Source organism: Tepidicella xavieri (assembly GCF_004363315.1).
GTDB classification, from domain to species: domain Bacteria; phylum Pseudomonadota; class Gammaproteobacteria; order Burkholderiales; family Burkholderiaceae_C; genus Tepidicella; species Tepidicella xavieri.
In genome coordinates this window covers 1-54,149 of sequence record NZ_SNYL01000013.1, presented here as the reverse complement: position 1 = coordinate 54,149, position 54,149 = coordinate 1, and the positions used below count along the sequence as shown (strand labels likewise).

The 54,149-nt window shown below is 67.5% G+C and carries 44 protein-coding genes; 19 read left to right on the top strand and 25 right to left on the bottom strand.

Annotated elements, in window-relative coordinates:
* Positions 1-111 precede the first annotated feature (111 nt).
* Positions 112-1,383 carry an IS256 family transposase gene (locus DFR43_RS10735; RefSeq protein WP_133598512.1) on the top strand — a complete coding sequence of 424 codons (1,272 nt, stop codon included), beginning with the start codon at positions 112-114 and terminating at the stop codon, positions 1,381-1,383.
* Between the two features lie 108 nt (positions 1,384-1,491).
* Here DFR43_RS10735 and DFR43_RS10730 read toward each other — a convergent pair whose 3' ends face one another.
* Positions 1,492-1,881 (bottom strand): thioredoxin domain-containing protein, encoded by a 390-nt coding sequence (locus DFR43_RS10730; protein WP_133598510.1) that lies wholly within the window; start codon positions 1,879-1,881, stop codon positions 1,492-1,494.
* Between the two features lie 197 nt (positions 1,882-2,078).
* Here DFR43_RS10730 and DFR43_RS10725 point away from each other — a divergent pair, with 197 nt between their 5' ends.
* Together DFR43_RS10725 and DFR43_RS10720 are read left to right on the top strand one after the other, a co-directional pair.
* Positions 2,079-3,350 carry an IS256 family transposase gene (locus DFR43_RS10725; RefSeq protein WP_133598508.1) on the top strand — a complete coding sequence of 424 codons (1,272 nt, stop codon included), beginning with the start codon at positions 2,079-2,081 and terminating at the stop codon, positions 3,348-3,350.
* 238 nt (positions 3,351-3,588) lie between these two features.
* A complete protein-coding gene (locus DFR43_RS10720) occupies positions 3,589-3,885 on the top strand; it encodes a CopK family periplasmic copper-binding protein (RefSeq protein ID WP_133598505.1) in 297 nt (98 codons plus the stop codon).
* Positions 3,886-4,471: 586 nt separating this feature from the next.
* Here the strand turns inward: DFR43_RS10720 and DFR43_RS10715 are convergent.
* Together DFR43_RS10715 and DFR43_RS10710 are read right to left on the bottom strand one after the other, a co-directional pair.
* Positions 4,472-5,317, bottom strand: a complete 846-nt coding sequence (locus DFR43_RS10715) for a DUF6920 family protein (RefSeq protein ID WP_211338637.1) — start codon at positions 5,315-5,317, stop codon at positions 4,472-4,474.
* Positions 5,318-5,515: 198 nt separating this feature from the next.
* Positions 5,516-6,166, bottom strand: coding sequence for a hypothetical protein (locus tag DFR43_RS10710; protein ID WP_133598502.1), 651 nt, complete (start codon positions 6,164-6,166; stop codon positions 5,516-5,518).
* 323 nt (positions 6,167-6,489) lie between these two features.
* Here DFR43_RS10710 and DFR43_RS10705 point away from each other — a divergent pair, with 323 nt between their 5' ends.
* Positions 6,490-7,392, top strand: a complete 903-nt coding sequence (locus tag DFR43_RS10705) for a GGDEF domain-containing protein (RefSeq protein ID WP_133598500.1) — start codon at positions 6,490-6,492, stop codon at positions 7,390-7,392.
* Positions 7,393-7,395: 3 nt separating this feature from the next.
* Here DFR43_RS10705 and DFR43_RS10700 read toward each other — a convergent pair whose 3' ends face one another.
* Positions 7,396-10,107, bottom strand: coding sequence for a cation-transporting P-type ATPase (locus DFR43_RS10700; RefSeq protein ID WP_133598498.1), 2,712 nt, complete (start codon positions 10,105-10,107; stop codon positions 7,396-7,398).
* A 254-nt stretch (positions 10,108-10,361) separates the two neighbouring features.
* Complete coding sequence (locus tag DFR43_RS10695; protein WP_133598496.1) at positions 10,362-10,982, bottom strand: glutathione S-transferase C-terminal domain-containing protein; 621 nt, start codon at positions 10,980-10,982, stop codon at positions 10,362-10,364.
* A 113-nt stretch (positions 10,983-11,095) separates the two neighbouring features.
* Here DFR43_RS10695 and purB point away from each other — a divergent pair, with 113 nt between their 5' ends.
* Together purB and DFR43_RS10685 are read left to right on the top strand one after the other, a co-directional pair.
* Positions 11,096-12,544: an adenylosuccinate lyase gene (purB, locus tag DFR43_RS10690; RefSeq protein ID WP_425471092.1), complete on the top strand. Its 1,449-nt coding sequence runs from the start codon at positions 11,096-11,098 to the stop codon at positions 12,542-12,544.
* 54 nt (positions 12,545-12,598) lie between these two features.
* Positions 12,599-13,366 carry an oxygen-binding di-iron domain-containing protein gene (locus DFR43_RS10685; protein ID WP_211338636.1) on the top strand — a complete coding sequence of 256 codons (768 nt, stop codon included), beginning with the start codon at positions 12,599-12,601 and terminating at the stop codon, positions 13,364-13,366.
* On the opposite strand, the gene DFR43_RS10680 is transcribed toward DFR43_RS10685, so the two are convergent.
* Together DFR43_RS10680 and DFR43_RS10675 are read right to left on the bottom strand one after the other, a co-directional pair.
* Positions 13,348-13,776, bottom strand: coding sequence for a DUF3717 domain-containing protein (locus DFR43_RS10680; RefSeq protein WP_133598492.1), 429 nt, complete (start codon positions 13,774-13,776; stop codon positions 13,348-13,350). The genes DFR43_RS10685 and DFR43_RS10680 overlap by 19 nt on opposite strands.
* A gap of 55 nt (positions 13,777-13,831) precedes the next feature.
* A complete protein-coding gene (locus DFR43_RS10675; RefSeq protein WP_133598490.1) occupies positions 13,832-15,406 on the bottom strand; it encodes a M48 family metalloprotease in 1,575 nt (524 codons plus the stop codon).
* Positions 15,407-15,468: 62 nt separating this feature from the next.
* Between DFR43_RS10675 and moaC the strand changes: the two genes are divergently transcribed.
* Positions 15,469-15,990, top strand: a complete 522-nt coding sequence (moaC, locus tag DFR43_RS10670; RefSeq protein WP_211338635.1) for a cyclic pyranopterin monophosphate synthase MoaC — start codon at positions 15,469-15,471, stop codon at positions 15,988-15,990.
* Here moaC and DFR43_RS10665 read toward each other — a convergent pair.
* Positions 15,981-16,835, bottom strand: a complete 855-nt coding sequence (locus DFR43_RS10665) for a 3-hydroxybutyryl-CoA dehydrogenase (protein WP_133598486.1) — start codon at positions 16,833-16,835, stop codon at positions 15,981-15,983. The two genes, moaC and DFR43_RS10665, sit on opposite strands and share 10 nt — an antisense overlap.
* Before the next feature lie 116 nt (positions 16,836-16,951).
* The gene (locus tag DFR43_RS10660) at positions 16,952-17,506 is read right to left on the bottom strand and encodes a phasin family protein (RefSeq protein WP_133598484.1); all 555 of its coding nucleotides are present in this window, start codon (positions 17,504-17,506) and stop codon (positions 16,952-16,954) included.
* A gap of 236 nt (positions 17,507-17,742) precedes the next feature.
* On the opposite strand from DFR43_RS10660, the gene DFR43_RS10655 reads away from it, so the two are divergent.
* A complete protein-coding gene (locus DFR43_RS10655) occupies positions 17,743-18,210 on the top strand; it encodes a CopD family protein (protein WP_133598532.1) in 468 nt (155 codons plus the stop codon).
* Between the two features lie 19 nt (positions 18,211-18,229).
* On the opposite strand, the gene DFR43_RS10650 is transcribed toward DFR43_RS10655, so the two are convergent.
* Both DFR43_RS10650 and DFR43_RS10645 read right to left on the bottom strand, forming a co-directional pair.
* Complete coding sequence (locus DFR43_RS10650; protein ID WP_133598482.1) at positions 18,230-20,887, bottom strand: bifunctional acetate--CoA ligase family protein/GNAT family N-acetyltransferase; 2,658 nt, start codon at positions 20,885-20,887, stop codon at positions 18,230-18,232.
* On the bottom strand, positions 20,884-21,477 hold the full coding sequence (locus DFR43_RS10645) for a DUF502 domain-containing protein (RefSeq protein ID WP_133598480.1): 594 nt from the start codon (positions 21,475-21,477) through the stop codon (positions 20,884-20,886). Before DFR43_RS10645 ends, DFR43_RS10650 begins: the two co-directional genes overlap by 4 nt.
* Before the next feature lie 122 nt (positions 21,478-21,599).
* On the opposite strand from DFR43_RS10645, the gene DFR43_RS10640 reads away from it, so the two are divergent.
* Entirely contained in the window at positions 21,600-21,962 is a 363-nt protein-coding gene (locus DFR43_RS10640; protein ID WP_133598478.1) for a hypothetical protein, read from the top strand.
* Between the two features lie 16 nt (positions 21,963-21,978).
* Here DFR43_RS10640 and rsmI read toward each other — a convergent pair whose 3' ends face one another.
* Positions 21,979-22,905 (bottom strand): 16S rRNA (cytidine(1402)-2'-O)-methyltransferase, encoded by a 927-nt coding sequence (gene rsmI, locus DFR43_RS10635; RefSeq protein WP_133598477.1) that lies wholly within the window; start codon positions 22,903-22,905, stop codon positions 21,979-21,981.
* On the opposite strand from rsmI, the gene DFR43_RS10630 reads away from it, so the two are divergent.
* The 3 genes from DFR43_RS10630 to DFR43_RS10620 all read left to right on the top strand — a co-directional run bounded on the left by DFR43_RS10630 (position 22,904) and on the right by DFR43_RS10620 (position 24,673).
* A complete protein-coding gene (locus DFR43_RS10630; protein ID WP_245988904.1) occupies positions 22,904-23,329 on the top strand; it encodes a YraN family protein in 426 nt (141 codons plus the stop codon). The genes rsmI and DFR43_RS10630 overlap by 2 nt on opposite strands.
* Before the next feature lie 76 nt (positions 23,330-23,405).
* Positions 23,406-24,014, top strand: coding sequence for an SIS domain-containing protein (locus tag DFR43_RS10625; RefSeq protein ID WP_133598475.1), 609 nt, complete (start codon positions 23,406-23,408; stop codon positions 24,012-24,014).
* On the top strand, positions 24,011-24,673 hold the full coding sequence (locus DFR43_RS10620; RefSeq protein ID WP_425471091.1) for a BON domain-containing protein: 663 nt from the start codon (positions 24,011-24,013) through the stop codon (positions 24,671-24,673). The genes DFR43_RS10625 and DFR43_RS10620 overlap by 4 nt, the downstream gene beginning before the upstream one ends.
* Position 24,674: 1 nt before the next feature.
* On the opposite strand, the gene DFR43_RS10615 is transcribed toward DFR43_RS10620, so the two are convergent.
* The 3 genes from DFR43_RS10615 to DFR43_RS10605 are packed head-to-tail and all read right to left on the bottom strand — an operon-like array spanning position 24,675 to position 27,795.
* Positions 24,675-25,586: an NAD(P)-dependent oxidoreductase gene (locus tag DFR43_RS10615; protein WP_133598473.1), complete on the bottom strand. Its 912-nt coding sequence runs from the start codon at positions 25,584-25,586 to the stop codon at positions 24,675-24,677.
* A 5-nt stretch (positions 25,587-25,591) separates the two neighbouring features.
* Positions 25,592-26,728 (bottom strand): PilT/PilU family type 4a pilus ATPase, encoded by a 1,137-nt coding sequence (locus tag DFR43_RS10610; RefSeq protein WP_133598471.1) that lies wholly within the window; start codon positions 26,726-26,728, stop codon positions 25,592-25,594.
* A gap of 23 nt (positions 26,729-26,751) precedes the next feature.
* A complete protein-coding gene (locus tag DFR43_RS10605) occupies positions 26,752-27,795 on the bottom strand; it encodes a type IV pilus twitching motility protein PilT (RefSeq protein ID WP_133598469.1) in 1,044 nt (347 codons plus the stop codon).
* 31 nt (positions 27,796-27,826) lie between these two features.
* Between DFR43_RS10605 and DFR43_RS10600 the strand changes: the two genes are divergently transcribed.
* On the top strand, positions 27,827-28,543 hold the full coding sequence (locus tag DFR43_RS10600) for a YggS family pyridoxal phosphate-dependent enzyme (protein WP_133598467.1): 717 nt from the start codon (positions 27,827-27,829) through the stop codon (positions 28,541-28,543).
* Here the strand turns inward: DFR43_RS10600 and DFR43_RS10595 are convergent.
* The 3 genes from DFR43_RS10595 to DFR43_RS10585 all read right to left on the bottom strand — a co-directional run bounded on the left by DFR43_RS10595 (position 28,528) and on the right by DFR43_RS10585 (position 33,483).
* A complete protein-coding gene (locus DFR43_RS10595) occupies positions 28,528-30,216 on the bottom strand; it encodes a SulP family inorganic anion transporter (RefSeq protein WP_133598465.1) in 1,689 nt (562 codons plus the stop codon). The two genes, DFR43_RS10600 and DFR43_RS10595, sit on opposite strands and share 16 nt — an antisense overlap.
* A gap of 12 nt (positions 30,217-30,228) precedes the next feature.
* A complete protein-coding gene (locus tag DFR43_RS10590) occupies positions 30,229-31,899 on the bottom strand; it encodes a PAS domain-containing sensor histidine kinase (protein ID WP_133598463.1) in 1,671 nt (556 codons plus the stop codon).
* A gap of 81 nt (positions 31,900-31,980) precedes the next feature.
* Positions 31,981-33,483 carry an FAD-linked oxidase C-terminal domain-containing protein gene (locus DFR43_RS10585; RefSeq protein ID WP_133598461.1) on the bottom strand — a complete coding sequence of 501 codons (1,503 nt, stop codon included), beginning with the start codon at positions 33,481-33,483 and terminating at the stop codon, positions 31,981-31,983.
* 234 nt (positions 33,484-33,717) lie between these two features.
* Between DFR43_RS10585 and DFR43_RS10580 the strand changes: the two genes are divergently transcribed.
* Positions 33,718-34,140 (top strand): Hsp20/alpha crystallin family protein, encoded by a 423-nt coding sequence (locus tag DFR43_RS10580; RefSeq protein WP_133598459.1) that lies wholly within the window; start codon positions 33,718-33,720, stop codon positions 34,138-34,140.
* Between the two features lie 25 nt (positions 34,141-34,165).
* Here DFR43_RS10580 and DFR43_RS10575 read toward each other — a convergent pair whose 3' ends face one another.
* The 4 genes from DFR43_RS10575 to DFR43_RS10560 all read right to left on the bottom strand — a co-directional run bounded on the left by DFR43_RS10575 (position 34,166) and on the right by DFR43_RS10560 (position 37,870).
* Positions 34,166-35,050 carry a LysR substrate-binding domain-containing protein gene (locus tag DFR43_RS10575; RefSeq protein ID WP_425471090.1) on the bottom strand — a complete coding sequence of 295 codons (885 nt, stop codon included), beginning with the start codon at positions 35,048-35,050 and terminating at the stop codon, positions 34,166-34,168.
* Between the two features lie 13 nt (positions 35,051-35,063).
* Entirely contained in the window at positions 35,064-35,912 is an 849-nt protein-coding gene (gene purU / locus DFR43_RS10570; RefSeq protein ID WP_133598454.1) for a formyltetrahydrofolate deformylase, read from the bottom strand.
* 61 nt (positions 35,913-35,973) lie between these two features.
* Positions 35,974-36,906, bottom strand: a complete 933-nt coding sequence (locus DFR43_RS10565; protein ID WP_133598452.1) for an exopolyphosphatase — start codon at positions 36,904-36,906, stop codon at positions 35,974-35,976.
* Between the two features lie 46 nt (positions 36,907-36,952).
* On the bottom strand, positions 36,953-37,870 hold the full coding sequence (locus DFR43_RS10560) for a ketopantoate reductase family protein (protein WP_133598451.1): 918 nt from the start codon (positions 37,868-37,870) through the stop codon (positions 36,953-36,955).
* A gap of 109 nt (positions 37,871-37,979) precedes the next feature.
* On the opposite strand from DFR43_RS10560, the gene glmU reads away from it, so the two are divergent.
* Positions 37,980-39,380 (top strand): bifunctional UDP-N-acetylglucosamine diphosphorylase/glucosamine-1-phosphate N-acetyltransferase GlmU, encoded by a 1,401-nt coding sequence (gene glmU / locus DFR43_RS10555; protein WP_133598449.1) that lies wholly within the window; start codon positions 37,980-37,982, stop codon positions 39,378-39,380.
* 10 nt (positions 39,381-39,390) lie between these two features.
* On the opposite strand, the gene DFR43_RS10550 is transcribed toward glmU, so the two are convergent.
* Entirely contained in the window at positions 39,391-39,849 is a 459-nt protein-coding gene (locus DFR43_RS10550) for an SH3 domain-containing protein (RefSeq protein ID WP_133598447.1), read from the bottom strand.
* 120 nt (positions 39,850-39,969) lie between these two features.
* Positions 39,970-40,461: an Lrp/AsnC family transcriptional regulator gene (locus DFR43_RS10545; protein ID WP_133598445.1), complete on the bottom strand. Its 492-nt coding sequence runs from the start codon at positions 40,459-40,461 to the stop codon at positions 39,970-39,972.
* A 144-nt stretch (positions 40,462-40,605) separates the two neighbouring features.
* On the opposite strand from DFR43_RS10545, the gene glmS reads away from it, so the two are divergent.
* Complete coding sequence (gene glmS / locus DFR43_RS10540; protein ID WP_133598443.1) at positions 40,606-42,510, top strand: glutamine--fructose-6-phosphate transaminase (isomerizing); 1,905 nt, start codon at positions 40,606-40,608, stop codon at positions 42,508-42,510.
* Positions 42,511-42,581: 71 nt separating this feature from the next.
* Here the strand turns inward: glmS and DFR43_RS10535 are convergent, their stop codons facing one another.
* Positions 42,582-44,237 (bottom strand): methyl-accepting chemotaxis protein, encoded by a 1,656-nt coding sequence (locus DFR43_RS10535; RefSeq protein WP_133598441.1) that lies wholly within the window; start codon positions 44,235-44,237, stop codon positions 42,582-42,584.
* Between the two features lie 324 nt (positions 44,238-44,561).
* Between DFR43_RS10535 and DFR43_RS10530 the strand changes: the two genes are divergently transcribed.
* From DFR43_RS10530 to DFR43_RS10520, 3 genes are all read left to right on the top strand, one after another.
* On the top strand, positions 44,562-48,692 hold the full coding sequence (locus DFR43_RS10530) for a response regulator (RefSeq protein WP_133598439.1): 4,131 nt from the start codon (positions 44,562-44,564) through the stop codon (positions 48,690-48,692).
* Positions 48,623-50,776 (top strand): putative bifunctional diguanylate cyclase/phosphodiesterase, encoded by a 2,154-nt coding sequence (locus DFR43_RS10525; protein ID WP_133598437.1) that lies wholly within the window; start codon positions 48,623-48,625, stop codon positions 50,774-50,776. The genes DFR43_RS10530 and DFR43_RS10525 overlap by 70 nt, the downstream gene beginning before the upstream one ends.
* Before the next feature lie 117 nt (positions 50,777-50,893).
* Positions 50,894-54,097 carry a transglycosylase domain-containing protein gene (locus DFR43_RS10520; protein WP_133598436.1) on the top strand — a complete coding sequence of 1,068 codons (3,204 nt, stop codon included), beginning with the start codon at positions 50,894-50,896 and terminating at the stop codon, positions 54,095-54,097.
* The last annotated feature ends 52 nt before the right edge of the window (positions 54,098-54,149 follow it).

Sequence of the window (54,149 nt, the reverse complement as noted above, 5' to 3'; positions counted from 1 at the left end):
GGGCGATGTCCCGCGGATTGTTGAACGGGTGAGCTATTATAAGGTGGCGGCTCCTTTGACCCGCATGTGACCATGCGGGTTGCCTAGCAAGCAACCAAAGGAGCCACCGACATGAAGTCTCGCACGAAGCCCGCGCTGCGGGTTGTTCCGGCTGCGCAGGTGCAGCTGACGTTGCCGATCCAGGGCGTGCTGCAGGACGTGAAGCACGCGTTCTATGGGCTGTGCATCAACGCCGGCAAGCAGGTGCTGGCAGCCATGATGGAGGCCGACAGGATCGCACTGTGCGGCCCCAAGGGCGTGCCCGATGCCGATCGCCGCGCGGTACGTGGCGGCAGCACGCGCAGCGCCGTTGTTCTCGGCGGGCAGCGCATCGGCATCAAGCGGCCACGTGCACGCGGCGTCGATGCGGGCGAGCTGGAGCTGCCCAGCTTCGCCTGGGCCGCCGGCACCGACCCGCTGGACACCGCGACGATGGCCGCCATTGCTGCGGGCGTGTCCATGCGCCGCTACGCCAGCACGCTGGAGGAATTGCCGCCGCCCGAGCAAGCGCTGTCGGTGTCCAAGAGCGCGACCTCGCGGCGCTTCGTGGCGCTGAGCGAAGAGCAACTGCTGCAGTGGCTGTCGCGCTCGCTGGGCAAGCTGGACCTGCCGGTCGTGATGGTCGACGGCATCCACTTCCGAGACCGCGTCATCCTGCTGGCGCTGGGCATTGATGCCCAGGGGAACAAGCACGTGCTGGGGCTGCGCGAAGGCTCCACCGAGAGCACGCGGGTCGTGCGCTCGCTGCTGAGCGATCTGATCGAGCGCGGTCTCGATGCCGACCGCGCACGGCTGTGGGTGATCGATGGTGGCAAGGCGCTGCGCAAGGCGATCGTCGAGACCTTCGGGGCCACGGCGCTGATCCAGCGCTGCCAGGAGCACAAGCGGCGCAACGTCATCGAGCACCTGCCCGAAGAGCTGCACGCCAGCGTGGGCCGCGCGATGCGCGACGCCTGGGACAGCGCCAACGCCGAGCTGGCCAAGAAGCAGCTGCAGCGCCTGGCTACGTCGCTGCAGTCCAAGCATCCCGGCGCTGCGGCCAGTCTGCGCGAGGGACTCGAGGAGACGCTCACCGTGCAGGCTCTGGGCATCACGGGCGCGCTGTACCGCACGCTGCGCACCACCAACCCGATCGAGAACCTCAACGGCTCGATCGCGCACTACACGCGCAACGTCAAGCGATGGCGGGACGGACAGATGACGTTGCGCTGGGTCGCCAGCGCACTCAGCGACGCCAAGGATCGCTTCCGCAAGCTGCGCGGGCACCGCGACATGAAGCACTTGATCGCCGCGTTGGACAAGCGCATCGCCGCCACGCAGCCCGCCGAACTCAAAGCCGCGTAGCATCACGAATGAGGAGCCGTCACACGGTCTCGTTCAACAGCGAACGGGACATCGCCGGCGAACGGTTCCGGTCGGCATGATGAATCTCCTTGAAGTGAGTGGCTGACTTCAGGACGACGAACGGGCGTGGCCGGAATCGACACGCCGCGCCAGCCGGTCGGCGAAGGCCTGAATCTCGGGCGCAACCGCCGCGACGGGAGCGTTGGCGGAAACGCCCAGCGCCGTCGCGCGGAGCAGGCGGTTCAGGGTTGGTGCCTGCGGGGTCACAGGCCCGGCAAACCGCACCACATTTCCAGTGACGATGATGATCGTCGGGAACGTCTCCACCTCCACCTCACCGACGAAATCCGCTTCGTCTTCGATGTCGACCCAGTGCACCTGCAGGGAAACACCCTCCGCCTGGAACGAGGCGACCACTGTGTCGATGACGGCGGCATATTCTTCGCACAACCTGCACCAGGCCGCGCACAGGCAGGCCACATGAATGTCGGGAGACATGGCGTGTTCGAGGTTCAGAGTTTTTCCCACTCGGGCAGGCAGTGCCGCGCAAGCGCCGTGACCCAGCCGGGTTCGTGCGGGTCGAACGGCGATGTCCCGCGGATTGTTGAACGGGTGAGCTATTATAAGGTGGCGGCTCCTTTGACCCGCATGTGACCATGCGGGTTGCCTAGCAAGCAACCAAAGGAGCCACCGACATGAAGTCTCGCACGAAGCCCGCGCTGCGGGTTGTTCCGGCTGCGCAGGTGCAGCTGACGTTGCCGATCCAGGGCGTGCTGCAGGACGTGAAGCACGCGTTCTATGGGCTGTGCATCAACGCCGGCAAGCAGGTGCTGGCAGCCATGATGGAGGCCGACAGGATCGCACTGTGCGGCCCCAAGGGCGTGCCCGATGCCGATCGCCGCGCGGTACGTGGCGGCAGCACGCGCAGCGCCGTTGTTCTCGGCGGGCAGCGCATCGGCATCAAGCGGCCACGTGCACGCGGCGTCGATGCGGGCGAGCTGGAGCTGCCCAGCTTCGCCTGGGCCGCCGGCACCGACCCGCTGGACACCGCGACGATGGCCGCCATTGCTGCGGGCGTGTCCATGCGCCGCTACGCCAGCACGCTGGAGGAATTGCCGCCGCCCGAGCAAGCGCTGTCGGTGTCCAAGAGCGCGACCTCGCGGCGCTTCGTGGCGCTGAGCGAAGAGCAACTGCTGCAGTGGCTGTCGCGCTCGCTGGGCAAGCTGGACCTGCCGGTCGTGATGGTCGACGGCATCCACTTCCGAGACCGCGTCATCCTGCTGGCGCTGGGCATTGATGCCCAGGGGAACAAGCACGTGCTGGGGCTGCGCGAAGGCTCCACCGAGAGCACGCGGGTCGTGCGCTCGCTGCTGAGCGATCTGATCGAGCGCGGTCTCGATGCCGACCGCGCACGGCTGTGGGTGATCGATGGTGGCAAGGCGCTGCGCAAGGCGATCGTCGAGACCTTCGGGGCCACGGCGCTGATCCAGCGCTGCCAGGAGCACAAGCGGCGCAACGTCATCGAGCACCTGCCCGAAGAGCTGCACGCCAGCGTGGGCCGCGCGATGCGCGACGCCTGGGACAGCGCCAACGCCGAGCTGGTCAAGAAGCAGCTGCAGCGCCTGGCTACGTCGCTGCAGTCCAAGCATCCCGGCGCTGCGGCCAGTCTGCGCGAGGGACTCGAGGAGACGCTCACCGTGCAGGCTCTGGGCATCACGGGCGCGCTGTACCGCACGCTGCGCACCACCAACCCGATCGAGAACCTCAACGGCTCGATCGCGCACTACACGCGCAACGTCAAGCGATGGCGGGACGGACAGATGACGTTGCGCTGGGTCGCCAGCGCACTCAGCGACGCCAAGGATCGCTTCCGCAAGCTGCGCGGGCACCGCGACATGAAGCACTTGATCGCCGCGTTGGACAAGCGCATCGCCGCCACGCAGCCCGCCGAACTCAAAGCCGCGTAGCATCACGAATGAGGAGCCGTCACACGGTCTCGTTCAACAGCGAACGGGACATCGCCGTGAGCAGGAATGCATTGAGATTGGCACACGATTAATCCCGATCCCATCCCGAATGGAATCTGACATATACGTAACGGCCGTCTCATCTTCCCGTCAGCGGTGGCTTCGCAGAATACATACTGTGCAGTCGCACAAGGCATTGACAGAAATGCCTTCACGTTTGATTGAAAGGAGTGTAGAGATGAAAGCCAGGATTACCGCTGTTGTCGCCGCCACCGTGCTGAGCGCCATCGTAACCCCATCGTTCGCTGGTGACGCGGCAGCGGCCAGCGCCAAGAAAATGTTCCTCCTCAAGGACGGTGGAACCCTGTATGTATTCAAGGACGGCAAGATGGCGCTGGAAGACAAGTTCGGACGGGCTATCCACCTGAAAGAGGGGCAATCGCTCGAAACGGTCGATGGCCAGAAGATTACAGCCAACGGCAACGAGGTCGCTCGACTCGATTTTCTTCTCCGTCAGGGTCATTCCGGCGGTTGACTACTCGATTCAATTCGTGAACTGCACGCCAGCGGATGTCGGGCCAACTCGTTGACCAACACGCGCTGGCGGGCCATCGGTCATAGCTGGGGCTAACCACTCGATGGTAGGCTGCGACGCTACCGGTCAATCGGCGCCGCACAAGGTGAGAGTCCGCCCTGCACTGACTGACCGGCGTTCATTGCCGGGGCCATTGCGTCCACAACAACCCGCAGGATTGCCCGGGATTGCTCAATCGTTGAGAGAGTGGGTTGGATTCCGGTCGCGTCTGCACCACCACCATTCAACGCCCAACCTTCTCTGGTTGGGCGTTTTCGTTTCCGGGTTCCGCCACACCACGCGGGGCTGCGGGCCGATCTGCGTGTGCCACGCCGCGGTGCCATGGCGCCCGGAAGCCGCCCGGTTGGACTCTCTTTCGCTCTCCGTTCTCTCAAAACCGGCGCCAACTTCTTCGCCGGAGCACACGCAGACGGCCTTGTGCGTCAACGCTTTGCACGTGTGTCACGGGCATCGGTTGTCCATCGCGCCCGCATGGGCAGTCCTCGACATGTCGAACGTCAAGGTGATGGCGTCCGGGGGTAGCTCCCTACTGGTGGTACCTCAGATCGGTGATCGTCCCTCGCCAGTACGGCTTGCGGCCCTGCGGCGTGAGCCAAGCCACTTCGCCCTGAACCGGGATCAGCATCCCGTCGCGCCGTTGGTAGTCGAACATCCGGCCTTCCCAGGGCATGGGCACGATCCGATCGCCATCGGCAAAGCCGCGATCCTCGGCACGGATCGTCTCGATTAGCCCGTCGTCGCCGAAGTGAAACGTCATGGTCAGCCGCACGTCGCTGTCGACCAAGGTGGCGCGCGCGCTGCGCTCGTCGATCGGTTCCCATTGCATGCCCTGGCTGGGCAACAGTGCGGTCGGGTACCAGGCGGCTTCAGCCATGTAGCGCATCAGCTCACCGCGTGCGACCTCGCCGCGGTCGCGCAGATTCACCAACGTGAACACGCCCAGGATGGCGGGCTCAAGGATCCCTTCGCCATCGACGTAGGCGTCGTGCACGTGGACGGCCAGTCCAGGGGCCATCGTCACCCGCCCGTCCCACACAAAGCCAGGGCGGCGCGTGACCACACGTTGGCGTGACGTGAAGGGCTTCCACTGTCCGGCGTCCAGCTTCATGTTGAAGGTGCCAGCGTGCACGACGTCGGCTGCGCGGATGATCGGGGTTCCCGGTGGCAGGGCTTGGCGCAGGTGGCGCGCGACGGGGGCAGGAAGTTGATCCAGCTCGCGAGGATCGAAACGTTCAGGCGGCAGGGACTGGCGCGCGGTTTCCAGGCGATCCAGGAGTGCCTGCGTCTTTTGGCTCCAGCGCCACTGGCCCCAGCCCCAAAGTCCGATGGCCACGACCAGCAGGGCGGCCAACCCGAGGAGTACCCATTTCACACATTTCTCCCGAATCGATGAGGGGCCCATTTTGACGGATGGGTCGTGGTGCCAAGTCGGCAGGGGGCCTATGAGGCGGTCGCTCGGAACCTGCCGGCGTTGTGCATGCGCCAAGGGGTTTGAGGCCGTGCCCGGCAGTGGGCTGATGCGAAGCCCGCTCGCTCAGCCTGCATCCGCTAATCTGGCCAGCTCGGGCGCTCAGGAGCCGCCGCGCTTGTACACGGTGACCTGCACCAAGCCGCGCCCGGGAGCGAACACATAGCCGTAGTCGGCGCGGCGGCCGCCCTCCACCTGCCAGCGAAATGCCACCGCCCCCGGGGTGTCTTCATAGCGGCAGCTCAGCTTCTCGATCGTGATGCTGGTGCGTGCCTGCATCGGCCCGCGGGGGGTGTAGTAGGTGGCGGTGTGGTGGCGTGTCTCGCCCTGGCGCCAGTGGCCGATGGGGAACTTGGCCTCCCGCATGGGGCCAATGCGGGAATCGTGCACGCGGCCCATGGCTTCGCCGTCGAAGGTGATGGCCACCACTTCCTGCGCCTGCGGCACCGTGCGCTCGTAGGCTGGCAGCGTCACGCCAAAGGCGGTGCGGTGCTCCACCGGGCCGCTGAGCGTCGTCTCCCCCGTGCTGGGCGGGCTGCTGTCGGCATATACACCCACGAAAGGGTAGCGCCGCTGCACCGGCCCCAGTCGCAGCACGTCGGCATCGGGCCAAGGCTCGCCAGTGATCAGCTCGACCGGCAAGAAGCGCTCGGTGACGCTGGGGTCGTGCTCGCAGACAGGCACATTCGGCTGCGCCAAGGCGGCACTGGCCACGGTGGCCAGCAGCCCGCCAACCACGATTGACCTTCTCATTCCCCTCATCAGCCCCTCCAACGATCGCGCCCCGCGCATCGGCAAACATGTTATGGCAGCGCCGTTCGGCAGGTATTCGGGCAATCCCGCACCGCTGCGCGGTTGGGTGCCGCTTTTTCTGCCATGGCAGGTGCCACGCCCGACGCTGGTCGGGATAGTGGGTGTCAGCACTGCTTTGTGACTAGAATGATCAAGTTGCTTTTGGCACAGGTGCCCTATGTGCGATCAGCCCGCTTTGCAGCGGCGAAGGTTGTTGGTGATGGATCTTTCGGCGCTGGCAGCGGCACGGTGTGCTGTTCGCCACGACGGGCGGGGGCGTGGCCATGGCGTTTGCGCTTGAGCAACTGGAAGCCCTGCTCCGGTCGTTGCCGGACCCCGCTTTCGTCCTGAGTGCGTCCGGGCGGTATGTGGCGGTGTTTGGCGGGACGGATACGCGCTACTATCACGACGGCAGCCCGCTCGTCGGACACACGCTGCACGAGGTGCTGGTCCCCGCGCGTGCCGATGCCTTCCTGGCCGATGTCCATGCGGCGCTGCGCGATGGCGGGCTGCGCATCGTCGAATACGAGCTGAGCAATCGAGACGTGCGGGGCCTGTCGGACCACGGGCCGTCACAGCCCATCTGGTTTGAAGGGCGGATCACGCGGTTGCCCTTTCTGGTGGATGGCGAGGCCGTGGTGCTGTGGGTGGCCAGCAACGTCACGCATCGGCGTCTGCTGCAGGACCAACTGCGCTCGCTCAGCGAGACGGACGACCTGACCAGTCTGGCGAACCGCCGGCGGTTTGCGGCAGAGTTGCAAGCGTGCTTCGAGGCTTTCGTGCGCTATGGCCAGATGGCGGCCGTGCTGAGCATCGACCTTGACCGCTTCAAAGCCATCAACGACGAACTGGGCCATGCCTGCGGTGACGATGCTTTGAAAGCGGTGGCCGCGGTGCTCAGCGAGCATCGGCGCCGAACCGATCTGGCCGCCCGGCTCGGTGGCGACGAGTTCGTGCTGTTGTGCCCACACACGGCGCTGGACGAAGCGTGCGCGCTGGCCGACCGCTTGAAGGAACCGGTGAATCAGGCGCTGGCCCTTTTTGCGCTGCCCGACGGCGGCCGGGCGTCCGTCAGCATCGGCTGTGCGGTGTTGGAGCCTGACGACCAAACCGGCTACGACATGCTGCGCCGTGCCGACGAGGCCCTGTACCGGGCCAAACGCCGGGGCCGAGCCGCTGTGCTTTGAGGCTCAGGCGCGGCGGCGCCTCATCCAGGCTTTTTCGGCCTCGATGACCAGGAACACCGCCATGCCGACGCCCATCGGGGCGAGCCAGTGGTGCCAGTGCAGCGGCGCGGTGCCAAAGGCCGTGTGCATCGCGGGCAGGTACACAAAAGCCGATTGCAGCAGCATCAGCACGCCCACCGCCACCCAGGCGGCGCGGTTGGTGAACAGGTGCGGACGCGACAGGCTGGAGGCGGCCAGAAAGCGGCTGTTGAACAGGTAAAACGCCTGGGCGATCACCAGCGTGTTCACGGCCATGGTGCGGGCCACGTCGAGCTCCATGCCGCGCCACAGTTCGACCTCGAAAGCCAGCATGGTGGCGCCCCCGATGAGCAGCGAGACGATGGCCACCCGCCACAGCATGGCCCCACCCATGATCGGGGTGCCCGGCTTGCGGGGCGGGCGCTGCATCACCCCCGGTTCGGCGGGCTCGAACGCCAGGGCCAGCGCCAGCGTGACGGCCACCACCATGTTGACCCACAAAATCTGCACCGGGGTCAGGGGCAGGGTGAGGCCGAACACCACGGCTGCCAGCATCACCAGACCTTGAGCGCCGTTCGTGGGCAAGATGAACAGGATGGCTTTGCGCAGGTTGTCGTAAATGGTGCGGCCTTCCTCGATGGCATGCGCGATGGTGGCGAAGTTGTCGTCGGCCAGCACGATGTCGGCCGCTTCCTTGGTGGCTTCGGTGCCCTTGATCCCCATGGCCACCCCCACATCGGCGCGTTTGAGCGCCGGGGCGTCGTTGACGCCGTCGCCCGTCATGGCCACCACTTCGCCACTGGCTTGCAAGGCCTGCACGAGCCGCAACTTGTGTTCGGGGCTGGTGCGGGCAAAGATGTCGCCCCGCTGCGCCAGGGTCTGCAGCGTGGCCTCGTCGGCGGCGTCCAGTTCGGCGCCGGTGATCACCGTCAGCCCCGATGCGTCGCCCAGGCCCATTTCGCTGCCGATGGCCCGCGCCGTGCCGGCATGGTCGCCCGTGATCATCTTGACCCGGATGCCGGCACCTCGGCAGGCCGCAATCGCCTGGATGGCTTCGGGCCGAGGGGGGTCGGTGATGCCCACCAGGCCCAGAAAGACCATGTCGTCCTCCACGTCGGCCAGGCTCAGCTCGGCGTGCCCGGCGTGCGTTTCGCGGGCGGCGGCGGCCAACACACGCAGGCCTTCGCGGCTGAGCCGGTCGATCTGCGCCTCCCAGTAGGGGCGGTCCAGCGGCTCGATCTGGCCCTGTGCCCCCAACTCGTGGGGGCAGCGATCCAGCAGCCGGTCCGGGGCGCCTTTGAGCAGGATGCGCCGCTGTCCGCTGGGGGTGGTGTTGAGCGTGGCCATGAACTTGTTGGCCGATTCGAACGGAATGCTCGCATGGCGCTCGTGGCCGTCGGTGTCGAACCCGGCTTTGTGCGCCAGCGTGCGCAACGCGCCTTCGGTGGGTTCGCCGGCCACTTTCCATTGCCCGTCCTCTTCCACCACTTGCGCGTCGTTGGCCACCGCCACCACTTCGATGAGTGCCTGCAAATGCAGGTGTTCGGGCAGGCTCACCAGCGCCCCATCGAGCGTGATGGTTCCATTGGGCGCATAGCCCGCGCCGCTGACGTCGTAGCAGCCCGCGCGCGTCACGACGTGGCGCACCGTCATCTCGTTGCGGGTGAGCGTGCCGGTTTTGTCGGAGCAGATGACGGTGACCGAGCCCAGGGTTTCGACGGCCGTGAGCTTGCGGGTGATGGCCCGCCGTCGCGCCATGCGCTGCACGCCCAGCGCCAGCGTGATGCTCAGGATAGCGGGCAAGCCCTCGGGAATCGCCGCCACGGCAAAGCCGATGGCCGCCAGCAGCACATCGCCCAAGGGCTGCCCATGCAGGCCCAGCCCCACCGCCAGCATGAGCAAGGCCAGCGCGACGATGACGACCGACAGTTGCTTGCCGAAGCGGGCCATCTGGCGGGTCAGCGGCGTTTGCAAGGTCTGTACTTCGGCCATGAGCCGGTTGATGCGGCCCAGTTCGGTGCGCGGCCCGGTGGCGGTGACCACGCCGACGCCGCGCCCGCTGGTGACCATGGTGCCGGCAAAGGCCATGCTGGCGCGGTCGCCCACGCTGGCGCTGGCCGCCACGGCCGTGCACTGCTTGTCCACCGGCAGCGACTCCCCCGTCAGCGCCGACTCCTCGATCCGCAGTTGGGTCACCTCGATCAGTCGCAAGTCGGCCGGCACCCGGTCGCCCGAGCGCAGCCGCACGATGTCGCCCGGCACCAGCGCCTCGGCATCCAGGTCGCGCCATTGTCCGTCGCGCCGCACCAGGGCGTGCAGCGACAGCAGCTTGCGGATGCCGGCCAGCGCTTCCTCGGCTTTGCCCTCCTGCAAAAAACCGATGAAGGCATTGATCACCACCACCCCGAGGATGACGCCGGTGTCTATCCAGTGCCCGAGCGCCGCGGTGATGCCGGCCGCGGCCAAGAGCACATAGATGAGGATGTCATGGAAATGCTTGAAAAAGCGCTTGAGCGGGCCATCACGCGGCGGCTCGGGCAGGCGGTTGGGGCCGACCTGGGCCAGCCGGTCGTCGGCCTCGGCGGTGCTTAGCCCTTCTGGGCGCGAGGCCAAGGCGGCCAATACCGCTTCGGGCGGCTGGGCGTGGGGCTGGTCGATGTCGAACGGGTTCTCGGGGGTGCGGGAAGGGGCGTTCATGGCCCCATCCTACCCCGATCCGGCGCCACACATCTTGTTGCAAATCAAGGCGATGGACGGCGATGACGCGGGGAACTTTGCGTGCCCGCCCCATACCAAATGGCTGTGTGTGCGGGCGATGCGCCGCACGAGAGGTTGCTGAGCTGCGAAGCCGAGGGCCTGTGGCCCGAGCCCCCTCCGGGGTGTTTCTCCTCCTCCCTCCCTCCTCCTTTGTCCCGGAGTGCTTCGCGGCTTTTTTTATACCACCCGCCGGCTCACGCAGCCGGCGGCAAGCTGTCGGCAAAGCTCGGGCGCTGCGAGAGCTTGTCGTACAGCTTGGCCAGATTGGGGTAGGGGGTGCGCCAGTCGATATCGGGGAAACGGAAGTCCAGATAACCCAGGGCGCAGCCCGCTGCCACGTCGGCCAGCGTGAAATGGATGCCGTGGCAAAACGGCTTGTCCGCCAGCCCGTGGCTCATGGCGCGCAGGCCGTGCAGGATCTTGCCGCGCTGCCGGTCGATCCAGGCCTGGCAGCGTTGCTCGGGGGCCCGCTGATCCCAGGTGGCTTCGAGCCGGGCCAGCACCGCGGCGTCCAGAATGCCGTCGGCCAGCGCTTCCCAGGTCTTGACTTCCACCCGCTCGCGGCCGCTCGGTGGAATCAGCTTGCCCACGGGCGAGAGGGTGTCCAGATACTCCACGATCACGCGCGAGTCGAAGACGGCCTCGCCGCCTTCCATCACCAGGCAGGGCACTTTGCCCAGGGGGTTGGCCTCGCCGATGGTGGTGTGGGGCGCCCAGACGTTTTCCTCGACGAATTGAAACTCCAGCTTTTTTTCGGCCATGACGATGCGCACCTTGCGCACGTAGGGGCTGGTGTGGTTGCCGATGAGTTTCATGGATGTACGGGGTAGTTCCTGGGCAGCCGATTTTAGCGATTGGGCCGGCACTTGCGCAGCAAGCCCCCCGGTGCATGGCCGGTGCGTCGCGGGGCTTCTACAATTCGGCCATCATGCAAGCCCCATCGACGATCGAATTCTCCCCCCTGACCGCCCTGTCGCCACTGGATGGCCGCTATGTGGGCAAGCTGGCTGCGCTGCGGCCCTTCATGAGCGAGTACGGCTACATGCGCTGCCGGGTGCAGGTGGAACTGGCCTGGTTCGAGCACCTCAGCGACGCCGGGTTTGCCGAATTCCCGCCGCTGTCGGCCGCGGCGCGGGCGCACTTGCGGGCCGTCGTGGCCCGCTTCAGCCCCGCCGATGCCGAGGCCATCAAGGCCATCGAAAAGACCACCAACCACGACGTCAAGGCGGTGGAATACTGGATCCGCGGCAACGCGGCCATGGGCGTCAAAGGCGTGTTCGATGGCTGGCCCGAGTTGCAGCGCGCCGGCGAATTCGTGCACTTCGCCTGCACCAGCGAGGACATCAACAACACCAGCCACGCCCTGCAGCTCAAAGCCGGCCGCGATCAGGTGCTGCTGCCCGGGCTCGATGCCATCATCGAGAAACTGCGGGGCATGGCCCATGCCCATGCCGATGTGCCCATGCTCAGCCGCACGCACGGCCAGACCGCCAGCCCCACCACCGTGGGCAAAGAACTGGGCAACGTGGCCGTGCGGCTGGCGGCGGCGCGGCAGCGCATTGCCGCGGTCAAGCTGCTGGGCAAAATGAATGGCGCCGTGGGCAACTACAACGCCCACCTCAGCGCCTGGCCCGATTTCGACTGGGAGGCCTTCAGCCGCCGAGTGGTCGAAACCCCCGAGGCCGGCCCCGACACCCCCGCCGATGCGCCCATCGGCTTGGGCCTGACGTTCCAGCCCTACAGCATCCAGATCGAGCCACACGACTACATGGCCGAACTGTTCGATGCCATCGCCCGCAGCAACACCATCCTCATCGACCTGGCGCGCGACATTTGGGGCTACATCAGCCTGGGCTATTTCAAGCAAAAGCTCAAGGCCGGCGAAATCGGTTCCTCCACCATGCCGCACAAGGTCAACCCGATCGACTTCGAAAATGCCGAAGGCAACCTGGGGCTGGCCAACGCGATGCTCAAGCATTTGAGCGAGAAATTGCCCATCAGCCGATGGCAGCGCGACCTGACCGACTCCACCGTGCTGCGCAACATGGGCGTGGCGTTGGGCTATGCGGTGTTGGCGCATCAGTCGCTCATGACTGGGCTCGACAAGCTGGAGCTGAATCAAGAGGCGTTGGTCGCCGACCTGGACGACGCCTGGGAAGTGTTGGCCGAGCCCATCCAGACCGTGATGCGCCGCTATGGCGTGCCCGGCGCCTATGAAAAGCTCAAAGAAGTGACCCGCGGCAAGCGCGTGACCCGCGAGGCCCTGCATGCCTTGATCGCCTCGCTGGAAATTCCGCCCGCCGACAAGGACCGCCTGCTGGCCCTGACACCGGCCAGCTACATCGGCAAGGCCGCCGAGCTGGCGCGGCGGGTTTGACACAAGGTGGGGCCGCAGTAGCACGGCCCAAACGCATCAGGGAGGATGGCCCCCATGGCAGTGGAACTCTATAACCGCGATGGACACGTGTGCCTGATGGTGTCTCACCTGGGCGACGAAGACGGCGAAGCCGTGCAATCCAACCAGTTCTTGGTCATCCATGGTGACAACGGCGTGGTGATCGACCCGGGCGGCAATGTGGCTTACAACGAGCTGCTGCTGACGCTGGGGCGGTTTTTCCCGCCGCAGCGCCTGACCAAAATCCTGGCATCGCACGCCGATCCAGACATCATTGGCGCCCTGGACCGCTGGATGACATCGACCCCGGCGACGCTCTACATTTCGCGCCTGTGGGAGCGCTTTGCCCCGCATTTCTGCAAATCGGGCAAGACGCAGGGCCGCATCGTCGGCATCCCGGATGCGGGGATGCGCATTCCGCTGGGCGACACCGAACTGGTGGCCTTGCCGGCGCACTTCATGCACTCAGAGGGGAACTTCCAATTCTGGGACCCTGTCAGCCGCATCCTGTTTTCGGGTGATCTCGGGGTGTCCATCGTGTCGCCCGAGGAGGCCCGCCGTCCGGTGACGTCGCTGGCGCCGCTCAAGCCCAAGATGGAGGCGTTCCACCGCCGTTACATGGTGTCGGCCAAGGTGCTGAATTACTGGGCCCAGATGGTGCGCGACTTGCCGATCCGCATGATCGTGCCGCAGCACGGCGCCCCGCTGGCGGGGCCAGCGGTGCAGGAGTTCATCGACTGGATGGTGGACTTCCCCTGTGGCGTGGATTTGCTGACGCCAGCGCACTACGCCATGCCGGGCTGAGGCGGGTTTTCCACGGCCCGCTCGGCGTAGGTGTTGAAGCGCCAAGCCTTGTCTTCCAAGGTGATGCGGCGCCAGGTGGCGCGTTTTTCGCCCGGGGTCATCTCGGGCCAGCGCTGCACTTCCTCGAACGTGCGGCCGCAGCCCTTGCAGACGGGGTCGCCCTGGCTGGTGGAGCAAATGGCGATGCAGGGCGTATCGGGCGTGCTGTGGTACCAGTCGAGCCAGGCGGCGTAGGCGGCCCGAGGCATGGTGGCTTCGTCCGCGTATTCTTCGCGGTAGTACACCAGCAGCGCGTACACCTCGGCCAGGGCGCGGATTTCATCGGCCAGCACGATGCCGTCTGGCGAGGGCTTGCGCTGGCGCCAGTGGTTGATGGCTGCTTCGATGTCGGAAATGTGTATGCCTGCCATGGTGTCGAATCCAGGGCGCCAATGATAGCGGGATGCCGGGCGGCGCTGGGGGGCTTCAGCGCGTCTCGCGCGCTTGCTCGCGCACCAGGGCTTCGGTCTGGCGCACCCGCGCATCCAGGATGGACAGTTCGATGTGATCGACCTGGGGCTGCTGGCGGGCCAGCTGCTGCGCGGCACGCAGCCGGTCCAGGGCGCCTGGCGCATCGAGATGAGCCAACCGGGCTTCAGCCTCGGCGCGGGCGGCCCGCACCGGCTGCTGCTGCGCCTGATGCAGGCCGGCCAGGGTTTGCCAGGCCAGGGCGTCACGCGGGTGCAGGGCGGTCCAGGTTTGTAGCCGCTGCGTGGCCTGGCGCTGGGCATCGGGTCCCAGGCGCAGCGCCGCTTGCGCGCCCAGCAGCAGGCCCGGGCGCTGGTCCGATGCGATGGCCGCGCTGGCCAGCCGGATGAAATCGTCCCGCATCGCGGGACTGAGCGCGTCGGCCGGCAGCAAGAGCAGGGCTTCCAGGTGCAGCCAGTCCAGCGCTTGCCGCGCGACCGGGTCCGGGGGCGGGGCGGCCAGCAACTGCCGCAGCCCTTCGCTCAGCAGCGCCGCATCCCGCAGCCGGGCCGCGGCCAGGGTGGCCGCATAGCGTTGCCCAAGGGTGGTGGCATCCTGCTGCGGCCCTTGGGACTGGCGCAGCGTGGCGGCCTGGGCACGCAGCCGGTCGGCCCCGGTTTCGCTGAGCACGCGGGCGCGCGCCGCCATCATCGCGTGGTGGTAGGGCGTCACGGGCCCGGCCTGGGCCGGGCGCTGTCCCGTGCCCAGTTCGGGGACGCGGGCACTCATGTCGGCCATCCGCTCGGTGGTCAGGGGGTGGCTGCGCAGGTAGGGGAAGGCGCCATCGTCGTTCAGGCGCGATGCGGCCTGCAGCTTGTCGAACATGGTCACGAAGCCCATGCCGTCAAAGCCGGCTTCGGTCAGGATGCCAAAGCCGATGCGGTCGGCCTCGCGCTCCATGTCGCGCGAGAAATTGAGCTGCGACTGGATGGCCAAGGCCTGTCCGCCGGCCATCGCGGCGCTGGCAATGTCCACGTTCTTGGCGGCGTTGGCGGCCAACGCGCCCAGGATCATGGCGCCGATCACCCAGGGCGCTTGCTGGTTCTGACGGGTGATGAGCCGAGCGATATGCCGTTGCGACACATGGCTGAGCTCGTGCGCCAGCACCGAGGCCAGCTCGTCCGGCGTGGACACCACGGCGATCAGGCCCAGATACACCCCCAGATAGCCGCCGGGCAGGGCAAAGGCGTTGACGCTGCGGTCGCGCCCGAGCAGGATTTCCCAGGCAAAGCGCTCGGCGAGTTCGGCGGGCAGGTCGCCCCGGCGGCGGGCCGCTTGCACCAGCGGTTGCCAGATGGCCTGCAGATAGGCGTGGAGCACGGGGTCGTCGAGATAGTCCGGGTTACGGTAGAGCGTGCGCGCGATCTGGTCACCCAGGCGGCGCTCTTCGCTGAGTGACATCTCGGCGCCATCGCCAAGCGCGGGCAGGCCGCGCGCCGGGGGCGGTTCGGATTGGGACCAGGCCAGCGGCGCCAGCCACAGCGGGGCGACCACGAGCAGCGGCCAGCAACGGCGTATCACCTTCGAAGGCATGGCCGTATGATGCCAGCCTTGTGTAAAGATTCCGTTCCCTGCTCCGAAAATCCATATCGCCCATGACCGCTACGCTGACCCATTTCGATGCCCAAGGCCAAGCCCACATGGTGGATGTGGGCGCCAAGCCGGCCACCCACCGCGTGGCGCGTGCGCAAGGGTGCATTCGCATGCAGCCCGACACCTTTGCCCTCGTGGCCGCCGGCACGGCGAAGAAAGGCGACGTGCTGGGGGTGGCGCGGCTGGCCGGCATCATGGCCGCCAAAAAGACGGGGGAACTGATCCCCCTGTGTCACCCGATCGCGCTGACGCGGGTGGCCGTGGATTTTGAGTTGTTGCCCGAAGCGTCTGCCGTGCGGTGCGTGGCCACGGCCGAGACGGTCGGCCCCACTGGGGTGGAGATGGAGGCCCTGACCGCCGTGCAGGTGGCCTTGCTCACGATTTACGACATGTGCAAGGCCGCCGACCGCGGCATGGTGATTGCCGACGTGAAGTTGCTGGAGAAGCACGGCGGCAAAAGCGGCAGCTATGTGGCCGAGCCGCCGCCGGCCGGGGCCGGCGGGCGCGACAGCGCTCAGGCGTAGGTATAGACGCCGCGGCCGGTCTTGCGGCCCAGGTAGCCGGCGGCCACCATCTCTTTGAGCAGCGGGCAGGGGCGGTACTTGCTGTCGTTGAACTCGGCAAAGTACACGTTCATCACCGCCAGGCAGACGTCCAGCCCGATCATGTCGGCCAGCGCCAGCGGCCCGATCGGGTGGTTGCAGCCCAGCTTCATGCCGGCGTCGATGTCCTCGGGGCTGGCCAGCCCCTCGGCCAGCACGAAGAAGGCCTCGTTGATCATCGGCACCAGGATGCGGTTGACGACGAAGCCGGGCGAGTTCTTCACCGTGATAGGCGTCTTGCCGAGCCGGAGCGCCAGGTCGCGCACGGCGTCGTGCGTGGCGTCGCTGGTCTGCAGGCCGCGGATGATTTCCACCAGCGCCATCATCGGCACCGGGTTGAAAAAGTGCATGCCGATGAAGCGGTCGGCGCGCCCGGTGACGGCGGCCAGCTGCGTGATGCTGATCGAGCTGGTGTTGGTGGCCACCAGTGTTTCGGGCGCCAGCAGGCTGTCGAGCTGGCGCAGGATTTTGATCTTGAGCTCCAGATTTTCCGTGGCGGCTTCGATGACGAGTTCGGCGCCCTTGAGGTCGTCGTAATCGGTGCTGCCTTGAATGCGGGCCAAGGCGGCGTCTTTGTCGGCGGCGCTGATTTTGTCTTTCTTCAGCAAGCGGTCCAGGCTGCCGGCGATGGTGGCCAGCCCTTTCTGAACGGCGGCCTCCTGGATATCGACCATCACGACCTTGAGCCCGCTGACCGCGCAGGCTTGCGCGATGCCGTTGCCCATGGTGCCAGCGCCGATGATGCCGACGGTGCGAATGTCGCTCATGAATATGCTCCTGATAGCGGTGTGAGGGTGAACAAACACCCCATTATCGCGGGCCGGACGCAAAAAGCCCCGAGGGCCGTGCGGCGCTCGGGGCTTAGGGGTGCGCCAGGCCAGGATCAGGCCGAGGCTTTGGCGGACTTGGTGGCCGGCTTGGTGGCGGTCACGGCGCTGGAGGTCATCGCATTGAAGTTAGCCTCGGCCAGCTCGGCGGCTTGCTTGACGGCCTTTTGCACCGATTCCATGGCGGCCGTGGCGGTGGAGACGGCGTTCTTCACGGCGGCCACGGCGGCTTCGGAGCCCTGGGGCGCGTTCTTGACGGCGTTGTCCACGGCCGAGACGAACTGCTTTTGCGCATCGGCGGTCTGGGCTTCGGCCAGCTTGGTGAGCTCGGCGCTCATGCCGGTGGCGATGTCGTACAGGTGGCGGCTGTAGGAAGCGGCTTTTTCGGCCAGGGGCTGCAGGGCGGCGTTCTGCAGGGCCACCAGCTCGTTCAAGTCTTTGACGCTGAGCAGCGCCTGCGCATGGCTGGCGCTTTCGGACAGCGAGGCTTTGGCAGCCTGCAGGTTCAGTTCGTTGAGCTTTTCGACGCTGGCCAGCGCCTTGCTGCTCAGATCGAACAGGGTGGCGACTTGGGCTTTCTGGGCGGCGATGATTTGTTCGACGGTCAACATGGCATAACTCCTTGAAAGGTGACTGACAGCAAAAAGGACTGTAGAGCGCTGTGACGACAAAACCGTGTCAGCCCGATTTTGCTGCGCTGCAACATTAAGGCTTAGTATAGGGACATCGGCGCAGATTGCAAGCCTTTTTTGTTGCGCTGCAGCAAAAAAAGTGACGGGCGGCGTTCTCATGGGGGCAATGCGCCTCTGTTATGGTTCAGGTTCTCGAACACTGCAACGCCATCGCCATGCTCTACGCTTTTCTGAAAACCCTGCATGTGCTGTCGATCGTGGTCTGGGTCGGCGGCATGGTCTTTGCCCACTTCTTTCTGCGCCCGGCGGCGTCGGCCCTGGAGCCGCCGCAGCGCCTGACGCTGATGCATGGGGTGCTGCGGCGGTTTTTCACCGCCATCACCTACCTGTCGCTGCTGGCGCTGTTCACCGGGTTCTGGATGATGGGTTCGGTGGCCAAAGCCGTTGTGCAGGGCGGGGGCGAGTTCACCGCCCCGGTGGACTGGACCGTGATGGCCCTGCTGGGCACGCTGATGGTGCTGATCTTCGGGCACATCCGTTTCGCGCTGTATGGCCGCCTGTCCAAGGCGGTGACCGCCGCCGATTGGCCGGCGGCCGGCGCGGCGCTGGACAAGATCCGCCAGTGGGTGCTGGTGAACCTGTCCATCGGGGTCGTCATCATCGCGGTGACGCTGCTGATGTGACGCCTCGGCGCCGCGGCGGCTAGCGCAGCGGCAGCTCGACGTGGCGCAGGTCCGGGTCTTGCGGATGGGCCTCGATGGTGAAGCCCAGGCGCTTGGCCAGCCCCAGCATGCCGTGGTTTTCGCGCAGCACGGTGCCGACGATGCGGCGCGTGCCGTGCCCGCGCAGGTAGCGCACCAGGCGGTCCATGAGCAGCCAGCCCATGCCCCGGCCTTTGAGGTCGGATCGAACCATCACGCCGAACTCGGCGGCATCGTTGTCCGGATCGCAGATCGCGCGCACAGCCCCCAGCGTCTCCTCGCCGCCTTCGGGCAGGGGGCGGGTGGCGATGAAGGCCATCTCGCGGTCGTAATCGATTTGCGTCAGGCGCGCGAGTTCGCTGTGCTCGATGCTGCGCCGGCTATAGAACAGCCGCATGCGGATGTCTTCGGGGTCCATCTTTTCCAGGAAAGCCCGGTGCTGGGCCTCGTCTTCGGGGCGGATGGGGCGCAGGGTCAGCGCCGTGCCGTCGGGCAGCGTGTGGTGTTCGATCAGCGATTGGGGATACGGCCGGATGGCAAAGCGATCGGCGCCGGCCGGGCAGGCGGCGCTCAGGCGCACGCGCGCATCCAGCGCGATGGCGCCCTCGTGGTCCACGATCAGCGGGTTGATGTCGAGCTCGGCGATTTCGGGCACGTCGGCCAGCAGTTGCGAGATCGCCACCAGGGTCGAGACGATGGCTTCCTCGCGTGCCGGGGGAACGTCGCGGTAGCCTTTGAGCAGCTTGGCGATGCGGGTGCGGCCGATGAGCGAACGCGCCAGCGTGGCATTCAGCGGGGGCAGGGCCAGCGCCCGGTCGGCGATCACTTCCACGGCCGTGCCGCCCTGGCCAAACAGGATGACCGGGCCGAACAGCGGGTCGATGCTGGCGCCGACGATCAGCTCGTGCGCATGGCGCCGGCGGATCATGGGCTGCACGGTGAAGCCCTCCACCCGGGCGCCGGGGCGCAGCTCGGCGACACGCTGCAGCATCGCCTCGGCGGCTTGCTGCACTTCCGCGGCGTTGTGCAGGTTCAGGCGCACGCCGCCCACGTCCGACTTGTGGCTGATGTCGTGCGACAGGATTTTCAGCACCACCGGGTAGCCCAGGGTTTCGGCCGCGTACACCGCCGCTTGGGCTTCGGCCGGCACCACGCGCGTGGGCGTGACGGGGATGCCGGCGCGCTTGAGCAGTTCCTTGGCTTCGGGTTCGGTCAGTAGCTCGCGCCCATCGCGCAGCACGAAGTCCACGATCTCACGGACCCCCGGCAGGTCCATGGCCTGCGCGTCGGGCAGGGCGGGCGGCGTCTCCATCAGCTCGATCTGGTGGCGATGGTATTGGCGCAAGAAGGAAAAGGCGCGCACCGCCTCTTCAGGCGTGTCGTAGTCGGGAATGCCGGCGTCGCGAAAGATCTCGCGCGCGCGGTTGACGGCACTGTGCCCGAGCCAGCAGCCGAGCACGCGCGGTGGCTTTTCGCTGGCCAGTGGGGCCAGGGCTTCGGCGATCTCGGTGCTGGGCACGATGGCAGTGGGCGCCTGCACGAACAGGATGGCCGCGTCCCGCGCCTGGCGCAGCGCGGTGAGCGCGTCCACATAGCGCTGGGCGGGCGCGTCACCGATGATGTCCACCGGGTTGGCGCGCGACCAATTGGCCGGCAGCACCCGATCCAGCGTGGCCACGACGTCCGGGCTCAGCGTGGCGAGTTCCACGCCGGCATGGGCGGCGGCATCGGCCGCCATGACGCCTGCGCCGCCGCCGTTGGTCAGCACGATCAATTGCTCGCTGCGGTTGTCGCGGAAGCGCGCCAACAGTTCCGCCGCCAGAAACAGGTGCTGCAGGGTGAAGACGCGCAACATGCCGGCGCGGGAAATGGCGGCGTCGAACACTTCGTCCGAGCCGGCCAGCGCCCCGGTGTGGGAGGCGGCCGCCTTCTGGCCCTGGGCCGAGCGACCGGCCTTGACCACGATCACCGGCTTGTTGCGGGCCGCCGCGCGTGCGGCCGACATGAATTTGCGCGGCGACTCGATCGACTCGATGTAGAGCAGGATGGCGCGGGTGCGCGGGTCGCTGCCCAGGAAGTCGAGCATGTCGCCGAAGTCCACGTCGGCATGTTCCCCCAGCGAGACGAAATGGGAAAAGCCGATCTGGCGCGAATTGGCCCAGTCCAGCATGGCCGTGACCAGAGCCCCAGACTGCGAGACGAAGGCGATCGGGCCCGGGCGGGCATTGGCATGGGCAAAGCTGGCGTTGAGGCCCAGATGCGGCACCAGCATCCCGATGCAGTTGGGGCCCAAGATGCGCAGGGTGTGCGGGCGCGCCGCATCGAGCATGGCCTGTTTCTGGGCGGCGCTGAGCCCGGCGGTGACCACCACGGCCGCCTTGGTGCCGCGCGCCCCCAGGGCGGCGATCAGGTCGGGCACTGTGGCCGCCGGCGTGCAGATCACCGCCAGGTCAGGTGCTTCAGGCAGCGCGTCGATCGAGGCATAAGCCGTGTGCTCGCCCAGGCGGCTGTGCTTGGGGTTGACCGGGTACAGGCGCCCTTGAAAGCCCTGTGACAGGTTGCGCCAGACGGTGGCGCCGACACTGTGGGGCCGTTGCGAAGCCCCGAGCACGGCAACGCTGCGGGGGGCAAAGAGCGCGTCGAGATGGCGAACGGTCATGGCGTCTTGCGGGTGGACATCCAGGCAATGAGCGAGGAGCGCATGGCCTCCTCGACCGACATGTTGATCGGCGTGAGCCAATCGCGCGGCACGAACACGGTGTAGCCGCCGATCATGTAACCCATGGGCAGATAGACGGCCACGCGGTCACCCGGCAGAAAGCCCGGCGGCAGGCCCTGCATGTGGTTGCGGGTGATCAGCCCCACGATCTCGATCGGCTGATCGGGAAAGCGCAGGATGACCACCTGTTGCGCCGTTTCCTCCCGATGCTGGGGGGAGAAGTAATCCGCAAAGCTCTTGAGCGAGTTGTACACACTCTTGACCACCGGGATGTTGGTGAACGGCAACTCCACCCAGTTCAGCAACCGGGCCGTGGCGTCGCGCGAGATGAGGAAGCCCGCCAGCACGATGATGCAGGCCATCAGGATCAGCCCCAGGCCCGGGATGTAAAAATTGCCGACAATCGGGCGGATGAACTGCATCGCGAACGCCTCCGACCAGGCCACCAGCGTGAACAGCAGGTAGATGGTCAGCCCGATGGGCAGGATGGTGATGAGCCCCCGGAGAAAGTACTGGGACAAGCGCTTCATGAGTGAGGTCTGGGTGCTGGGCTGCATACCGCAAGTCCGTTGCCGGATTGAACACGGGAAATGTGAAAGTTTGATGCAGGGTCCATTGTGCGCGAAGGCGGCGCGCGATACAGAAAGGTGGCATGACAGAAATCAAGAAGTTCGTCTGGGGCGTGCTCGGCGCCGTGGTGCGTGTGTTGCTGTGGCTGCTCATGGCCGTGCTGGCGCTGTTCTTGCTGCTGGTGGCCGTGGTGTTGCTGCTGGTGGGGGTGCTGTGGGCCCTGCTGCGCGGGCAGCGTCCAGCGGCCCCGGTGTTTGTGGGGCGGTTCCGGCGCTTCACCACCGAGCGTGTGTGGCCGGGTGGCAACCGGCAGGCCGGCGCCAGCCACCATGACCGGGCCGAGGTGGTGGATGTGGAGGTGCGCGAGGTGGACGACGGCCAGGACGCGGCCCCGCCCACCACCCGGCCCGACCGGCCACCGGGGTTGGAAGACCGCCGATCCTGAAGCCCGGTGCGGCTCTTTAGTCCGGTTTGAGGCCGAGTGCGGCCTGATAGAGCGCGTTGCGTGGCGCGCCGGTGATGTCGGCGCACAGGCGCGCGGCGGATTTCACGGGCAGCTCCTGCATCAGCAGGCCCAGCACGCGCATCGTTTCTGCGCTCAGCCCGCTGGCGTCGGCCGGTGAGGGCAGCTGCGGATGCAGCACGAGCGTGAATTCGCCTCGGCGGCGGTTTGCCGAAGCGTCCAGCCAGCCGGGCAGCCCGGCGCAAGGCAGGGTGGCGATGTCCTCGAACTGCTTGGTGAGCTCGCGCCCCACCGTCACCCACCGGTCACCCAGTGGGGTCAGCGCCTGCGCCAGCGCGTCGATGCGGTGGGGGGCCTCCAGCAGCACGCAGGCGTGGGGTTGGGCGGCCAGCCGCCGGACGGCGGCCTGGCGGGCGCTGCCTTTGGCGGGCAGAAAGCCGGTGAACTCGAAAGCGGGTGCCTGGTCGGCCAGTGACAGGCCGGCAACGCTGAGCAGCGCGGTGATGCTGCTGGCCCCGGGCAGCGGCATGCAGCGCAGGCCGGCCTCGGTCACGGCGTGGCACAGGCGGCTGCCCGGATCGCTGATGCCCGGCGTGCCTGCGTCACTCACGTATGCGATGCGCTCCCCCGCGGCCAACCGGCGCACGATGCCGTCGGCGGCTTGTGCCTCGTTGTGCTCATGCACGGCCAGCAAAGGGCGCTCCAGCCCATAGCTGCGCAGCAAGGCGGCCGTGTGTCGGGTGTCTTCGCAGGCCACCGCATCGACGCTGGCCAGCACGTGCAGCGCCCGCAACGAGATGTCGCCCAGGTTGCCGATCGGGGTGGCCACGACGTAGAGTGTGGCGGCGGGATAATGCTGCTCGCCCACGAAGGCTTGTGCCGTTTGCACGAGGCTGGGGGCCAAAGACAAAGGGGGTGTGACCATGGTTTCAGGGGGGATGGGGCAGGCCGCCGGCCAGACCGCAGCGCGTGCCAGCAGCACCAGGGAGCGCGGCGACGCGGCCGAGAATCAAGCCTTGGCGTTTCTGCAGGCGCGCGGCTTGCGATTGTTGCGGCGCCATTTTCACACGCCTGGGCGGGGTGGGGGTGAAATCGATCTCATCATGCAGGACGCCGACGGCACCGTGGTGTTTGTGGAGGTGCGGCTGCGGCGCAGCCGCTCGCATGGTGGGGCGGCTGCCACGGTCGGTGCGGTCAAGCAGCGGCGGCTGGTGTTTGCGGCGCGCCACTTTCTGAGCCGGCTGCCGCGCTTGCCGGCTTGCCGCTTCGATGTGGTGGCCATTGAGGGCGAAGGCCCGCAGGCCCGCATCGATTGGGTGGTGGGCGCCTTCACGGCAGACGGATGGTGATGTCGTCACGCAGCGGATTGCAATCGGTTACCCCTTGCTCGGGGAACCCGCCCGGGGGCGCAGGTATCATTTGCGCATGCTTTTGCAACGCATCCAGCAGCACTTCATCGACAGCGCCGATCTCAAATACCAGTGCGCCCAGTCGGTCGCGCCCCAGGTGGAGGCGGCCGTGGGGGCGCTGCTGGCCGCGCTGACCGGTGGCGGCAAGGTGCTGGCGTGCGGCAATGGCGCCTCGGCCGGGCTGGCGCAGGCCTTGGTGGCGTCCCTGGTCGGGCGATTCGAACGCGACCGCCCGGAGTTGGCGGCCTTTGCGTTGGGCTCCAACGCGGCGGTGGTCACGGGTTTGTACAACACCTTCGAGGCCCGGGCCGTGTTCGGGCGCCAGGTGCGCGCGCTGGGCTTGCCGGGCGATGTGTTGCTGGTGGTGACGACGCAGCCCCAGTCCCCTGACGTGCTGGGCGCGGTCGAGGCCGCGCACGATCGCGACATGGTCGTGGTGGCTCTGTGCGGTGCCAAGCCGGGCCAGTTAGGGCCGATGCTCAAGGACACGGACGTGCTCATCAGCGTGCCGTCGGAGCGCTTGTCGCGCGTGCACGAGCTGCACCAACTGGTGCTGCACTGCCTGTGCGATGGGTTGGATGTGCAACTGCTCGGTGACGACAGTGAAACGGAGATGGACGAATGATTGCGATGAAACGGATCGGTTGGCGCCGGGTGTCGGCCAGCGTGTTGGTGGCCACGGCAGCCGTGGCGGGCTTGTCGGCCTGCGCGCCGTTGGTGGTGGGTGGTGCCGTGGGCACGGGCGTGCTGGTGGCGACCGATCGCCGCACGGCCGGCATCCAGCTGGAGGACCAAAGCATCGAGATGCGCGCGGCCAGCCGCTTGCGCGAGGCGTTTGGCAACCGCGCCCGTGTGTCGGTCACCAGTTACAACCGCCGCGTGCTGCTCACCGGCGAGGTCCCCAGCGAAACCGACCGGGCGCTGGCGGTGCGCATCGTGTCCGAGGTCGAAAACGTGGCCGAGATCATCGATGAGCTGGCGGTGATGTCTTCGCCTTCGCTGACGGCGCGCTCTTCCGATGCCTTGGTCACGGCCCGGGTGAAGGCGGCGCTGGTCGATGCGCGCGACCTCTCGGCCAACGCCTTCAAGGTCACGACCGACCGGGGCACGGTGTACCTGATGGGCCGCGTGACCCAGCGGGAGGCCGAACGCGCCACCGAAGTCACGCGCAGCCTCTCGGGCGTGCAGCGCGTGGTCCGCGTGCTGGAGATCATCAGCGAGGAAGAACTCGCCCGCATCCAGCCGCGGCAGGCGCCGGCCGACACGGCGGCCGGGCAGCGGTGATTCAGCGCAGGCGGCGAATCAGGCTGGAGGTGTCCCAGCGCCCGCCGCCCATGCGTTGCACGTCGGCGTAGAACTGGTCCACCAGGGCCGTGATAGGCAAGCGCGAGCCATTGCGCTTGGCTTCTTCCAACACCAGCCCCAGGTCTTTGCGCATCCAGTCCACCGCGAAGCCGAAATCAAAGCGGTCCTCGACCATGGTGGGGCCGCGGTGGTCGAGCTGCCAGCTTTGGGCTGCCCCTTTGCCGATGACTTCGAGCACGCGCGGCATGTCCAGCCCCGCGTTCTGGCCGAAGGCGATGGCTTCGCTCAAGCCCTGTAGCAGCCCGGCGATGCAGATCTGGTTGACCATTTTGGTGAGCTGGCCCGCGCCGCTGGGCCCCATGAGGGTGAAGGCGCGGGCGAAGGCCATGGCCACGGGCTTGACCCTCTCGAACACTTCGGCCTCGCCGCCACACATCACGGTCAGCTGGCCGTTTTGCGCGCCGGCCTGGCCGCCCGAGACGGGCGCGTCGAGGAAGTGACAGCCGCTGGCGCGGGCCACGCCCGCCAGCTCCCGGGCCACGTCGGCCGAGGCGGTGGTGTGGTCCACCAGCACGGTGCCAGCGGCCATGCCAGCCAGGGCGCCGTGCTCGCCCAGCGTCACCGAGCGCAAGTCGTCGTCGTTGCCCACGCAGCAAAACACCAGATCGGCTTGGCGGGCTGCCTCGCGCGGAGTGGGGGCGCTGCGTGCGCCCTGGGCCTGGAATTCCTGCACGAAAGCCGCCGCCTTGGCGGGTGTGCGGTTGTACACCGTGACGGCGTGCCCAGCCCGGGCCAGGTGTCCGGCCATGGGGTAGCCCATCACACCCAAGCCGATGAAGGCCACGCGCTGGGGCGGGCAGGGCAGGTAAGTCTTGTCGTTGAGGCTGGGCATGGGGGTCAGACGATTTGCAGGTGTTCGGTGCCCGCGGCCAGGTCGGTGGTGCGGGCGCGCTGGCTGTTGAGCTTGATCTGGAGCTTGAGGTCGTTTTGCGAATCCGCGTGGCGGATGGCATCTTCGTAGCTGATGATGCCGGCCTCGAACGCGTCAAACAGCGCCTGATCGAAGGTCTGCATGCCCACTTCGCGGCTTCGCTTCATGGTCTCCTTGATTTCGAGGATTTCGCCTTTCATGATCTGGTCGGCGATGAGCGCGCTGTGCAGCAGCACTTCCACGACGGCGTAGCGGCCCTTGCCGTCCTGCCGCGGCAAGAGGCGCTGCGCAATCATGCCGCGCAGGTTCAACGAGACGTCCTTGAGGATCTGGGCGTGGGCTTCTTCGGGGAAGAAGTTGATGATGCGTTCCATCGCCTGGTTGGCGCTGTTGGCATGCAGCGTGGCCAGGCACAGGTGGCCGGTTTCGGAAAAGGAAATGGCGTGCTGCATGGTTTCGCGGTCGCGGATTTCGCCCATCAGGATGACGTTGGGGGCTTGCCGCAGCGAGTTTTTCAGGGCGACTTCCCAGCCGTCGGTGTCCAGGCCCACTTCCCGCTGGGTCACGATGCAGTTCTTGTGCTGGTGCACGAACTCCACCGGGTCCTCGATGGTGACGATGTGGTCATGGGTGTGTTCGTTGCGCCAGTCCACCATGGCCGCCAGGGTGGTGGACTTGCCCGAGCCGGTGCCGCCGACCAGGATGCAAATGCCGCGCTTGGCCAGCGCCAGGTTTTTGAGCACCTGGGGCAGGCCGAGCTCGTCGATGGTGGGGATCTTGGCCGGGATGGTGCGCATGACCAGACCGACTTTGCCCATCTGCACGAAAGCGTTGACCCGAAAGCGTCCAATGCCCCCCGGGGCGATGGCGAAGTTGCATTCCTTGGTGCGCTCGAATTCGGCGGCCTGCTTGTCGTTCATGATGGCGCGGGCCAGGGCCTGGGTGTGCTGTCCGCTCAGCGGTTGTGGCGACACGCGCGTGATCTTGCCGTCGATCTTGATGGCGGGCGGGAAGTCGGCGGTGAGGAACAGGTCGCTGCCGTTGCGGCTCACCATGAGGCGCAGCAGGTCCTGCACGAAGTTGCTGGCTTGATCGCGGTCCATGATGCGGTTCCTTCCGATAGGGATCAGCCGGGGAAGTTTTCAGGGATTTTGGCCTTGGCGCGGGCCTCGGCCGGGGTGACCACGTTGCGGCGCACCAGGTCCATCAGGCTCTGGTCGAGCGTCTGCATGCCGTATTGCTGGCCGGTCTGGATGGCCGAGTACATCTGCGCGACCTTGTTTTCCCGAATGAGGTTGCGGATGGCCGGGGTGCCGATCATGATCTCGTGAGCAGCCACGCGGCCCTGACCGTCGATGGTCTTGAGCAGCGTCTGGGAAATGACGGCCACGAGCGATTCGGACAGCATGGCCCGTACCATTTCCTTTTCCTCGGGCGGGAACACGTCCACGATGCGGTCGATCGTCTTGGCCGCGCTGGAGGTGTGCAGCGTGCCGAACACCAGGTGCCCGGTTTCGGCGGCGGTCATGGCCAGGCGGATGGTTTCCAAGTCACGCATCTCGCCCACCAGGATGGCGTCCGGGTCTTCGCGCAGGGCCGAGCGCAGGGCGTTGGCAAAGCTCAGCGTCATGGGGCCGACTTCGCGCTGGTTCACCAGGCATTTTTTGGATTCGTGCACGAATTCGATCGGGTCTTCGATGGTGAGGATGTGACCGTATTCGTGCTCGTTGAGGTGGTTGATCATCGCCGCCAGCGTGGTGGACTTGCCCGAGCCGGTGGGGCCGGTGACCAGCACCAGCCCGCGCGGTTTGAGCGCCAGATCGGCAAAGATGCGTGGGCAGTTGAGCTGCTCCAGGGTCAGGATCTTGCTCGGGATGGTGCGAAACACGGCCGCAGCGCCACGCTTCTGGTTGAAGGCGTTGACGCGAAAGCGTGCCAGGCCGTCGATCTCGAAGGAGAAGTCGATCTCCAGGAATTCCTCGTAGTGCTTGCGTTGGGCGTCGGTCATGATGTCGTACACCATGGCGTGCACCTGCTTGTGGTCCAGTGGCTCGACGTTGATGCGCCGCACGTCGCCGTGGACCCGTATCATCGGCGGCAGGCCGGCCGACAGGTGCAAATCCGAAGCCTTGTTTTTGGTGCTGAAGGCCAGTAACTGGGTGATGTCCATCCCGTGTCCCGTATTGATCAGTTGTTCCATTATGGCAACGATTTCCGACAATCTCCAGCAGGTGCGGCAGCGGTTGGCGGCCGCCTGCCAGCGCCATGGGCGCCACCCGGCCGAGGTGAGTCTGCTGGCCGTCTCCAAAACCTTTGGCGTGGAGGCAGTGGCTGAGGCCCATGCCGCAGGCCAGCGCGCTTTCGGCGAAAACTATGTGCAGGAGGGGGTGGAGAAAATCGAGGCGGCGCGCCGGCTCGGGCTGCCCGGCTTGCAGTGGCATTGCATCGGGCCGTTGCAAAGCAACAAGACACGCCTGGTGGCCGAGCACTTCGACTGGGTGCAGAGCGTGGATCGGCTCAAGATTGCCCAGCGGCTCAGCGATCAGCGGCCGGATGCGCTGGAGCCGTTGCAGGTGTGCATTCAGGTCAACATCGACGGGGGGGCGAACAAATCGGGCGTGGCGCCCGATGAGGTGTTGGCCCTTGCGCTGGCCGTGGCGGCGTTGCCCAGGCTGCGGTTGCGCGGGCTGATGTGCATTCCCGAGCCCGCGGCCGATTTCGATGCCGCCCGCCGTGTGTTTCTGCAAGCCCAAGCACTGTTTCAGCGCGTGGGCGCCGCTTTGGGTGATCGAGCCGCGGCGTGGGACACGCTGTCCATGGGCATGAGCGCCGATATGGAAGCGGCGGTCGCTGCGGGCAGCACGATGGTGCGGGTCGGCAGCGCGATTTTTGGCCGGCGGGCTTATCCACGGGCCTGAGCGTCGGCCGCCTCGGTGGCTGCCATCGCTTCTGACAGCGCGGCGCGTAAGTCGTCCTCGGTGGCCAGCACCCGCAGCCAGGGGGAGGGTTCCAACTCGCCGGCGGCACGCAGCACTTGCTCCACAGGCAGCTTGATGCCGACCAACCACCATTGGCGCTGCTGCGCAGCCAGCTGCGATCGCAGGCGGGAGAACACCTCTACCCCGGTGGCGTCGATGCGGTTGATCGGCTGCGCGAGCAGCACCACCCGGCGCGTTTCGGGGTGGGTGGCCAGGTGGTCGGTGATGGCCCGCTCCAGCGCCATGGCCGAGCCGAAATCGAGCGCGGCGTCCATGCGCAAGGCGTAGGTGTGCGGGGCCATGGGTGGTAGTTGCCAGAGATGGCGGTCACGCAGCCGTCCGTCGCTGTGCAGCCCCACCTCGATGATGCGCGGGTGCAGCCGCTGGTACAGGAAGTGGCTCAGCGCCATCAGCATGCCGGCCAGCACGCCCCAGTAAATCTGCGGCGCCGTCAGCAAGGTGATGGCGAAGGTGGCCGCCGCCGTGCTGGCTTCCACCCGGGAAATGGCCCATAAGCGGCGAAACGCCATCGGCTTGAGCAGCCCCCCCACCGCCGCCACCACGATGGCGGCCAGCACCGCCTGTGGCACGTGGCTGAGCACCGGCAGCAGCCACAGCAGCACCGCGGCCACCACGCCCACCGAAAACACCGTGGCCCAGCCGGTCTGCGCGCCCGCGTAGAGGTTGAGGGCCGAGCGGCCAAACGAGGAACTGGTGGGGAACGCGCCGCTGAGGCCCGAGGCCACTTTGGCCAGCCCTTGGCCGATCAGGTCTTGGTTCTGATCCCAAGGCCGGCCTTGGCGCGCGCTGTCGATCTTGGCGCTGGCCGCCGTCTCCAGAAAGCTCACCAGTGAAATGACCAGCACCGGCACGGCGAGTTGCCCGAGCACGGGCCAGCCGGGCCAGTCCGGCAGGTAGGGCATGGGCAGCCCGCTCGGGAGGTCGCCCACCACCCGACCGCCGCTTTCGGCAAAGCCCAGCCATTGGCTCAGACCGGCTGCGCCCAGCATGATCAGCAGCACCGAGGGGAACGCCGGCCTCCAGCGCCGCACTGCCCACAGCAGGGCCAGGCTGCCCAGGCCGAAGGCCAGCGATGGGGCATGCACCGCCAGCCACCATGGGCCGGTCGCAGGCGAGCCGGTCCAGCCCAGCAGGCCCTCCAGTTGCGAGGCGATGATGAGCACGGCGGCGGCCTGGGTGAAGGCCATGAGCACCGGTGCGTTGACCAGATTGAGCAACCACCCGAAACGCGCCAACCCCAGCACCACCTGCAGCAGGCCAGACAGAATGGCCAGCCACACCGCCAACGCCACCCACTGCGCCGAGCCCGGTTCGGCCAGCCCACTGAGGGAGGCGGTGATCAGCAGACAGGTCAGCGCCGTTGGCCCGACCGAGAGGCGCTGCGACGACCCGAACAACACCGCCACCAGCGCCGGCAGCATGGCCGCATAAATGCCGGTGACCAGCGGCATGCCGGCCAACGCGGCGTAAGCCACCCCTTGGGGAATGACCATCAGTCCCACCGTCAGGCCGGCGATCGCTTCGCTGCGCAGCAGCGCAGCGCTGGGCCGGGGCCATTGCAGAAAGGGCAGCAGGCGATGCAAGCGCGTCATCGGGCGGCGTGGCTAGGCCGGCAGGCTGAAATAGAACGTGCTGCCCACTTCAGGGGTGCTGTCGGCCCAGATGCGTCCCCCATGGCGCTCGATGATGCGTCGGCACAGGGCCAGCCCGATGCCAGTGCCTTCAAAATCGCTGGCCCGGTGCAGGCGCTGGAACACGCCAAAGAGCCGCTCAGCCCGCTGCGGGTTGAAGCCGACCCCGTTGTCTTCCACCCAGAACACCCACTCGGCCGGGCTGTGTGGCGGCTGCTCGTGCCGGTAGCCGATGCGGATGCGGGCGGGCGTCCGTGGGCGGCTGTATTTCAGGGCGTTCGACAACAGGTTGTCCCAGACCTGGCTCAGCAGCAGCGGGTCGCCCGCCAGCGTGGGCAGCTCGGCCGGCAGCTCCCAACACACTTCGTGGTCCGGGCGGCGCAGGGCCGGGTCGTGCAGCACCCGGTGGAGGCTGGAATGCAGCAGGTCGGCCATGGCGACGGGTTGGCGCTTGAGCGCAGCCCGGCCCAGTTTGGAGAAGGCCAGCAACCCCTCGATCAGTTGGCCCATGTGCTCGGCGGCTTGGGCGATGGTGTCGATGTGCTTGAGCACGGGTGGGCTGGCAGCCGGGCCCAGGTCTTCGCGCAGCAATTCGACGAAGCTGCCGATGTGCCGCAAGGGGGCGCGCAAGTCGTGCGAGACCGAGTACGAAAACGCTTCCAGGTCCTGATTGATGTCTTGCAACTGGCGGGTGCGTTCCTCGACCCGCGTTTCCAGCGCCACGTTGAGCTCCTGCAGCATATCGACCAGGCGCTTGACTTCGGTCATGTCGCGCATGAGGCAGGCGTAGCCGCGGGCTTGGCCGGTGGCCGGGTCGTACAGCGCGGTCAGGATGGTGTTGGCCCAGAAGGTGGAGCCGTCGGCGCGGCGTTGCCAGCCCGGGGTTTCACTTTGCCCGAGCAGGGCCGCGCGCTCCATGCCGGCGGCGATGCTGTCGGGCGGAAGGGGCTCGCCGCTGTGGCCGGCCGGGGCCAGTCGGCTCCAGTCCTGCCCCAGCATCTGGGCTGCGGTGTAGCCGAGCAGCCGCTGGGCGCTGGGCGTCCAGTCGGACACCCGGCCCTGCGGATCGAGGAAGAAAATGGCCGCATCGCGCAGCCCTTCGACGAGCAGGCGCAGCTGGGCTTCCGTGTCGGTTTCCGTCTGGGCGGGCGAGGGCGTCAGGCCGCCAGGCGCCACCGACGGGGGCGTACAGTCGGTGAGGTCGATCAGGTGCAAAAACACGCCGCCGACGTGGGCGCCATGCCAGTCGGGCTGGGCCCGGATGGCGATGTGGCGTTGCCCGAGCCTTGGGTGCTCGAAACGGTCCGACAAGCCCATCTCGGTGCCGCTGAGCGCCGAGGACAGGCAGGGCAGCAGGGCTTCCATCAGGGCCGCGGGCAGCCATTGGTCCAGGGTCGGCAGGGCGTCTGAGGGCAGCGGTTCGGCGGAGGCGTCCTGGCGCCAGCCTTGCGCGGCGGGGTTGGCGTACAGACAGCGCAACTGCGTGTCCAGGCAGAACACGGCGCCAGGCCATTGATCGGCCAGGCGGCGCATGGTCTGCCCATCGGGCAGCGGCGCAGAGCCTTCGGTCCCCGTCGAGGTTGCGGGGAACAGGTGGGCGAAGAACGACTCGGGCAGCTTGTCGTCGATCGGCGTCAGGCTCATGGGGCAACTGTACCCGATTGGACCGGCCGCGCCTTGGCCGGCGCGATGGCCGCAGCCCTCAGGCCGCCGTTGCGGGGCCGTTCAGAAGCGTGGCAATTCCGGGTGCGGCAGTTGGCCGCCGCGCACCAGCATCTTGCCGTATTCGGCGCAGCGGTGCAGCGTCGGGATGACCTTGCCCGGGTTGAGCAGTTCCTGGGCGTCGAAGGCGCGTTTGATGGCGAACATCTGCTCGTTTTCTTCGGCGCTGAATTGCACGCACATGCTGTTGAGCTTTTCCACGCCCACGCCGTGCTCGCCGGTCACGGTGCCGCCCATGGCCACGCTGGTCTCCAGAATGTCGGCCCCGAACAACTCGGCGCGGCGCAGCTGGTCCGGGTCGTTGGCGTCGAACAGGATCAACGGATGCAGGTTGCCGTCGCCCGCATGGAACACGTTGGCGCAGCGCAGGCCGTATGTCTTTTCCATCTGCGCGATGGCGATGAGGATGTCGGCGAGCCGCTTGCGCGGGATGGTGGAATCCATGCACATGTAGTCCGGGCTGATGCGGCCGCTGGCGGGAAAGGCGTTTTTGCGCCCGCTCCAGAAGCGCAGCCGCTCGGCCTCGTCGCGGCTGACGGCAATGGCCGTCGCCCCCGCTTGGCGCAGCACGGCGCTCATGCGGTCGATCTCTTCGGCCACTTCCTCAGGGGTGCCGTCGGATTCGCACAGCAAAATGGCTTCGGCGGTCAGGTCGTAGCCGGCATGGACGAAGTCCTCCACCGCGGCGGTCATGGGCTTGTCCATCATCTCCAGCCCGGCCGGGATGATGCCTGCGGCAATCACGGCGGCCACCGCATCGCCGGCTCGGCGCACATCGTCGAAGCTGGCCATGATGCAGCGGGCCAGCTGCGGCTTGGGCACGAGTTTGACGGTGACTTCCGTGACCACGGCCAGCATGCCTTCGCTGCCAATGAGCAGGGCAAGCAGGTCCAGCCCCGGGGCGTCCAGCGCGTCGCAGCCAAAAGTCACGGGTTCGCCCTCGACGGTGTAGCCGCGCACCTTCAACACGTTGTGTACCGTCAGGCCGTACTTGAGGCAATGCACCCCGCCGGAGTTTTCGGCCACGTTGCCGCCGATGGTGCAGGCGATCTGGCTGCTCGGGTCGGGCGCGTAATACAGGCCATGGGGGGCAGCGGCTTCACTGATGGCCAGATTGCGCACCCCGGCCTGCACCACGGCGGTCTGCGACAGCGGGTCGATGGCGAGGATGCGGTTGAACTTGGCCAGGCTCAGCGTCACGCCCATGGGGTGAGGCATGGCCCCGCCAGACAGCCCGGTGCCAGCACCGCGGGCCACCACGGGCACGCCCAAGGCATGGCAGGCGCGCAAGACGGCGGCCACCTGATCCTCGGTGTCGGGCAGGGCCACGGCCAGCGGACGCTGGCGGTAGGCGGTCAGGCCGTCGCACTCGTAGGGCGTGGTTTGTTCGTCGGTGAACAGCAGGGCGTGCGGCGGCAGCACGGCACCCAGGGCCCGAACCACTTCGGCCTGGCGGGCGGCGCGCTGCATCACCTGCGCTTCGGGGGCATGGATGGGAGCGTTCATGGCGCTCAGTGTAGAGCGGCTGGGCGCTGGCGGGGTTGAAAAATCCTGCAGCCGCTTGTGAATCCCCGATCGGCCGGTTTGACGTGGATCAAGCCGCGTGGCCGAAGGGCTTTTCGGTGCGGTGCCCGCCTCTTGAAAATGGTGGGGCGCGTCATCATGTGCATGTCAGCGCGAACGGCCCACGGCCGTGGGCGTCGCGATGGTTGTGGTGTCATTTCACATGAGGAGTGTTCCATGAGCAATCTGATTCCCCGTGGCAGCCTGTTCGACGAGTTCTTCAAAGACATGGCGCCTGGCTTCTTCATCAAGCCTTTGCATGGCGACCCCCTGCCGCAGTCCATCAAAGTCGATGTGAAAGAGAATCCCGATGCCTACATCGTCGAGGCGGAAATTCCCGGCGTCTCGCGCGATGACATCCAGGTGACCATCGATGGCAGCATCGTGACCTTGCGCGCCGAGGTGCGCCAGATGGACGCCCAGACCTCCAACGAGAAGGTGCTGCGCAGCGAGCGCTACTACGGCTCGGTGGCGCGCAGCTTCCAGTTGCCGGTGGAAATCGACGAAGAAAGCGCCAAGGCCAAGTACGACAACGGCGTGCTCAAGCTCACTTTGCCCAAGAAGCGTGGGCGTGCCGGGCAGCGGCTGGCCATCGAGTGAAGGGGGATGCGCGGCGCGCCGGCGCTCAGTCCAGCGCTTTGCGCAGCCATTCCGCAAACGCGGCGCACTCCCAGCGCTCCATCGTCCCGGTGCGCCAGCACAGGTAATGGGCGTGAGGGCTGGGCACCGGGGTGCGGAAGGCCTCGGAGTCGCCCAGCCGCACCAGCGAGCCGTTTTCCAGCCAAGGGGCGCCCAGCCGGTGCCGCACCAGCGCCACCCCCATGCCCGCGGCGGCGCCATCGCACATCAGGCCGATGTCGTTGAACTGCGAGCCGTCATTCGGCTCGGGCCAGTCCAGGTGGTTGGCGGCAAACCAGGTGCGCCACGGCTCCAGCGGGCTGCGCAGCAGTGGCACGCCTTCGAGGTCTTCTGGGGCCTCGAACGGCCCGTGCTCACGCACGAACGAGGGGGATGCCAGTGGCGTGACCACGTCCTTCATCAGGCACAGATGCTCCACGTCGGCGTAGCGGCCGGTGCCGTAGCGGATGGTGAGATCCGCGTCTTCGGCCACCACGTCCAGCAGTGGGATGCTGACTTGCAGTGTCAGGTCGATTTCGGGGTATGCCTCGGCAAATTGCTTGAGGCGGGGCATGACGATGGAACGCGCGAAGGTCGGGGTGATGGCCAGCCGCAGCTTGCGCCGGCCCGGGTTGGCCTGGCGGCTGGGGAAGCGTTGCAGCGAGGCCAGGCCTTCGCGCACATGGGCCAGGTATTCAATGCCTTCGGTGGTCAGGGAAAAATCCGCCCGCCCGAACAGCTTGACCCCGAGTGTCTGCTCCAACTGCTTGACCCGATGGCTCACTGCGCTGGGCGTGACGCACAGTTCCTCGGCCGCCTGCGTGACGCTGCGCAGCCGCGCCAACGCCTCGAAGGTCAGCAGGCACTGGATGGGCGGGATGCGGGCGGCCACGGTTGCCACTCCTTCAGCGGAACACCACGGTCTTGTGGCCGTTGAGCAGCACGCGGTGCTCGCTGTGCCACTTCACGGCGCGGGCCAGCACCTGGCTTTCGGTGTCGCGTCCGATGGCAGTGAGGTCTTCCACCGTCATGCTGTGGTCCACGCGGGCCACGTCCTGCTCGATGATGGGGCCTTCGTCCAGGTCCTCGGTCACGTAGTGGGCGGTGGCGCCGATCAGCTTGACGCCCCGGTCGTGGGCCTGGTAATAGGGCTTGGCGCCCTTGAAGCTGGGCAGGAAGCTGTGGTGGATGTTGATGGCACGCCCCTGCAGCCGCTCACACATGCCGTCGGAAAGAATCTGCATGTAGCGTGCCAGCACCACCAGCTCGGCCTGCTCCTGCTCGATGATTTCGAGCTGGCGGGCTTCGACCTGGGCCTTGTTGGACGGGGTCACGGGCAGATGGTGAAAGGGAATGTCGTAGCTGGCCGCGAGTTGGTAGAAATCCCGGTGGTTGCTGATGATGGCGCGGATGTCCAGCCGCAGCAGGCCGGTTTTCCAGCGGAACAGCAGGTCGTTGAGGCAGTGGCCTTGCTGACTGACCATGAGCACGGTGCGCATGGGCTCGTGCCAGGGGTGCAGGCCCCATTGCATGGCGTGGCTCTCGGCAAACGTTTGTACCTGCTGGCGCAATTCGGCAGCGGGCAGCCGGTCGCAGACGAACTGCACCCGCATGAAGAACAGGCCGGTGTCGTGGTCGTTGTACTGGGCGGCTTCCTCGATGTTGCCGCCGTGTTCCAGCAAAAAGCCCGACACCGCATGCACGATGCCGGGTTTGTCCTTGCAGGACAGGGTCAAGACATAGGTCGCATTCATGGATGCGGATTGTCGCAGGGTCTGGGGTGGGTCGCCGCCCCCAGGCCGGTCGGTGAGGCGATCAGCCGTCCCGATTGATGCGGGTGATGAGCTCTTGCAGCACGGCGTCGGCGCGGTCGTTGTCCACTTGGCAGGTGCCGGCGGCTTCGTGGCCACCCCCGCCATAGGCCAGCATCAGTTCGCCCACATGGGTGCGCGAGCTGCGGTCAATGATGGATTTGCCGGTGGCCAGTACGGTGTTCTGCTTTTGAAGCCCCCACATCACGTGAATGGAGATATTGGTTTGGGGGAACAAGGCATAGATCATGAAGCGGTTGGTGGCCCAGATGGTTTCTTCCTGTCGCAAGTCCAGCACCACCAAATTGCCGTGCACCGTGGCGCAACGGCGGATCTGTGCCTTGGCTTTGTCCTCGTGTTCGCGGTAGAGCATCACGCGTTCCTGCACATCGGGCAAGGCGAGGATTTCCTCGATCGTGTGGTCGCGGCAGTATTTGATCAAATCCATCATCAGCTGGTAGTTGCTGATGCGGAAGTTGCGAAAGCGCCCCAGGCCGGTGCGCGAGTCCATCAGGTAGTTGAGCAGTACCCAGCCCTGGGGGTGGAGGATGTCGTCGATGCTGAACTGGGCCGAGTCGGCTTTGTCCACCGCCTCCATCATGTCGTCACTGATGCGGGGAAATGCGGCTTTGCCGCCGTAGTGGCGGTACACCACACGCGCTGCCGAGGGGGCGGTGGCGTCGATGATGTGGTTGGGGCGTTCGCCTGTGTTGCGCAGCGTCTCGGACGCGTGGTGGTCGAACGCCAGGTGCGCCGCCGGGACGTAAGGCAGGTTGGTGGTGATGTCGCGCCCGGTGATGGCGACTTTGCCGTCTTGCATATCCTTGGGGTGGACAAAGAGGATGTCGTCGATGAGATTCAGTTCGTTGAGCAGCACGGCGCAGACCAGGCCGTCGAAATCGCTGCGGGTGACGAGGCGGAAGCGTTGTTCAGACATGGGACTCCTCGGGGCATGGGGCTAGGGCAGGCTGCCGACGGAGCCATTATGGCGCGGAAGCGGTGGGCATCGGCGGGTGTCCGGCCTCGCGGGCACGCACCAGGGCGTGCAGGAGCCGGTTGGCCGGCACGGGCAGGCCATGTGCCTCGGCGCGCCGGATCACGTAGCCATTGATGTGGTCGATCTCGCTTGGGTGGCCGCGCATCAGGTCGCGCGCGGTGGAGGACAACTGCGTGGCCATGCTCTGGGCGATGCCTTCGATGGCGGCCCAGGTGTCGCCGGGCACCGCCACGCCTTCGGCCGCGGCCACGGCCAAGCATTCGCGCTCGATGTCGCGCATCACCGCCCACATGCCTTCGAGCTGAACCAGGCGGGCATAGGGCAACTGCGTGAGCGCCGACAGAGCGTTGTAAGCACAATTGATGATCAGCTTGGCCCAGAGCGCGCCTTGCACCTCTTCGCTCACCGTCACGCCGATGCCGGCTTGGGCGCAGGCCGCGATGAAGGCGTCTGCATCGGGGTAAGGGCTGATGACGAGCTCGCCCCGCCCGTGGTGCTGCACGTGTCCCGGGCCGGCCATACCGCTGGCCACGTACACTACCGCTGGGATCACCGGCCGACCCAGCACGGCGGCCAGGCGGGGGGCGTTGTCCACGCCGTTTTGCAGGCTCAAGACCGTGGCCTGGGGGCTCAGATGCGGGCGCATTTGGGCGCCAGCGGTTTCGGTGTCGGTGGACTTGACGCAGAACAGCACCACGTCGGCACTGGCCACGCCATTGGCATCGGTCGTGGCCTGCAGGGCGATGCGCTCGGTCCAGTCGCGTGTCTGCAGGCGCAATCCCTGCTGCTGGATGGCCTGTACATGCGCCGGCCGCCCGATCAGCGTGACGTCGTGACCGGCGCGGGCGAGCATGCCGCCGTAGTAACAGCCGACCGCGCCGGCTCCCATGATGGCAAATCGCATAGGCGTTCAGATGGGCTTCAAACATCCGCAGCTTAACAAAGTGACGCCGCCTGCGTATCCGATAATCCCAGCCCATGGCGCCTGGGGTGCCGCAGCAGCAGGAGGATCGATGACATTGGCGGTGGATGTGGTGGTGATGGCGGCGGGCAAAGGCACGCGCATGAAAAGCGCGCGCCCCAAGGTGTTGCACCGTTTGGCAGGCAAGGCGTTGCTCGGGCATGTCATTGAACGGGCTGCGGGCCTTGGGGCGCGGCAGGCGGTGATCGTCACCGGGCACCAGGCCGAGCAGGTGGAGGCGGCGCTGGCTGCGATGAATGAGCAGCGCTTGCCCTGGCGCTGCGTGCGCCAATCACCTCAGTTGGGCACCGGGCATGCGGTGCAGCAGGCCATGCCGGCGCTGCCCGATGACGGCGTGACGCTGGTGCTCTCGGGCGATGTGCCCCTCACGGAAGTGGCCACCTTGCAGGCGCTGCTCGATGCTTGCGCGGGCCGTCATCTGGCGCTGCTGACGCTGGATTTGCCCGATCCGACGGGCTACGGGCGCATTTTGCGCGGGCAGGGCGATGAGGTGCGCGCCATCGTCGAGCACAAAGACGCCAGCGAAGCGCAGCGCCGCATCACCGAAATTTACAGCGGCATCATGGCCGTGCCGACGCGGCTGCTGCGGGGCTGGTTGGCGCGGCTGGACAATCACAATGCCCAGGGCGAGTATTACCTTACCGATGTGGTGAAGTTCGCCGTGGCCGATGGCGTGCCGGTGGTGGCGTACCGCATCGATGACCCGGTGCAGGTGGCCGGCGTGAACAGCCCGGCCCAGTTGGCCGAGTTGGAGCGTGCCTTTCAGCGGCGGGTGGCCGAGCGGCTCATGGCCGATGGGGTGCGCCTGGCCGACCCCGCGCGGCTGGATGTGCGCGGCAGCCTGCGCTGCGGGCAGGACGTGGAGATCGATGTGAACTGCGTCTTCGAAGGCGAGGTCTTCCTGGGAGACGGGGTGCGCATCGGTGCCCACTGCGTGATTGCGAACGCCCGCATCGAACCCGGCGCGGTGATCCATCCGTTCACCCACATCGATGGGGAGCGGCTGGGCGTCACGGTGGGGGAGTCGGCTCTGGTGGGGCCGTTTGCCCGGTTGCGGCCAGGGTCGGTGCTGGGGCCGCAGGTCCATATCGGCAATTTCGTGGAGGTGAAAAACGCCACGCTGGCCACTGGCGCCAAAGCCAACCACCTGGCCTATCTGGGCGATGCCACCGTGGGCGAGCGCGTCAACTATGGCGCGGGCAGCATCACCGCCAATTACGACGGCGCCCACAAGCATCGCACCGTCATCGAGGCCGACGTGCATGTGGGCAGCAATTGCGTGCTCGTCGCCCCGGTCACGCTGGGGGCAGGCGGCACGATAGGCGGCGGTTCCACCATCACGAAAGACACGCCGCCCGGCGCCCTGACCGTGGCCCGGGCCAAGCAGTCGAGCATTCCCAACTGGAAGCGGCCCGAGAAGAAGCGGCCTTGAGCCAGGGGCGTTACCAGCCCCAGACCAGGTTGCTGGCGATCCAGGCGGTGCCGCGGCCGCTGGGGTGCTGCACTTGCACCCAGTCGCCTTGGCGCCGGGTGGTGCGCAGCACGTCGCCGTAGTTCACCGTGCCCACGATGGCGTGCTGCGTGCCCGGGCCGGCGCGAAGGTTGACGCGGGTGCCTTTGACGATATGGTGCGGCACATTGGTGGTGACGCTGGCGGCGATCCAGCCCTGGTCGCCCTCGAAGTCCTGCACGCGCAGCCAGTTGCCGCGGCGCTCCAGCACTTGCAGCGGGTAGCCCTGGGCGAGTTTCCACAGCACCTCGGTGTTCGTGCCCGGGCCGGCCCGCATGTTGACGTTGGGGTTGCGCACGCTCACCAGCTCCTGGGCCCAGGTGGGGGTGAGCGTGGCAAGCGCCAGGGCGGCGGCGGTCATGAAACGGCGGACGTGGGCCATCGAGGGCATGCGGGAATCCTCCTTCTTCGGGCGCGGTTGGACACAAAGGTTGAAAGGAACGACCTTTCCCGCCGGCCGAGGTTCCCAGAATTATGCGCGCAGTGGCCGCCAAGTGGGCCATTGGAACGCTCAGGCAGGCTCGGGCAAGGGCAGTGAGGGGTCGAACTTGGCCCGTTTCAGGCTGAAGAACGCCTTGACGTTGCGCACGTTGGCGTCGTCGGTGAAAAGCCGCTGCGCCAGCGCCAGATAGGCCGGCATGTCGCGCACCGCCACCACGAGGACGAAGTCTGGCCCGGGGCTGACGCGGTAGCACTGGCGCACGGCCGGCTCGGCGATGGCGCGGGCCTCGAAGGCGTCCAGGGCTTCGGCGCCTTGACGGTCCAGGCTCACTTCCACCAAGGCCGTCAGGCCATGCCCCACGGCCTCGGCCAGCCGCTGGGGGTGCAGCAAGGCAACCCGGCGCTCGATGATGCCCAGGCGTTCGAGGCGCCGGATGCGCCGCAGGCTGGTGGCGGGCGAGACGCCGCCGTCGGCAGCCAGCCGGTGATTGCTTTGCCCAGCGTCGGCTTGCAGAGCGCTCAGCAGCCGAAGGTCGATGGCGTCCAGTAAATATTCATTCATTTGAAGAAATTTTTTGACGAAAAATTTCTCTGTGTACTTTCTATGAATGATTATTTCACGGATAGGCATTAAATGAATACCGATTTCTTTGTGTCCGTTCTAGCATGAGCGGGTCGTCTATTCAACCAAAGAGGCATCGCAGACATGTGTGGCATTGTGGGCGCCGTGGGGGCGCAGGACGTGGTGGCCGTGCTGGTGCAGGGTTTGCAGCGGCTGGAGTACCGGGGGTATGACTCGTGTGGCGTGGCGGTGTACCGCAGCGAGGGGCCTCAGCCCGGGCTGTACCGCGCGCGCAGCACGGCGCGGGTGGCCGATTTGCAGGCCCAGGTGGCCGCCGAAGGCTTGCGGGCCGGCACGGGCATTGCCCATACCCGGTGGGCTACGCACGGCGCGCCTGCCGTGCATAACGCGCATCCGCACTTCAGCCACGGCCCCGGGGCCGATGCGGCCAACCGCCCGGCGCGCGTGGCCTTGGTGCACAACGGCATCATCGAAAACCACGACGAACTGCGCGCCGAGCTGCAGGCCCGCGGGTACGTGTTTGCCAGCCAAACCGATACCGAGGTGATCGCCCACCTGGTCGATGCGCTGTACGACGGCGACCTGTTCGAGGCGGTGCGCGGCGCGGTGGCGCGTTTGCACGGCGCGTATGCGATCGCGGTGTTTCACAAAGACGAGCCGCAGCGCGTGGTGGGCGCGCGCGCGGGTTCGCCCCTGGTGCTGGGGGTGGGCGCGGCAGAAGCGGGCGTGCCGGCGCCGCATTTCTTGGCCAGCGATGCCATGGCCCTGGCCGGGGTGACCGATCAGATCGTGTACCTGGCCGAAGGCGACGTGGTGGATGTGCAGTTGGGGCGCTACTGGATCGTGGACCGCGAGGGCCGCCCCATGGATGCCGGCCAGCGGCCGGTCAAGACGGTGCAGGCCCACAGCGGCGCGGTGGAGCTGGGGCCATACCGCCACTACATGCAAAAGGAAATTTTCGAGCAGCCGCGGGCCTTGGCGGATACCCTGGAGGGGGTGGAGAGCGTGGTGCCAGAGCTGTTCGACGGGCAGGGCGAGCAGCCCATGGCCGCGTGGCGGGTGTTTCAAGCCATCGACCGGGTGCTGATTCTGGCGTGCGGCACCAGTTATTACAGCGGCTGTGTGGCCAAGTACTGGCTGGAGGAGATCGCCCGCATCCCGACCCAGGTCGAAATCGCCAGCGAGTACCGCTACCGCGCGAGCGTGCCCGATCCGCGCACGCTGGTGGTCACCATCAGCCAGAGCGGCGAGACGGCCGACACGCTGGCGGCGCTGCGCCACGCGCAGAGCCTGGGCATGCGTCACACGCTGACGGTTTGCAATGTGGCCACCAGCGCGATGGTGCGCGAATGCGCGCTGGCCTACATCACCCGCGCGGGGGCCGAGATCGGGGTGGCCAGCACCAAAGCATTCACCACCCAGCTGGCGGGCTTGTTCTTGCTGACGCTGGCATTGGCCCAGGCCAAGGGCCGCTTGAGCGCCGAGGATGAGGCCCGCCACCTCAAGGCCATGCGCCATCTGCCCGTGGCCGTGCAGTCGGTGCTCGCGCTGGAGCCGCAAATCATCCACTGGGCCGAGCAGTTCGCGCAAAAAGAGCATGCGCTGTTCCTGGGCCGTGGGCTGCACTACCCGATCGCGCTGGAAGGCGCGCTCAAGCTCAAGGAAATCAGCTACATCCACGCCGAGGCCTATCCGGCCGGCGAGCTCAAGCACGGCCCCTTGGCGCTGGTGACCCAGGCCATGCCGGTGGTGACGGTGGCGCCCAACGATGCTTTGCTGGAAAAACTCAAGAGCAATATGCAGGAGGTGCGGGCCCGCGGGGGGGTGCTGTATGTGCTGGCCGATGCCGGCACCCACATCGGCAGCGCCGACGGGGTGCATGTGATCCGCATGCCCGAGCACTACGGCGTGCTCAGCCCCATCCTCCATGTGGTGCCGCTGCAACTGCTGGCCTACCACACCGCGTTGGCCCGCGGCACCGATGTGGACAAGCCGCGCAACCTGGCCAAGAGTGTGACGGTGGAATAAGACCGTCCGGCAGGCGGGGCCGCCCAGGGTGTGGACTGCGGCCCCGCCGATCGGGGGTGGCTGTGGGGGGATCAGGCGGCTGTCAAGCGCTTCGCGCCGGCTTGGCCGGACGGCAGGGCGCGGGCGGCCGGCGATGTGGAGGCGGCGAGAGCCGGGGCGGCTTCCACGAGCGTGGTGGCGTGGCCATCCAGCCGGAATACCGACACCACCTGGGCCAGGCGCTGCGCCTGGTCGCGCAGGCTTTGGGCAGCGGCGGCGCTTTCTTCCACCAAGGCGGCGTTTTGCTGCGTCATCTGGTCGAGTTGGTTGACGGCGACATTGACTTGCCCAATGCCTTCGCTTTGCTCAGTGGCCGCTGCAGTGATTTCGCCGATGATGTCGGTGACGCGCTGCACGCTGCTGACGATGTCGGCCATGGTGGCGCCAGCGTTTTGCACCAGGGCGCTGCCTTGACCCACTTTCTCCACGCTGGCGCTGATGAGGTCTTTGATCTCCTTGGCGGCTTGGGCGCTGCGCTGCGCCAAGCTGCGCACCTCGCCGGCCACCACGGCAAAGCCGCGGCCGGCCTCGCCGGCGCGGGCCGCTTCCACGGCGGCGTTGAGCGCCAGGATGTTGGTCTGGAACGCGATGCCGTCGATGACCTGGATGATGTCGGCGATTTTTTGGCTGCTGGCTTCGATGTCCTGCATGGTGGCCACCACCTGATGGACCACCGCCCCGCCGCGCTGGGCGACTTCGGCGGCATTGCTGGCGAGTTGGTTGGCCTGACGGGCCGCGTCGGCGCTTTGGCGCACGGTGGCGGTGATTTCCTCCATGCTGCTGGCGGTTTCTTCCAGGCTGCTGGCGGCTTGCTCGGTGCGGGCGCTCAAGTCTTGGTTGCCCATCGCGATTTCGGCGCTCGCCGTGCTGATGCCGTCGCTGCTGCGGCGCACCTCCCCGACGATGCGTTGCAAGGCCTCCTGCATGGCTTGCAGCGCCCGCAGCAGGTCGCCGAGCTCGTCGGCCCGCTGGGCGCTGATGCGCGAGGTCAGGTCGCCTTGGGCGATGGTTTGCGCCACGCCCACGGCCTGCCGCACGGGGGCGGTGACGCTGCGCGTGATGACATAGGCCGCGGCCACGCCGATGAGCAGGGCCACCGCCGCCATGACAGCGAGGTAGATGGTGGCTGCGGCAATGTCGCGGGAGACCAATGCCGCGGCTTGCGTGTTTCGCTGCGCCTGAAAACTCTGAAATTGTTCGATGGTCTGTAAATAAGCTTGTCGCGCCGGCAGCAGCCGGGTGTTGAGCAGGTTGTCGGCGGCCGCGGCGTCGCCGTTGCGCAGCAGGTCGAAGTAGTCGCGGCGCAGACCGGCGTACTGGCTGCGCTGCTGGCCGATGGTGGCCAGCAGCGCGCGCCCTTCGGTGGAGGTCACGGCGGCTTCCAGGTCTTTTTGCAGGGTGTCGATGCGCTGGCTCGTTTCCTGCATCAGCGGCGTGAGGTGGGCCGCCAGGGAAGGGTCGTTGTTGGCCCGTGCCAGGGCCAGCAGGCGATCCGCGTTCAACCGTTCCAGCGCGGCCCATTCGTCGGCCAGGTCGGAGCGGCGTTGCCGTTCGGTGGCGTCGGCAAAGTCCTGATCGACGCGCTGCAGACTGAAAATCCCCAGCCCCACCGAGAGCAGCAGCAGCGCCAGCACGCTGGCAAAGCCCAAGGTCAGGCGGGTGCCGATTTTCAGGTTGTTGATGGACATGCGGCAATCCTCCGTTTGCGCCAGATAACGGCTCGGGGGGATGAATAGGGTCGTGCCCGAGCCTGGAAATGAGAGGGATTATCGGTTGGGTGAGGCGGGGCTGCAGCGCAGCCAAAGTGCACTGTGTGCCAAAGACGACAGTTGTCATCAGGTCTGCCCCGAGATGTGCCCTGACACTGCGGGGGGTGTCGAGAAAAAAGCCGTGACGGGTTGGAAAAACCCGGAAAAAGGCCTACGATCGACAGGGTTTTTCCCGCGAGGAGTCGTGTCAGTGTTCATGTCATTCAGCCGATGGTTCGCTGGACATCAGGGGAGGGGTGTGCGGTGAACGCCCCGCCGCGCCCGGCTGCCGAAGGGCCGCACACCTTGCCGCCACGGCCTGCCATGGCCCGGGCGCCCGCCCCTTGCGAGCAGGCGCCGACGGAGCCCTTGGCCTGGTGGCAGCGGGCCTTGCCGCTGTCGGTGCTGGCGCTGGGCGGGGGACTGACGGCGCATGTTTCGGGCGAGCTGCGGGGCTGGGCCGACGGGCTGACGTGGTCTGGGCACGTGCTGGCCTGGCTGGTGGGGCTGGGCCTCAGCGGCTTGGCCAGCGCCGCGCTGTGGGTGCTGCTCAGCGCCCGGCGCCGGCAGGAAAACCACGCCTGGCGCCGACACACCGATTGGGCCGTGCTGTCCCGGGTGGCGCTGGCCGCGCCGCACCCCTTGCTCGTCACCGACCGTGGCTTGCGCATCACCTGGATCAATCTTCCTTTCATGGCCGAATGGGGCGCCAATGAGGCGCAGGTGTATGAATGCCCGCTGACCGACTGGTTGCAGGCGCAGGGGCTGGAGCCTTGGGAGCTGGAGCGGGCGGGGCGGTTGCTGGAGCAGCGCCAGCCGGCCGATGTGGTGCTGCCGCCGGCAGGTGGACGCCGCCGTTTCGTGGCCAGCCTGATGCCGAGCTTCGATCCCCCGGGGCGTTTCCGGGGCTATGTGGCGCGGTTCGAGGATGCGGCGGCGCCAGCGCCGGTGGCCGCGGTGCTGGAGCGTCTGCAGCATGAGCATGCCGCCTGGCGCCGGGCCATCGACCGCCTGGCCATCGTCTCCGAGACCGACCGCAGCGGCCGGATCGTGCGGGTCAACGCCACCTTTCTGGACATCAGCGGCTACGAGCCGGGGGAGTTGATCGGCCAGACGCACCGCGTCATCAACTCCGGGCACCATCCCCCCGAGTTCTGGCAGCACATGTGGGAGACGATCACCCGCGGGCAGCCCTGGCGCGGGGAGGTGTGCAACCGTGCCAAAGACGGCCGCCTCTATTGGGTGGACAGCCTCGTGGTGCCGGTTTTCGACATGGCGGGGCGGATCGAACGGTTTCTCTCGATCCGCACCGACATCACCCACCACCGGCGCGCCGAGGACGCGCTGGAAGCCAGTCAGCGCATGCTGGCGCGCACCGGCGCGCTGGCCCGCGTGGGTGGATGGTATCTGGACGCAGGCTCGCGCCAGCTCTACATGTCGGCCGAGTGCATGCACCTGTTGCAGGCCGAGCCGGACCGCGCCTCGGGCGTGGAGCGGGTCATGGGCTATGCCCTGCCGCACAGCAACCCGGCGGTGGACGCGGTGCGCGAGGCCGTGCTGGCGCAGCCCCAGTCGTTTGACTGTGTGATCGAAGTCACCACCGGCCCCGGACACCGGCGGCACATCCGCCTGGTGGGCGATGTGCCGCAGCCCGGCCGCGGCCCGTGCGTCATCGGCGCGGCGCAAGACGTGACCGAGCAGGTCGAAGCGCAGCGCCGTGTCGAGCAGAGCGAGGCCATTTTGCGCTCGGCCATCGACGCCATGGGCGAGGCGTTTGCCCTCTACGACACCCAGGAGCGGCTGGTGTTCTGCAACGACCGCTATCGTGCGATGGCCTTCCGCCAGCCCGACGACCTGCTGCTGGGGATGCGCTATGAGGACGTGCTGCAGTTGAGCGTGGAGCGCGGCACCCTGCGCCCGCAGGGGCAGGACCCCCAGGCGTGGGTGCGGCAGCGGCTGCTCAAGACGCGCCAGACCGACTGCAGCGAACTCTGCCCGATGGAGGGCGGCCGCTGGATTCGTTTCGTCGATCGACGCACGCCCGATGGTTTTCACGTGGCCTTGCGCATCGATGTGACCGAAATGCAGCGCGCCCTCGAAGCGGCCCAGGCCGCCTCGCGCGGCAAGAGCCAGTTTCTGGCCAACATGAGCCACGAGATCCGCACCCCCATGAACGCCGTCATGGGCCTGCTGCAGCTGCTGCATCACACGCCCTTGAACCAGCGCCAGCGGGATCTGGCCGACAGGGCCTTGGGCGCGGCCCGCTCCCTGCTGGGCGTGGTCAACGACATCCTGGACTACTCCAAGGCCGAAGCCGGCAAGATGGCGCTGGACCCGCAGCCGTTCGAAAGCGATGCCCTGTTCTCGGAGCTGTCGGCCCTGCTGTCGAGCACGCTGGGCGACAAGCCCCTGGACCTGGTGTTCGACATCGACCCGCAACTGCCCCGCGCCTTGCAGGGCGACTCGCTGCGGCTGCGCCAGGTGCTCATCAATCTGGGCGTCAATGCCATCCGCTTCACCGAGCGGGGCGAAGTGGTGCTGCGGGTGCAGGTGCTGGAGCGGCACGGCGAGACGGTGCGCCTGGCGCTGGAGGTGCGCGACACCGGCGTGGGGCTCACCGCTGAGCAGCGGCAGCGCCTGTTTCAGCCCTACGAGCAGGCGGACGCCTCGACGGCGCGACAGCATGGCGGCACTGGGCTGGGGTTGATGATCAGCCAGCGGCTGGTGGCCCTCATGGGCGGGGAATTGCAGGTGCGCAGCACGCCGGGGGCGGGCAGCGTGTTCGGGTTCGAACTGCTGTTGCCAGTGGTGGATGCCGACGCCTGGACCGATGCCGCCGCAGCGGCCCTGCCGGCGGGCTTGCGCGTCTGGCTGGTCGATGGCCATGCTGGCAGCCGCGCGGCCTTGCGCCGCCTGCTGCAAGCCATGGGCTGGCAGGTGCAGGCTTATGCCAGCGCAGCCGAGGCGGCACAGGCGCTGGCGCAGGCCAGCGCGGCAAAGCCGCTGTGCGATCTGCTGCTCGTCGATGTGGCCAGCCTGCCCGGCCCCGAAGACGCGGCGCTGCCCTGGGTGGAGCAGGTGCGCGAGCGCGGCGCCTTGCGCCTGCAGCGCGTGGTGGTGTTGACCGCCTGCGCCGGCGGCATCGACGCGATTCGCGCCATGGGCCGGCCTGCCAGCTGGCGCTGGGAGAGCGTGCTCATCAAGCCGCTGACGCCCGGCATGCTGGTGCGTGCGGTGCGGCAGGGGATGGAGCGCGCCGCGCCCGAGCCCGCCCCGGCGCCCGCCAGGCTGTATGGGCTGCGTGTGCTGCTGGTGGAAGACGATGCGCTCAACCGCGACGTGGCGCTGGAGGTGCTGAGCCTGCTGGGTGCCCAGGCGGTGGCCGTGGGTGACGGACAAGCCGCCATCGAGACGCTGTGTGCCGAGCCCGACGGTTTCGACGCCGTGCTCATGGACATGGAACTGCCCGTGCTCGATGGTTTGGCGGCCACCCGCCGCATCCGGCAGGAGCCGCGCCTGCGCCATCTGCCGGTGATCGCCATGACGGCCAATCAGGCCGTGACCGACGCGCAGGCCTGCCTGGCCGCCGGCATGGACGCCCATCTGGCCAAGCCGTTCACGATGGAGGCGCTGGCCGAGACCGTCACCGAGCGGGTGGCCCATGCCCGGGCCGCCGGCCGCCGGCCGGCCATGCCACAGCCACCGCCACCGCGTCCAGCGCCGCGGGACGAGCCAGCCCCCGATGTCCGCGCCGCGTTCCGGCGTGCTGTGCCGCAGTATGTGCAGCGGCTGGATGACGGCCTGATGCAGCGCCAGCGGGCCGCCTTGCAGACGGTGGGGCACCAGCTGCGGGGCGCGGCGGCCTATCTCGGCCTGGACGATCTGGCCCAGGCCGCCGCGGCGCTCGAAACCCAGGCCAAGGCCGAAGCGGCCGAGGTGGCCGAGGAGGAGGCCTCCGATGCGGTGCTGGCCCGGGCGCGGGCTTTGCGCGAGGCGCTCCACGCCGCGGCGCGCCGCGTCGATGCCGAGGGGGCCGGCGATGGACCGGGTGATGGGCCGATGGTCACGCTGCCCGAGTGGGTCGAGGGCGCAGGCGCTGCCCGTCACCCCGACGACCTGGCCCGTGAACTCGATGCGCTGCAACAGGCGCTGCGCGCCGCCGACCTGACGGTGTTCGAGCGCATGGACCGTCTGGAAGCCGCCTATGGCGCAGCGCCGTTGCCGGGTTGGGCGGCTGTGCGCGAGGCCGTGGACCAGGCCGATTTCGAAACCGCCTGGCGGGCGGTCGAGCAAAGCCGCTTGGGTGAACAGGGAGCCAAAGACCGATGTCAGACGATAGACCCGATGGCGATGAACGCGCCGCCACCGGCCGACGAAGCCGCGCCGTTGCCGTGAAGGCGTGCCTGCAGCGCAGCTTGGGCCCGGCCAGCGTGGTGTGGCGGCTGGTGCTGGCGGCCGTGCTCTGGAGCGCGCTGGTGGCCGCGGCGCTGGCCTGGTGGGGCGTGCAGCCGCCGCTGCTGACCCATGTGCTGCACACGGTGCTGGTGGCCGCGGGGGTGGTGGCGCTGTTTTATGCCGGGGTGGGGCGGCACCTGTGGCGCATCGCGCGCCATCTGCGCACCCCTTCCGCCCCAGGGCAGGCGCCGGCGGCGCTGCGCTTGCGCCGGCGCGAGCCCTGGCGGCCCGATGAGCTCAGCCATCTGGTCACGGCCATTGGCCAGATGCAGCAGGCCCAGTGGCAAGCGGCCGAGACGGCCCGCGAGCGCGCCCATGAACTGGAGCGCGAGCTGGCGCAGCGCCAGCGCATCGAATCGCGCCTGCACGTGATGGCCACCGTCTTCGAAAGCAGCCGCGAAGCCATCGTCATCGCCGATCATGCCAACCGCATCATCGCCGTCAACGAAGCGTTCACCCGCCTGACCGGCTACACCCCGGCCGAGGTGCTGGGGCGCAATCCCCGGATGCTGTCGGCCGGCATGACCCCTTCCGAGGTCTATCAGGCCATGTGGCGCGATCTGGGCGCGCATGGCTGCTGGCAAGGCGAAATCTGGGACCGGCGCAAAGACGGTTCCATCTACCCCAAATGGCTCTCCATCAACACCGTGCGCGGCCCCACCGGCCGGATCAGCCATTACGTGGCGATTTTCAGCGACATCTCCGAGCGCAAGGAGGCCGAGGAAAAGATTTACCACCTCGCCCACCACGACAGCCTCACCGGGCTGGCCAACCGCATGTCGCTGTCGCTGGAGCTCAATGTGGCCGTGCGGCAGGCGGCGCACAACCGGCAGCGGCTGGCCCTCATGTTCATCGATCTGGACCGTTTCAAGGAGATCAACGACGTCCACGGCCACGACGTGGGGGATCGCTTGCTCGTCGCCATCGCGGCCCGGCTCCGGGAGGCGGTGCGGCACGGTGACACGGTGGCCCGGCTCGGTGGCGACGAGTTCGTGATCCTGCTGCGCCAGGTGCACGGCCGCGACTCGGCCCAGCAGGTGGCCGAGAAAGTGCGGCAGGCGCTGGAGCAACCCTGCGACATCGACGGCCTGACCCTGCGCACCACCGCCAGCATCGGCCTGGCCCTCTATCCCCAGGACGGCGAGAGCGCCGAGCAGCTCATGAAAAGCGCCGACACCGCCATGTACCACGCCAAAGCCGTGGGGCGCAACAACCTGCAGTTCTATACGCTGGGCCTGGAGCAGGCGTTGCTGGAGCGGGTCCAACTGGTGGCCGATCTGCGGCACGCGCTCGTGGCCGAGCAGTTCGTGCTCCATTACCAGCCGCAGTTCGATGCCGCCACCGGTCGCCTCGACGCGGTGGAGGCCCTGTTGCGCTGGCGGCACCCGGCGCAGGGCTGGGTCGCGCCGGGGCGCTTCATTCCCGTGGCCGAACAATCTGGGCTGATCGGGGACATCGGGGCCTGGGTGCTCGGGCAGGCCTGTCGCCAGTGGCGCCAATGGTACGAACAGACCGGCCGGCCTGACTTGCGGGTGGCGGTCAACCTGTCGGCCGCGCAACTGGCCAGCGACGGCTTCATCGAGCAGGTGGATCACCTGCTGCGCTGGCACGGCATGCCGCCCGAATGCCTGGAGCTCGAAATCACCGAGTCCATGCTGATGGAGGACGTCGAGCAGAACGTGGAGCGCCTGGGCGCCTTGCGCGAGCGTGGCGTCAAGCTGGCCATCGACGATTTCGGCACCGGGTACTCCTCGCTGAGCTATCTGCGCGTGTTGCCCATCGACGCGCTCAAGCTCGATCGCAGCTTCGTCCACGGCGTGGAAACCGATGCGGGCAATGCCGCCATCTGCAAATCCATCATCGCGCTGGCGCACAACCTGGGGCTGCACGTGGTGGCCGAAGGCGTGGAAACCGAGGCGCAGCGTGCCTTCCTGCTGAGCCAAGGCTGTGACCGCTTGCAGGGCTACCTGCTGGCCCGCCCCATGCCACCGGCCGAACTGCGCCAGCACGCCGCCTTTCCCTGAAGTTTCCTCGAAGGCCTTCGGGGTTTGTATTGCTGCAATGCAGCAATCGTGCCGTGGAACCGTTCATAATCGGGACGATCGACAAAGACATCCTTTGAACGGCAAGACGGTAACCACATGACCAGGCAGGGAGCCCAGACGGCAGACGGCAAGCGATGGTGGCGGCGCATGGGCTGGCCCGTGTGGGTGGCCATCGTCGTGGGCGGCTTGTGCGTGGCGCTCGGGGTGGCCCTGTGGCTGGAAATGCGCCACGCCTACGCCCAGGCCCGCTGGCTCACCCGCCATGCCCAGGCCCTCACCTGGGAAGTGCCCCGAGGCCCGGTGCCGCCCGAGGAGCGCCGCTACCCCAGCCACGGCCCCTACAACGAGCGGCTGGGCTATGTGGACTTGCCGGCCTATCTGGAGCAGCTGCAGCAGCGTGGTTACGCCGTGGCGCGCCAAGCCCGTTGGAGCGAAGCCGCCCGCGCCCATGTGGACCGTGGCTGGTACATGCCCTACGACGAGAAAAACCAGGCCGGCCTGACGGTGCTGGACTGTCGGCGCGAACCCATGTACGCCTTCCGCTACCCCTACCGCCAGTACGAGGGTTTCGAGGCCATACCCCCGCGCGTGGTGCAGGCGCTGCTGTTCATCGAAAACCGCGGCCTGCTCGATGCCGACCGCCCCCACATGAACCCGGCCGTGGACTGGGTGCGGTTCACCCGCGCCGTGCTGGGCCAACTGGGCCGTCTGGTCCATGACGACATCGACGCGCCCGGCGGCAGCACGCTGGCCACGCAGATCGAGAAATACCGCCATTCCCCCGAAGGCCGGACCCAGGACGCCGCCGAGAAGCTGCGCCAGATGATTTCCGCGTCCGTGCGGGCCTACCGCGACGGTGCCGACACCCTGCCCGTGCGCCGCCGCCTGGTGCTCGACTACCTCAACACCGTGCCCCTGGCCGCCGCGCCGCGCCACGGCGAAGTCCACGGCCTGGGCGATGGCCTGTGGGTGTGGTTCGGCCTGGACTGGGACGACAGCAACGCCCGGCTGCGCCAGCCCGTGGCCGCCGATCCCCAGGAGCGACAGGCCCAGGCCCAGGCGCTGCGCCATGTGGTGGCGCTGATGATCGCGCACCGTCGCCCTTCGTGGTTCTTGGGTCGTGGGCCGGGGCGTGAGGCGCTGGCCCGCCTGACCGACGCCCACCTGCGCCTCATGGCCGACGCCGGGCTGATCGAGCCCGCCTTGCGCGACGCCGCGCTCGGCCAGCCGCTGCGCTTTCGCGACTTCACCCAGCAGCCCGCCTGGAGCCCGCAACTGCCCAGCAAAGGCACGGCCGCCGTGCGCACCCGGCTCGCCACCCAACTCGGCATCAGCCTCTACACGCTCGACCGCCTGGACCTGGACGTGCACACCACCCTCCACCGCGAGCTGCAAGACGCCGCTTCCGACTATCTGCTGCGCCTGACGGACGCCGACTTTGCTCGCCGGCAGCAACTGCTGGGCGAGCGGCTGCTGCGGGCCGACACCCTCGGCCAAGTGCACTACAGCCTCACCCTGCTGGAAGCCACCCCCCAAGGCAACCTGGTCCGCCTGCAGACCGACACCACCGGCCAGCCGCTGGACATCAACGAAGGCTCCAAGCTCGAACTGGGCTCCACCGCCAAGCTGCGCGTGCTGGCCACCTACCTGGAGATGGTGGCCGAAACCCACGAGCGCCTCAGGAGCCTGGGCCCGGCCGAGCGCCAGGCATTCACCCCAGACCCCGACGACACCCTTACCCGCTGGGTGCATGGCTGGCTGCGCGAACACCCCGATGCCGACCTGACCGCTACGCTGGAAGCGGCCCTGCAGCGGCGCTTTTCGGCCAGCACCGACGAGCGCTTCTTCACCGGCGGCGGCGTGCACACCTTCAGCAATTTCCGGCGCGAAGACGACAGCCGCAACCCCACCCTGCGCGAAGCCATGCAGGAGTCGCTGAACCTGCCCTTCGTGCGCCTGCTGCGCGAGGTGGTGCGCCACAGCATGTACCACACCCAGGGCGGCACGGCCCGCCTGCTGGCCGACATGAACGACCCCCGGCGCGAAGCGTTGCTGGCCCGTTTCGCCGATCGGGAAGGCCAAGTATTTCTGCGCCGTTTCTGGCGCAAGCTCGACGGCCTGACGCCCGATGCCATCCGCGACAGCTTGCTGGCGGGCCTGCGCCCCACGGCCGACCGGCTGGCGGCCGTTTTCCGCTACCTGGAGCCCGAAGCGCCCATCGACGCGATGGAAGCCTTCCTGCGCGACCGCCTCGGGGATGCCACGCCACCGCCGGCGCGCCTGGAGCGTTTGTACCGCCAGTACGCGCCCGATGCCTTCGACCTGCCCGACCGCGGATTCGTGGCCCGCGTCCACCCCCTGGAACTCTGGCTCGTGGCCTTCCGCTTGCAGCACCCCGACGCCACTTGGGAGCAGGCGGTGCAGGCCAGCGCCGCCGAACGCCAGGCCGTCTACCGCTGGCTGTTCCGCACCCAGGCCAAATCGGCCCAGGACACCCGCATCGCCACCATGCTGGAGGTCGAAGCGTTCTGGGACATTCACCGCCGCTGGGCTCGCCTGGGCTACCCCTTCCCGCAACTCGTGCCCTCGCTGGCCACGGCTCTGGGCAGCTCGGGCGACCGTCCGGCGGCGCTGGCCGAACTCATGGGCATCATCGTCAACGATGGGGTGCGCAAGCCCGTCATCCGCACCACCGCTCTCGACTTTGCCGTGGACACGCCCTATGAGGCACGGCTGCAGCGCCGCATGGACGCGGTGGGCGAGCAAGTCATGCTGCCGGAGGTGGCCCGGGCCCTGCGCCGCGTGCTGGCCGAGGTGGTGGACGAAGGCACCGCGCGCCGGCTGGCTGGCGGCTTTCGCCTGCCCGATGGCGGCGAATGGCGGCTGGGCGGCAAGACGGGCACGGGCGACAACCGCCTCGTCATCGGCGGGCGGCCCGGCATGGCGCTCAATCGCACCGCCACCTTCGTGTTCTCGCTCGGCCCCAGCCACTTCGGCACCGTCACCGCTTACGTGGTGGGGCCGCAGGCGGCACGGCACCGTTTCACCTCGGCGCTGCCGGTGCAGGTGTTGCGCAACCTGGGCCCCCAGCTGTTGCCGTATCTGGCCCCGTCCGGCGGCCAGTCCTGCCCCGAGCCGGTGGCTGATGCGGGCTCTTCGTCATTTCGTGTGGAACCCAACAGTCACAATGACTCCTGGTCGTCGAGCCCGGTGGGCATGTGTGCAGGCCGCTGGCCGGCCTGTGCACATGTCCACCGGGCGGGTTTGATCAGGAGGATGAGTCCATGGGCATTGCCGTAGAAGCTCTGTTCACCAGCGCGCTGGGCTTGCAGCCGCCGTGGGTCGTCGATGA

What these genes read in the sequence shown, in the direction of transcription:
- DFR43_RS10735 (WP_133598512.1), top strand. Translation starts at nt 112, where the DNA reads ATGAAGTCTCGCACGAAGCCCGCGCTGCGGGTTGTTCCGGCTGCGCAG.
- DFR43_RS10730 (WP_133598510.1), bottom strand. Translation starts at nt 1,881, where the DNA reads ATGTCTCCCGACATTCATGTGGCCTGCCTGTGCGCGGCCTGGTGCAGG.
- DFR43_RS10725 (WP_133598508.1), top strand. Translation starts at nt 2,079, where the DNA reads ATGAAGTCTCGCACGAAGCCCGCGCTGCGGGTTGTTCCGGCTGCGCAG.
- DFR43_RS10720 (WP_133598505.1), top strand. Translation starts at nt 3,589, where the DNA reads ATGAAAGCCAGGATTACCGCTGTTGTCGCCGCCACCGTGCTGAGCGCC.
- DFR43_RS10710 (WP_133598502.1), bottom strand. Translation starts at nt 6,166, where the DNA reads ATGAGAAGGTCAATCGTGGTTGGCGGGCTGCTGGCCACCGTGGCCAGT.
- DFR43_RS10705 (WP_133598500.1), top strand. Translation starts at nt 6,490, where the DNA reads ATGGCGTTTGCGCTTGAGCAACTGGAAGCCCTGCTCCGGTCGTTGCCG.
- DFR43_RS10700 (WP_133598498.1), bottom strand. Translation starts at nt 10,107, where the DNA reads ATGAACGCCCCTTCCCGCACCCCCGAGAACCCGTTCGACATCGACCAG.
- DFR43_RS10695 (WP_133598496.1), bottom strand. Translation starts at nt 10,982, where the DNA reads ATGAAACTCATCGGCAACCACACCAGCCCCTACGTGCGCAAGGTGCGC.
- purB (WP_425471092.1), top strand. Translation starts at nt 11,096, where the DNA reads ATGCAAGCCCCATCGACGATCGAATTCTCCCCCCTGACCGCCCTGTCG.
- DFR43_RS10685 (WP_211338636.1), top strand. Translation starts at nt 12,599, where the DNA reads ATGGCAGTGGAACTCTATAACCGCGATGGACACGTGTGCCTGATGGTG.
- DFR43_RS10680 (WP_133598492.1), bottom strand. Translation starts at nt 13,776, where the DNA reads ATGGCAGGCATACACATTTCCGACATCGAAGCAGCCATCAACCACTGG.
- DFR43_RS10675 (WP_133598490.1), bottom strand. Translation starts at nt 15,406, where the DNA reads ATGCCTTCGAAGGTGATACGCCGTTGCTGGCCGCTGCTCGTGGTCGCC.
- moaC (WP_211338635.1), top strand. Translation starts at nt 15,469, where the DNA reads ATGACCGCTACGCTGACCCATTTCGATGCCCAAGGCCAAGCCCACATG.
- DFR43_RS10665 (WP_133598486.1), bottom strand. Translation starts at nt 16,835, where the DNA reads ATGAGCGACATTCGCACCGTCGGCATCATCGGCGCTGGCACCATGGGC.
- DFR43_RS10660 (WP_133598484.1), bottom strand. Translation starts at nt 17,506, where the DNA reads ATGTTGACCGTCGAACAAATCATCGCCGCCCAGAAAGCCCAAGTCGCC.
- DFR43_RS10655 (WP_133598532.1), top strand. Translation starts at nt 17,743, where the DNA reads ATGCTCTACGCTTTTCTGAAAACCCTGCATGTGCTGTCGATCGTGGTC.
- DFR43_RS10650 (WP_133598482.1), bottom strand. Translation starts at nt 20,887, where the DNA reads ATGACCGTTCGCCATCTCGACGCGCTCTTTGCCCCCCGCAGCGTTGCC.
- DFR43_RS10645 (WP_133598480.1), bottom strand. Translation starts at nt 21,477, where the DNA reads ATGAAGCGCTTGTCCCAGTACTTTCTCCGGGGGCTCATCACCATCCTG.
- DFR43_RS10640 (WP_133598478.1), top strand. Translation starts at nt 21,600, where the DNA reads ATGACAGAAATCAAGAAGTTCGTCTGGGGCGTGCTCGGCGCCGTGGTG.
- DFR43_RS10630 (WP_245988904.1), top strand. Translation starts at nt 22,904, where the DNA reads ATGGTTTCAGGGGGGATGGGGCAGGCCGCCGGCCAGACCGCAGCGCGT.
- rsmI (WP_133598477.1), bottom strand. Translation starts at nt 22,905, where the DNA reads ATGGTCACACCCCCTTTGTCTTTGGCCCCCAGCCTCGTGCAAACGGCA.
- DFR43_RS10625 (WP_133598475.1), top strand. Translation starts at nt 23,406, where the DNA reads ATGCTTTTGCAACGCATCCAGCAGCACTTCATCGACAGCGCCGATCTC.
- DFR43_RS10620 (WP_425471091.1), top strand. Translation starts at nt 24,011, where the DNA reads ATGATTGCGATGAAACGGATCGGTTGGCGCCGGGTGTCGGCCAGCGTG.
- DFR43_RS10615 (WP_133598473.1), bottom strand. Translation starts at nt 25,586, where the DNA reads ATGCCCAGCCTCAACGACAAGACTTACCTGCCCTGCCCGCCCCAGCGC.
- DFR43_RS10610 (WP_133598471.1), bottom strand. Translation starts at nt 26,728, where the DNA reads ATGGACCGCGATCAAGCCAGCAACTTCGTGCAGGACCTGCTGCGCCTC.
- DFR43_RS10605 (WP_133598469.1), bottom strand. Translation starts at nt 27,795, where the DNA reads ATGGACATCACCCAGTTACTGGCCTTCAGCACCAAAAACAAGGCTTCG.
- DFR43_RS10600 (WP_133598467.1), top strand. Translation starts at nt 27,827, where the DNA reads ATGGCAACGATTTCCGACAATCTCCAGCAGGTGCGGCAGCGGTTGGCG.
- DFR43_RS10595 (WP_133598465.1), bottom strand. Translation starts at nt 30,216, where the DNA reads ATGACGCGCTTGCATCGCCTGCTGCCCTTTCTGCAATGGCCCCGGCCC.
- DFR43_RS10590 (WP_133598463.1), bottom strand. Translation starts at nt 31,899, where the DNA reads ATGAGCCTGACGCCGATCGACGACAAGCTGCCCGAGTCGTTCTTCGCC.
- DFR43_RS10585 (WP_133598461.1), bottom strand. Translation starts at nt 33,483, where the DNA reads ATGAACGCTCCCATCCATGCCCCCGAAGCGCAGGTGATGCAGCGCGCC.
- DFR43_RS10580 (WP_133598459.1), top strand. Translation starts at nt 33,718, where the DNA reads ATGAGCAATCTGATTCCCCGTGGCAGCCTGTTCGACGAGTTCTTCAAA.
- purU (WP_133598454.1), bottom strand. Translation starts at nt 35,912, where the DNA reads ATGAATGCGACCTATGTCTTGACCCTGTCCTGCAAGGACAAACCCGGC.
- DFR43_RS10565 (WP_133598452.1), bottom strand. Translation starts at nt 36,906, where the DNA reads ATGTCTGAACAACGCTTCCGCCTCGTCACCCGCAGCGATTTCGACGGC.
- DFR43_RS10560 (WP_133598451.1), bottom strand. Translation starts at nt 37,870, where the DNA reads ATGCGATTTGCCATCATGGGAGCCGGCGCGGTCGGCTGTTACTACGGC.
- glmU (WP_133598449.1), top strand. Translation starts at nt 37,980, where the DNA reads ATGACATTGGCGGTGGATGTGGTGGTGATGGCGGCGGGCAAAGGCACG.
- DFR43_RS10550 (WP_133598447.1), bottom strand. Translation starts at nt 39,849, where the DNA reads ATGCCCTCGATGGCCCACGTCCGCCGTTTCATGACCGCCGCCGCCCTG.
- DFR43_RS10545 (WP_133598445.1), bottom strand. Translation starts at nt 40,461, where the DNA reads ATGAATGAATATTTACTGGACGCCATCGACCTTCGGCTGCTGAGCGCT.
- glmS (WP_133598443.1), top strand. Translation starts at nt 40,606, where the DNA reads ATGTGTGGCATTGTGGGCGCCGTGGGGGCGCAGGACGTGGTGGCCGTG.
- DFR43_RS10535 (WP_133598441.1), bottom strand. Translation starts at nt 44,237, where the DNA reads ATGTCCATCAACAACCTGAAAATCGGCACCCGCCTGACCTTGGGCTTT.
- DFR43_RS10525 (WP_133598437.1), top strand. Translation starts at nt 48,623, where the DNA reads ATGTCAGACGATAGACCCGATGGCGATGAACGCGCCGCCACCGGCCGA.
- DFR43_RS10520 (WP_133598436.1), top strand. Translation starts at nt 50,894, where the DNA reads ATGACCAGGCAGGGAGCCCAGACGGCAGACGGCAAGCGATGGTGGCGG.